The sequence below is a fragment of the Pseudoalteromonas luteoviolacea genome (genome assembly GCF_018100925.1).
Taxonomy (GTDB): domain Bacteria; phylum Pseudomonadota; class Gammaproteobacteria; order Enterobacterales; family Alteromonadaceae; genus Pseudoalteromonas; species Pseudoalteromonas obscura.
Genome location: NZ_JAGJEH010000004.1, coordinates 403,701 through 461,371, shown reverse-complemented (window position 1 = coordinate 461,371; position 57,671 = coordinate 403,701). Strand labels below are relative to the sequence as shown.

Below are 57,671 nucleotides of genomic sequence, written 5' to 3'. Positions count from 1 at the left end.
CGTTACCCATTTGGCCTAGTAAAGCACCCTGAAGAAGATCAGTTTGGTATCGTTATCGATGAAGCAAGCCCGCTTGTAAACGAGGAAGAAGGCAATGCGCTATTCACTGATGGCAAAGAAACTGAGTACCTTGAGCGTCGTAAAGAAGCGCTAGTAAACTACGTTGAGTTTGCACGTGTTACAGAAGTATTCACTCAATACCTTGCTGATAAAGAGCTTTTGGTTCAGCAAACTTTGACAGTTGAAATTGCTGGTGAAAAGAAAGACATCAACGGTATTTACCTTGTAGATGAGCGTAAGCTAAATGAACTAAGCGACGAAGATTTCCTAGAGCTGCGTAAGCGTGGTTATCTAGCCCCAATTTTTGCTTTCCTAACGTCAACTCACCAAGTTGCTCGTCTAGCTCGTTTAAAAGCTCAAGCTCAAGAAGCTTAATTTTAAATGTTTTGAATCCAAAAAAGCGCCTTAAGGCGCTTTTTTTGTTTTCGATTGTCGCACTATAAATTATCCAATCAATATATTGTGCAATTCCAACGCATTATGTTGCAGTCTTCTCACCTAGTGTTTATCTTGCAAAATAAAGTGATGTGTAAATACGAAAAACAATAAGGAACACAGAATGCGCACGTTAACCGTTCTAGCCGCCCTAACACTGCTGACCTCTATAAATGCTAAAGCACAAACGCAATCAGCTAACCCAGTTGCTATCGCTATCCATGGTGGGGCAGGCACAATTGAGAGAAGTCGTTTTACACCAGAACAAGAACAAGCTTATCGGGCAAAATTACAAGAAGCTGTAGAGGCTGGATATCAGATCCTTAATCAAGGTGGTGATAGTTTGGATGCCATTACCCGGGCAATCAATATTTTAGAAGACTCACCATTTTTTAATGCTGGTAAAGGCGCTGTTTATACTTATGACGGTCATCACGAACTTGATGCATCTATTATGGATGGCAAAAACCGTCAGGCCGGCGCAGTTTCCGGTGTGATGCATGTTAAAAACCCCATAAATTTGGCGCGTGAGATCATGGATAATTCCGTGCATGTGATGCTCAGTGGGAAGGGGGCTGAAACTTTTGCCAAGCAGCAAGGCTTAGAGCTGGTTAATTCACAATATTTTAATACGCCTCATCGGTATGAATCGTTGCTGCGTGCCAAAGAGAAACTCAAGCAGCAAGAAAGCGGCACCAAGGGTTATCAAGCTATGCACAAGGCATTGCCGCAAGCCTTTAAAATGGGTACTGTGGGCGCTGTTGCGCTGGATAAGAACGGCAACTTAGCTGCGGGAACTTCAACTGGTGGCATGACTGCAAAGCGCTACGGTCGCATTGGCGATTCACCCATAATAGGTGCGGGTACTTTTGCTGATAACGCTTCTTGTGCTGTTTCCGCGACAGGTCATGGTGAGTATTTTATTCGATACAACGTTGCGGCGGATATCTGTGCGCGGGTTTCATATCAAAATATATCAATAGAGAAAGCAGGCAAAGAAGTTATTTTCGGGCCCATGTATAAAGCAGGTGGCACTGGCGGTGTCATTATTGTCGATAAAAAAGGCAATATCAGCATGCCGTTTAACACTAAAGGGATGTACAGAGCGAGCAAGTCTAGCCATACGCCAACTTATGTTGGAATTTTTAAATAGTGTTAGCAATTGTTGATTCTTAGGCAAATTTTTCAGTGCCAGCTACTATTATAATATTGGCTGGCATTTTATTTGGGGGAATAAACAATGCAATCAGTTAAAGTAGCAGATTATCTCAATCACAGACCAGTAACGTTTAGTTCAGATATGCGTGTTGAAATGGCGGTTGAGAAACTTTTACAAAGTGGGCAGTCTGGCGGCCCTGTTTTAGATGACCATCATAAAGTAATAGGCTTTTTGTCTGAGCAAGATTGTATTAAAAAGATGTTAGAAGCGACCTATCAAAATGAGTCGCACAGCATTGTATCAGACGTTATGAATACCGCGCCGGTGTGTGTAAGTCCCGAAGATAGCATCTTGCAAATTGCGGATAAAATGTCGAATGACAAGCCTAAGCTATACCCAGTTTGTGACGAAGATGGCAGGTTAATGGGCGTGATAACTCGTGCTCATGTTTTACTCGCATTCGATAAACATTTACACGATACCTATGAATCAGGGAACAGATTTGTCTAAAAGTCTGTTTTTATTTGGGTAGATCCCATAGGTTTTGGTAGACTACGCGGCGATTTTGGAATTTTCAAGGTGTCGTGTAGTGGACTTAAAGTCGTTATATTCAGATATTCCTTTCTGTTTGAAGAAGGATCAGTTTCTATTTAAAAAACGTCTGCAAGGTGTTAAAAAAATAGCCGATGAAAAAAAGCAACAAAGAGTAGTTGCTCAGATCGGCGAATCTATTGCACGTAGCCAGCAGTTAAAAATTCAACGCCAAGAAGGGTTGCCAGAGGTAACTTACCCAGAGTCTTTACCTGTAAGCCAGAAAAAAGAAGACATTAAGAAAGCGATAGCTGAGAACCAAGTGGTGATCGTCGCTGGTGAAACTGGCTCAGGTAAAACGACTCAGCTTCCCAAAATTTGTTTAGAGCTAGGCCGCGGTATTGACGGGTATATTGGGCACACTCAACCGCGCCGTCTTGCTGCTAGAAGCGTTGCCAATCGCATTGCCGAAGAAGTTGGTTGTGAGCTTGGTGAGGAAGTTGGCTTTAAAATTAGGTTCAGCGACCAAGTATCGGATAAAAGTTACGTTAAGTTAATGACTGATGGTATTTTGCTTGCTGAAATTCAGCAAGATAGATTCCTAAACCAGTATGACACCATTATCATCGACGAAGCGCACGAACGTAGTTTAAATATTGATTTTATTCTCGGTTATTTAAAAAATTTACTGCCAAAAAGACCTGATCTTAAAGTAATAATTACTTCAGCAACCATAGATCCTGAACGCTTTTCTAAGCACTTTAACAATGCCCCTATCATTGAAGTATCGGGAAGAACTTTTCCCGTTGAAGTGCGTTATCGACCTGTAGTTGATATTTCAGGCGATCAGAGTGAAGCTGAAAACGATCAACTCCAAGGTATTTTTGATGCAGTGGATGAGCTGTGCGAAGCTGGGTCGGGTGATATATTAATATTTATGAACGGCGAACGAGAGATCCGAGATACAGCCGACGCGTTGTCGAAACGCAATTTAAAAGGTGTTGAGATTCTACCTTTGTTTGCTCGTTTATCTAATGCTGAACAAAATCGTATATTTGCGCCCCATAGCCACCGCCGAATTGTACTCGCAACTAATGTTGCAGAAACGTCGTTAACAGTGCCAGGGATCCGATATGTAATTGACCCGGGTACTGCTCGTATAAGTCGCTACAGTTACCGTACTAAAGTACAACGGCTTCCTATTGAGGCGGTTTCTCAAGCAAGTGCTAACCAGAGAATGGGACGCTGTGGACGTGTCGCTGCGGGTATTTGTATCAGGCTGTATTCTGAAGAGGATTTTGTATCTCGACCAGAGTTTACCGATCCTGAAATTCTGAGAACGAATCTGGCATCCGTTATCCTTCAGATGTTGGCTCTGGGGTTAGGTGATATTGCAAAGTTTCCTTTTGTGCAAGCTCCCGATAGCCGAAATATCAAAGACGGAATGGCATTACTTGAAGAGCTTGGTGCTGTAAAAGCGGCTTCACGCCGAGAAAACGCTAAGTTAACACCAGCGGGTCGAAAGCTTAGTCGCTTGCCAATTGATCCCCGCTTGGCAAAAATGGTGATGGCGTCAGTCGACCAAGGCGCGCTAAATGAAGTGATTGTTATAGCTGCGGCCTTGTCTATCCAAGATCCTCGAGAGAGGCCACAAGAAAAGCGCGGTGCTGCCGATGAAAAACACGGCAGGTTTGAAGACCCAAACTCAGACTTTATGGCATTTTTGAATCTTTGGCAGTACCTTGAAGAGCAGCAGGAGGCCCTTTCTCGAAGTCAGTTTAGAAAACAATGTCAGAAAGACTTTTTGGCCTATATGCGCATCCGAGAATGGCAAGACATTGTTTATCAGCTCAAAACAGTCTGTGATGAAATGGACTATAAAGGATCTGGAAACGAAGCGAGTTTCGAAGCCATTCATCAATCTTTGCTAAGTGGTATGCTCAGCCATATAGGTATGAAAGATGAGAAACAACATTACAAAGGGGCACGTAATAGCTTATTTCATATTTTCCCTGGTTCTGCTTTATTTAAAAAGAGCCCTAAATGGTTGATGTCCGCAGAACTCGTTGAAACCAGCAAACTGTATGCCCGGATCAATGCCAAGATTGATTTGACATGGGTTGCGCCACTCGCTCAACACTTAGTCAAGCGCAGTTATAGTGAACCACACTGGGAAAAGAAACAAGGTGCGGTTATCGCGTTTGAACAACAAACTCTATATGGCCTAACCATTGTTTCCAAAAAACGCACGGTCTATAGCCAAATTGACCCGGTGATGAGCCGAGAGCTTTTCATTAAAGAGGCTTTAATCGGCCAACAACTTGGTCAAAAAGCGCAGTTTTTGGAATATAATCACTCTCTTGTTGAAGAGATCCAATCGTTAGAAAACAAAGCTAGACGTCGAGATATCTTGGTTGATGAACAAACCATGTTTGAGTTTTATGACGAACGTATTCCTAGTGACGTGAACAATCGAGCAGCATTTAATCATTGGTTCAAAAAGCAAAGTGACAAACGAGTTTTGCATATGAACCGCGAGTCTTTAATGCAGCATGGTGCTGATAAAGTAACTGCTTTTGATTACCCTGATGTGTGGCAGCAAGGCAATTTGATTCTGCCTTTGAGCTATCATTTTGAGCCCGGTAAATCGGTAGATGGTGTGACTGTTAATGTTCCTTTAGCTTTATTGAATCAAGTACAAAACGAAGGTTTTGATTGGCATATTCCGGCATTGAGGCATGACTTAATTTGCGCGCTGATTAAAAGCTTACCAAAAACGTTAAGAAGAAACTTCGTGCCTGCGCCAAATTACGCAGATGCTGTGTTGGCCTCCATAGAGCCGTTGCAAGGTTCGCTGTTAGAGTCGCTTGCAACGCGGCTATTACGAATGACAGGTGTTAAAGTTACACAAGATGATTGGGATACAGGTTCACTTGAAACGCATTTAAAAATGCAATTTGAGGTGGTTGATGACAATGGCAAAGTGATTGCCCATGGATTTGATCTTGATGCATTGAAAGAGCAATTACAAGGCAAAGTATCACAAACCCTCTCTAAAGTGGCAGAAAAAGGAATTGAGCAAGAAAACCTTACAGAATGGGGATTTGGAGAGCTACCTCAAGAGTATACCAAAACACAAGGTGGATATGAGATAAAGGCTTTCCCTGCTTTGGTAGATAAAAAAGACAGCACAGCGATCACATTGTTTGACCACCCTGAAAAGGCAGCGCAAGCACATCAACTCGGGCTACGACGCTTGGTATTGTTAAACATTCCATCGCCAGTGAAGTATTTACAGCAACACTTGCCTAACAAGGCGAAGCTTGGCTTATATTTCAATCCTTTTGGGAAGATCCATGATCTTATTGCTGATTGCACAGCAGCAGGTGTAGATAGTTTATTAGGACGGTTTGAAGCCATCCGAGATGAGGCTGAGTTTGAAACTGCAAAAGAGTTTATTCGCGGCGAACTCGGTGACAAAGTTGTAGAAATAGCCTCACAGGTTGAGCAAGTATTGAGTATTGCGCATAGTGTCAATAAGCGAATGAAAGGTCGGGTAGATTTAACCATGATCACGGCTCATGGTGATATTAAGTCTCAATTGGAGTCGCTCATATTTAAGGGATTTGTCAGTGGGCATGGTGCAGACAAAATGCCAGATTTATTGCGTTATCTCAGAGCGATAGAAAAACGATTAGAAAAATTACCTGTGGACCCTAACCGAGATCGTTTATGCGTACTAGAGTTAGATAAGGTATCTGAGTTGTATGCTCAAAAGTGTAAGAAGGTGGCCAAGGGAATGCCAATACCAGATGGTTTGACACATATTTTTTGGATGTTACAGGAACTAAGAGTGTCTTTGTTCGCTCAAACCTTAGGTACACCTTATCCAATTTCAGCTAAGCGTGTTATGAATGCGTTAAATGAGTTGGATTTATAGGAATTGACTTGCATTTTGCTTTCAGCCAATTACCTTAATAAGAGGATATAAATTTTTGGATTGTGATAAGGAAGCGACATTGACTATGTCCACGCAGCAAAGACGGAGTAGAACACCGCATGTGTTAGTTGTTGATGATGAGTACTTTAACTACGAAATGTTGTCGATGGCTTTGTCAGATGCGTTTAAATTCAGTTATGCGGAATCGGGGATCAGTTGTTTATCTAATGCGATAGCAGATCCTCCAGATGTCATTTTATTGGACGTCTGTATGCCCGGGTTAGACGGGTATGACACTTGCCGCATGTTGAAAAATACACCCGAAACCAAAGATATTCCGGTCATGATGGTATCAGGTCTAGAATCTGAACAAGAAAAACAAGCAGGATATGAAGCAGGTTGTGATGAATATGTAGTAAAGCCATTCGCTATGCAATCGCTTTTGGAAAAAATAAAAAATATGGTCTAGGAGCTCACTATGATCCATGAAGATAAGCGTCGCTTTATGCGCATGATGGTCAATGCGCAAGCAGAGTTGACTGTTAACCAGTCAGGTGAAAAATTACTTGGAACTTGCCAGGACCTCAGTGCTACGGGGCTGTCAATCGAAATTGAACATCCGTTGGAAATAGGGGAGATGGTTGCAGTTTTCATCAACAGTAAAAGCACCACAATTCCTCCTTTCAATGCCAGTGCTAAAGTTGTTCGTTGCAGCAGTAATGAAGCCACAGAAGACAGTTACGTCGTTGGTCTAGAAATCGTTCAGTTTAACTAAGACGTTTAAATCCATGGCGAAGGGAAATTCATAGCCTTCGCTTACCTAACTTCCACTGTTTTTGCACAATCTTATTTAATAATTTCTGCAGTAGACTACAAACCAACCGTATATATATGCGACTTGTGCTACCTGTGTTGAACCACGTAACAATAATCGGGAGGTTGGTTGCCAAGTTACTGCTTTTGTCTTTGATTTTTATGGAGTGTCGATGAGGTTAACCCTTAGAAGAAAGCTGCTAGCTATATTGCTGTTAGTTAATGCAGTGCTTATATCGGCAGTGTACTATGCAAATCAGCTAGCCTTTGAAAAGAGCTTTAGAGAATACTTGCAAGACAGTAGTCGCGCTAAATTAACCGCAATTTTGCCAACTATCAGAGAGAATTTTGAAAACTACGGTGAAGGGTGGATGACAAGAAGAAACCCTCATTGGACAAGGTTGGTTGGAGAATTTCATGGTCGATCACAAGAAGAGATCGACGATATGGTGAAACGCCCACGAAGAGGGCCTCCTAGGCATCATAGGGCGGCTGAACCAGAAAGACGTGAAGGAAGAGAAGACCGTCCTCCTAGGCACATGCGAGGGGCACAAGCTAGGCTGGTATTTAAGTCAGCTACTGGTGAGTTATTGAAGGGAAAAAAGGACAGTAAGAATAAAACACTTTGGCTCGAAGTGCATGAAAATGAAGACAATTCAGGCAAGCTTCTCGGGTATATTGGGCTTGAAAATGGCCTTGAAATAAGCAATTCATTAGATTCAGTTTTTGCCAACAGGCAGCAGCATTGGTTTTTAGGTATTGCGATTATAGCGATGCTAGTTAGTAGCCTATTAGCTATTCCATTTAGCCGCTTTTTAGTCGCGCCAGTTCTATCGTTAAGAGCTGCGGCAAAAAAAATAGCGTCAGGTAATTACGAAGCGCCTTTTAAATCATATAGTAAAGATGAGCTTGGACTGCTTGCCCGAGATTTAAACACATTGGCAATTACATTGGCGGAAAATCAGCACTCTAGACAGCAATGGATCGCCGATATTTCCCACGAATTGAGAACACCTATTGCGGTATTTAAAGCTGAGCTTGAAGGGATGATTGATGGCATTATCGAGTCGGATGAGGCACAGCTCCATTCACTCTATGATGAGATTAATCGGCTAACAAAATTGGTAGATGATTTACACCAGCTTTCTATGTCAGATAGAGGATCGCTCAGTTACCACATGTCAGAGTGTGATATTTCAGAGATAATTGGCCATACTTTTGATGCGCACTTAGCCACATTGAAGAGCAGGCACTTTGAATGGGCGATCGATGTACAATCAGAGACGGTGCTTTATTGTGACGAAGCACGGCTTTCTCAGTTGTTTGGTAATTTTATGCAAAATACGCTGCGTTATACTGACTCTAGCGATGCGTTAGCCGGTAAAATTAAGGTTGTGATCTCTCAAGAAGAAAACCATCTGTCGATCCGATGGCAAGACAGTGGCCCAGGTGTAGATCCTGAATTGCTGCCAAAACTATTTGATAGGCTCTACCGAGTGGATAAGGCTAGAGATAGGGCTTCAGGGGGATCTGGATTGGGGCTTGCTATTTGTGCCAGTATTGTTCAAGCACATAATGGCTCTATCAAAGCAAGTGAAAGCGAGTTGGGTGGTGTTAGCGTCGATGTATTGCTTCCTCTTGAGCAATAAATGACTATTTGGCTACCCCGGATCTTGTAAATATTGCTGATATATTCAAAACTAACAGCTGATAAGTACCACCAAGGCATTGAAATGAATAAACAAAAAGTACTGATTGTCGAAGATGAAGAAAAACTAGCGGTTGTATTAGGTAAATATCTTGAGCAAGCTGGATATGAATTCGATATTGTGATGGATGGTGCTGAAGCGTTAAAAAAAATCCGAACATTTACACCTGACATTATTTTGTTGGATTTAATGCTGCCTTCTGTGGACGGCATTGAGATCTGCACTCAGGTTCGTAAAGACTCAGATGTACCAATTGTTATGACGACCGCAAAAGTCGAAGAAATCGATAGACTACTCGGTTTAGAGGTAGGCGCTGATGACTACGTTTGTAAGCCTTACAGTCCAAAAGAAGTCGTTGCGCGCGTTAAAGCTATTCTTAGACGCACCACTAGTACAACGCCGATACAAACTGGTCTGTTATTAGATGAAGAGACTTTGTTTGTTAATTATAATGGTCAAAGGACCGATTTTACGCATGTTGAGTTCATGTTGCTGCAGACTATGTTTAAGCACCCAGGGCGAGTCTACAATCGCGCTCGATTAATGGACTCAATTTATGACGATGATCGAGTAGTCAGTGATAGGACCATCGATAGCCACATAAAAAAGATACGCAAAAAACTACAAGACATTGCCCCAGATAGTGAGTTTATTCACTCTGTCTATGGCGTTGGATACAAATTTGAAGTGATGTAAATGTCTGCTTTAGCATCGTGGCAAAGGCTGTTTTGTGAAACACACAAAGTCCCCATTCAGTATATAAAGCAAACTGAAAAAGCGCTCGATTGGCTTGAAAGTGCAGTGAACGGCCAAGTTGAGCCTCAATGTATAGCCATAAGTGGCTGCCAAGGGAGTGGCAAGTCGACATTGGCTGCATACTATGTTGCATACTTACGTGCACATGGTTATCTCGCCGAGTCCGTGTCAATTGATGACTTTTACTACAGCAAATCTGAACGTCAAAACCTTGCAAAACGCCTTAGTGCGCCTTTCGCGACTCGTGGTGCACCTGGCACTCATGATGTACAAGCTGCAATATCAGTCGTCACACAGTTCAAACAGCGTGAGCCTTTTATATTACCTCAGTTTGATAAATCGACAGATAACCCCTATCCAGTTGATACTTGGAAACGGGTTCCTCCTAAGCTTGATGTGCTTATCATTGAAGGGTGGTGCCTTGGTCTACCTATGCAACCAACAGATTTGGTACAAAGTACTTGCAATGTATTTGAACAGCAGAACGATCCTTCGGGCCAGTATCGAGAACAAGTAAACAACTTTCTAGCGGCGGATTATCAGGTATTATTCGAGCACTTCGATAAATTGGTTTTTTTGAATGGTCAGAAATTTGAACGTGTCTTTCAGTGGCGTCTAGAGCAAGAAAAAAAGCTGATTGCAGCCAAAGGAGTTGGTATGACAAACGCTCAAGTTTTCGAATTCATACAATCATATCAGAGGTTAACTGAGTGGGGGTTTGCCACTTTACCTGCAATATGCGACCTAGAACTAAAGCTTGATGAGGGAAGGGGAATAAGTTAATCAAGGGTATTATAAAATGTACTCTTTTTGGTTTCTAAATGTTGAGCCAATTCAAAGTCAGTATTCAATTGGGTACCAGAGGTTATTCCCACAGAAGTCAATCTGTCAGTTTTACACCCACATTTCGCAGTGCTTTCCTTGCCAATAACATCTCCTGCTCGTATTGTGCCAAAATATCTTCATCGGAGACCTCCATGCCTTTTTGGACTGCAAGCTCAGCGGCGTGTTTGGTTTTTTCCATTACATGGACCCTTAGTTCACTTTCGCTGACTTCGCCATCTTCGCAGCCCAGTAAGTTGCAGTAGTATTGTGCAAGGGGCTCACGATAGTAATAAGAGGCTGTGCCAATCAAAATAGTTTCAGCACACCCCGCTATGCTTAAAGATCCGATCGAGATTAAAAAGGTTCGTCTACGCATGTTCTCAATCCTCCGAACTGGTAACAGGGTTAATAGCGACAATGTTACGAGCAAATAGCTCACAGGCTTCAGAGTGGCTAAAACCAATTATGCGCTGTAATTGAGTCGTACGAAACAAGCGTTTCAGTTTAGAATCAAAATTCATTATGCGCGCATTTAATGCCTCTATAATCTCTTCGTCAGTGTATTGGTAGGTAGCGGGATCTCCGTTTCTATCTAAGATAGGGATTATTTCACTTTGAAGATCTCTAAACCATAATTGATACAAACCCTGAGTTTGGCTTTGCTTAATATAGTGTGCATTCAACGTTTTGCTTTTTCTATGAATAAAAAGTGACGCTAAATCGTCTATGAGAGATTGAGTTAGTCTGTACGGCATATTCATTTCCCTGTAGTTATCTAAAGATCCATACCAGCGGCGGAAAAGCTGTGATACATACGAGTAAGAAAAAATATAATGCAGCGAGCAGGTTCAATTTATTCAGTAAATAAAACTTGGACCAACCACTTGCCAAACCACAAAGAATCACCAAGCAGCCAAGAAAGTAATTCACATACAAATAGGTGCGTTGATCGTCTTCTAAGCCATTTAACTCAGTGACTTTGGCAAGCGAAAAAGTGAATATACCCACCATTATACTTAGTAGTGATATAGCACCACTATGGATACGCTCCGCGTCTTGATTCGCCATATGAACCTTCCTTTGTTAGACACATAAAGCATGCCTCAAAGCATATTCCAAAAAGATAGCCAATACTGACCGAAATGCAATAGTTCATGTTGAACAAGTATGCTGCGGTACAGTCTGAAAACTGGCATTATTTGTATATTAAATAGCGTGATACATGCATGCGTTGAAGGTAGCTAAATTCAAAAAAGAGAAGAACTATTGATGATAAAACTTTGGCCATTAACAGTCGTATCAGAAGCGGTTACGTTTTAATAGGCAAGTTTCAAGGTACATTTCTTATATAGGTAGAGTTTAGAAGATAGCGAACGTTAAAGAGTGGTTGATGAAAAAAATGGGCTCCTTTAGAGCCCATTTTTAACGCTTATAATTAGCTTTCGATTAGGTCTTCAACGCCTACGATAAGCCAAGGCGCATCGCCTTGCGTCTTACGCTCTAAGTGCCAAACTTCGTGAATTGGCTCTTCTTGCATGTCACCTAAGTCACGGTACTTACCTCGGAACATCACGCTGATTTCCCACTTGTCAGCATTTACATCTGCACGTGCAAGCTCTGCATCAACAAACATAACTTCCGTTGCAACATCACCTTGTTGCTCACGCTCTTGACGGAATTCTTCGACAAGCTCTGGGCTCAAGTATTCAGCCATTGTTGCGTAGTCTTTCTTGTTCCATGCCGTTTGAATGGTTTGGTAGTGCGAACGAGCACCTTGTAAGAAGCCGTTTACGTCGAAATCGCGTGGCAGATTAAAAGGTACTTCTTGTTGTGCTCCAAATCCTCCAGCAGTCTGGTTTGCTTGAAACTGTTGAGGTTGCGAGAAGCTTTGATTTTGCTGTTGCTGCTGGCCAAAATTAGGTGCTCCAGCCATTTGTGGCTGTTGCTTTTTGCGCATAAAGCCCATTATGACTTTGAAAAGAACAAATGCTGCGATAGCGAATAGGATCATTTCAAGGAATTGGAAGCCCTCAAAGTCATCACCCATCATCGCAGCGATCAGGCCACCTGCTAGCAGGCCACCTAAAACACCAGCCATAATGCCTTTTTTACTCGATTTCTTTTTAGTGCCTTGCTGTGCAGCAAGAGATTTAGTATCAACTTGCTTTTTTTGTTGTACAGTGGATGTCTGATGTGTTTTGCCTTTTTTCTTGCCGCCAAACTTCTTACGAGCCTCTGCGTCAAAAGCCGTTGCAAATAACATCGAAACGATAGTCAATAAAACAAAAAATTGTTTCATGGTTTTCCTCTAAGTTTAAATACTGTTTGTCATTCTAATGAAATTAGACAAGAAATTGAACTGAAATAGGATTGATTCGGGAACAAAAAGGGCGCTTTACACGCCCTGTTTTATAGCCATCGTAAGGAGTCGTTGACTTCCACTTGATATTTATCGACAGGAGCGCCCAGTTTTGCGACCAAAATGGTGTCTGCATTAGCACCTTTATTGATTGAGCCACTGTAACGATCATCGTTAAACTGTGTATCACCTTGACGGTAATCATTGCTTTCACTAGGAACAATAAAGACGGTCATTGGACCATGATCCGATTGAAAGATTAAATGCAAGCTACGCTGGCCTTTAAAATTACAAAAAGTTGCATATGTCACTTTACCAGGTAGTGATTCAAGTTTACCTCCGAGCATGGCAAGCTTTTCATTAACCACTTGCAAAGTGACTTCTTTACTCAGCTTTAAAGCGCTTTCTTCATAATAAACGTGTTCGAGGGCATGCTCACCAGCGTATAAAGGTGTTGGCACAACAGTACTGAAATACACCATTACAGCTAAAGCGACAGATGCAGCAGATGCAATTGGCACAGTAAAGCGTTTATACCAAGAAAGCTGTACAACATTGTCTGATGACTGAGTTTCAGACTCAGATTCAATGTTTTTAAGCAGCTTTGCCTGCAAATCATCGGGTACAGGCACATTTAACGCATTACTTAGTAAGACGTCGAAATCTTGCGCCTCGTCAAGTAAACGCTTTTTAGCTGGATCTTGTTCCGCTTCGTCTATAAGTTGCTCATCGCTTGGATCGGCGAACAGGCGACGGCGAAATTCTAAATCATCCATCAGTTTGATGCCCCCTTTGCTGATTCATTCACGTTAGTTAGTGCCTCTTTTAGCTGATTTCTCGCTCTATACAATCTTGTCATTACTGTATTTTTGTTTAACTCTAAAATGTCTGCGATCTCGTCTCCCGAGCATCCCATCACAACCTGAAGTAAGAGTGGTTCTCTATATTCAGGAGCTAATCGACTAATTTGCCGTTGTACGACAGTTTGTTCCATTTCATCATCTAACGCTGTGCTTTTGGTGTCGACCAATGTGTCGTTCTCGACATCAGCGTAGTCAAATTGTTTTCTCTCAAAACGACGTGCATTTTCTCGTCGTAAAATTGTTAATAACCAGGATTTGGCCGCTTTTTCATCTTGCAGTGCGTCTAATGAGCGCCATGCACGTAAAAATGTTTCCTGAACCAAATCCTCTGCAATAGTTGGATCTTGGCATAACCAATAAGCAAAGCGGTATAACTCCGTATGGTAAACCTGAACCAAAGATTCGTAACGTTTTTGTTTTTGGGTCATGCTAACTAGACCTTGCCTTTAGCAATATTATTTCATTTTTTGCCATATTTTTTAGTACAACTTCTCTAAGCTATTCTTAGCATCTGATTTTGAACGCTTTTTAATTTTACACACTTGATTGTATAGCGTCACGAGATCAACTTGTTGCTTATTTGCACTATAAAGGCAAGCCTGCAATTTTGCAATTTGTTCCCGAATTTCGGGGCTTTGCTGGTCTAACCATGATTTTAGTGTCTGGTCAAACGCTAGTTCGACATATTGACGTAGCAATACATAAAATTGACTGTTGTCACCTTGTTTGGCCACTTTGCTCAGTTGTTTAAGTATCAATGTCGCGTCAGTATTAGCGGTAACCTCTGAATCGCTCGATGTTACTGACGACTTGGCAGGCTTTTTCAATAACCACAAGCCCAGTGTTAAGATCCACAAAAGGTAGCCTAGTGCCATTAGTACCCAGTCTAACCAAGATTTTTCTACTTCCTGATACACAATTTGGGGTTCAGTCATGGGTTGTTGCACAGGCGTCTGGGAGGCCATACTGGGTTGTGAATGAACAACCGGTTGTTGTGGTTGATTGGGATCAGCAATAACTTCAATGGTTCTCGCTGGTAAAGTGGCGTATTGCACGCGATTTATTACTGTATTGAACCAAGGTAGTTTCAATTCTGGTAGTGTATATGTCCCCGGTTTTTGCGGGAGTAGGGCATAAGATGCAACCATTTGCGAAATGACTCGCCCATCACGTGCCATTTGGTTACGGTCTGTTTCATCGGGGTAAATTCTAAAACCATCCACACTGGGCACTTCAATATCAGGCAGTTGTTCTTTGGTGATACCTAACGCTGTCAATGTAAATGTTCTAGTAATCGGAGAACCAACAACTACTTGGTTATCCTCTGGTTGCCATTCTTCAGCGAGATTGACTAATTCGCTAGGCAACCATGCGCCGCGATAGTTATCAGGAATGGGTTTTACTTCCACGTCTATTGACTCACCGACGGCACTAACGGCCATTCTGCGATATCCTTCTCGTACTTGACCATTAAAAATGGGCCCTTCGATTGTATAACTACCACTTTTTTGTGGTTGTATTAAATATTCTCTGGTGATGACTCGGTAACGGCGACCATCTAGCACTTCGTAGTTTTCTTCTTGTTGACCCATTGCGGTGATTGAGCCATCTTCCATTGATGGTGGGGTCATTTGCGCTTCAAGTAAATCCTTACCAATGAATAGTTTTACGGTATAGAGTGCAGCTTGTTGTACATATAGCGATTGTGGGTTGAGTTCGGTAGTGACAAATACATCTTTTTGCTGACTGTCATTTGTCTCTCTGGCCACGACCCGCAAGCTTATTGGTTGGCTTTTAGCACCGGATATTTCAAATGCTGGGATCGTGAACTCGCCAGCGCTACGGGACATAACCTGCATCTGCCAGCTGGTTGCGCTACTCATACTGCCGTTGATGATTTGTGTACGTGAGCTAGTGCTAACTGGACCCGTGATAAAGTTTTGTGCAATGGCTGAAGTGTCAGGCATTTGACCAGACACCTTGCCATTGGCTTCAATTGTCAACGTAAAATATTCACCAACCAACACGGGGTTTTTGTCAACACTGGCCGTCAGTCTGTCAATGGCCAAAGCGGGCAGTGCGACAGCGAAAATAATAAAACAGATTGCAAATCGCATTACCATGATTTTTCAGCTCCTACTGGTTGTCTCTGTTGTTGTCTTTGTCGTGATTCTAAAAGCATTTTGTTCTTTAGCAAAATAGCCGGATCATCAGGTACTCTGCGCAGGAGCTGGTCCAGCTGTTGCGCCTTTTCCTTTTCTTCAGGGGTGAGCTCTCTCATTTGTGAAGGTGTCATACTTTGAGTTTGTTCACCTTCTTGCGGCTCAGCTTGCTGAGATTGAGCTTGTTGTTGCGCAGATTTTTGCTCAGCTTGCTCTTGTGATTGTTCCTCTTCTTTACCTGACTGTTTGTCAGCTAATTCTGGGTTATTTTGATTTTGTTGCTCAGACTGTTCACTGCTATTTGCTTGTTCTGATTGCTCATTTTGCTCTTGTTCGGACTTATTTTCTTGGCCGTCTTGAGATTCACTATTTTGACCATCTTGCTGATCTGATTGCTGCTGTTCCTGTCCTTCACCTTGCTGATTGTCTTGCTGTTGCTCGGAGGACTGCTGGTTTTGGTCTTGGTTACTTTGATCTTGATTTTGCTGCGATTGTTGCTCTTTGATCTGCTCAAGCAGTTCTTTATTTTCTTGCGCTTGATTTAAGTTGGGGTCCAAATTTAGCGCTTGCTCATAAGCTTCAACTGCTTCATCTAACTTTCCTAGGTGGGCCAATGCATTACCTAAATTATATTGGCCGATGGCGGTATTGGCATGTTGTAGTGCCTGTGCAGCTTGCTCATACTGACCTTGCTTGTAAAGTGCAGCGCCTCTGAGTGTTGAATTTTGAGCGCTGCTTGCCTGCTCGAAGTCTTCTGCTTGATAGGCTGAAAGCGCTTTTTGGTCGGTATTTTTAAACCAAGATTGCCAATCTGCTGCATAAGTTGGCTGACTGGGCAGGAAAGCTAAAGCACATATACTCAAAGCAATCGCGTTATTTCTGAAAGCGACTAATGCCAAAGGCACGATGATAAATAAAAGGTACTTACCAGCATCGACACGCCATAGTGTTTCATTAGGCTCTTTAGGAGTTTCAATATCTTGAGCATTGTTGGAAGCAAAAGTTTCAATGTCCGTGTTATCTGGTGAGTAGGTAGCATATTTACCACCCAAGCGTTGTGCTAGCGAGCGAAGCCTGTCCACGTATAGTTTAGGCACAACGATTTGCCCATATCTGTCTTTCAGAAAGCCACCTTCAGGCACGCTGATTGGAGCGCCTTGCGCTGTGCCAACACCGTAAACATGGAGTGTATATCCTGTTCCACTTAACATGTTATGGATATCCTGGGCATCCTCCAATTCTACTTCGTCCGTTATTAGAACGATTTCACCTGACGGGTATCCGGCTTGCTCAAGTAGATTTTTAGCTTGATCTATACCTGCCAGAACATTAGCCCCCTTTCCTGGCATAATGGCAGGACTAATACTTGGTACTAGATTTTCCAAAGTATTAACATCACTGGTTAATGGCGACACAATAAAAGCATCTTGTGCATAGGCCACTAATGCGGTATCCCCCTCGTTAAACTGCTTTAACATATCCAGCGTTTTAAAACGGGCCTGAGTAAGCCTGTTGGGTGCAATGTCAGTTGAGTACATGGAATAAGACATATCCATCACTAAAACTCGAGCTTGTTTTGTGGTAAACACAGGGACGCTTTGCTTTTCGATGCTAGGTCCCGCTGCAGCAAGTATGCCCAGCAGAAGGATTAAACTGGTTAACCATGAAGAGTGACTTGATTTAGCCTGTTCACCTTCGGTAAGTACTACTTTGGCGAGGTGAGGGGCAATAATTTGAGACTGCGTGCTGCTTGCTCTTTTATACCACTGCATTAGGCTTATTGCTAACCATGGGAGTAGTAGCCAAAGAAGTTCAGGTCGAATAAATTGAAATTCGGTCATATTAATTACCTCGTCTCCACTGTTTTGCAAAACGAATCAGTAAGGCGATGGCCCATATTGCTAATGCAGCCAACAAAGGCAAATAAAATAGTGCAAGCTTGGGTCGAAAAGTTTCGTCTTCAGCAGAAATAGGCTCTAAGTTATCAAGCTCAGAATAGATTTGTTGTAAACCTTGCACATCTTTAGCTCTAAAGTAGCGACCACCAGTTTCATCGGCAATATGGGTGAGTGTTTGCTCATCGATACTCGCTCCTGACATGCTACCCAAAGAAAAGAATCCCATGTTTCTGCGGCCATCTGACCCAACGCCAATGGTGTAAACCTTAATACCTTCTTCACGCGCTAAAATGAGTGCTTCTTCAGGTTGTAAGTTTCCAGCGGTATTTTGACCATCAGTGAGCAAAATTAAAATGCGATTGCTTTCTTCTTTTTGGTTGAATCTTTTTACTGCAAGGCCCAGAGCATCACCAATGGCGGTTGCTCTGCCGACTAAGCCAATCTGAGACTCTTGCAACATTTGACTTACTGTATTGATGTCTTTGGTCAAGGGGGTTTGTAAAAATGCGGTGTCAGCAAATAAGATAAGGCCAAGTCTGTCACCTTGTCGCTGCTCTATGAAATCACCCAGTACAGCTTTTACAACTGATAAACGGTCTATGTAACGACCGTTGTACTCCATATCCTCTTCAGCCATTGAGTGAGAAAGGTCAACTGCGAGCATTATGTCTCTGCCTTCGCTTGGCAACGTAATAGGGTCGTCTAACCAAGTGGGATTACTCAATGCTGTAACTAGTAACAGCCAGATGAGCATTTCAAGCCAGTTTTTTTTACGAGAAAATGATTGCTCTTGCGTGCCCAATCCACCCAGACTTGCATAACTGGGCATACGGATTTTCTGTTGGGTTCTAGCCGGAACGGGTTTTAATTTGGCGATGAGCCAAGGTAGTGGCAGCAGTAAAAATGCAATAGGCCACTCAAATTCAAACATCTAAGCGCTCCTTGGTTTTAAACGTTTTTATTGCCATCATAAGTTTTTCAATCTGATCGTTTTTGTTTTCTGAGTTATATAATGAGGCAATATCTTGTTCGCTGAACTGTGCTTTTGACAATAAGTTCAAGGTTTGGCACCAGTTGGGCGTTGATTGAGACGCTACGGTGGTACCATAGTAGTGTTTAGTTAGCCTTTTTAGTAAACCATGCAACGCCAGTGCATCTTTAATTTCCAATTGACTGAGCTTGATCGCTTCTCTTTTGGCTGCACCGAACTGCCAGCTGCGATATAAATAAAAGCTAAACAGTAAAAGTATCAACGTTGAGGTGATAATAAGTGCCCAAGTTGGCAGCGACAGTGGCCACCAACTTACCTGCTCAGGTGGCAAGACATCATGTAAGGCATCTAATGGAGATGGATTCATTGTAGTTACCTAGAAAGCTGAGATTCTAATGGCGTATCGGCCGAGAAATTGAGCATCGTCATGCCTGCGCGTTGTAAACGTTTTAGCCGAGCGCTAAAAACATCTTGCGCATGTTTGGCAAACTTGTCTCTGAATTGTTTGTCGCTCAATGGTAAGGTCCAAGCGCTATTGGTCCCTTGAACCTCGACAGCTTCACTGTACGCAGGAAGAGTATGTTCAAAAGGGTCACTGACTTGGCAGCCTATTAACTCACAATGGCGACTCAAGCCTTCAAGTAATGAAAAGCTCTCATCATTTAACTCGGAAAAATCTGAAATGAGGTAAATCAAACTGCCCGGTTTTGCCAAATGCTTAAGACGTTTCAGGTTATCATTGAAGCGACTGGTGTTTTTATTGTCGCGGTTAACTAAGCTTGTTTCATGAACGTCACACAGTTGATGACAAAATGCGAGTACACCCTTGTCTCTGGCCGTTGGTTTGAGCTCATGGTGGCTGTACTCAGAGAACACCACACCGCCTAATCTGTCGCCTCGATGAGACGCTGACCAAGCGACAAGGGCACTCAAATGGGCCGCTTGCACGGATTTGAGCAGTAGTTGACTGCCAAACAGCATGCTGTTTGATAAGTCTGTAAATATAAAAACAGGACGCTCTTTTTCTTCTTGATAGAGCTTGGTATGTGCTTCTCCTGTTCGCGCCGTGACGCGCCAGTCAATGGCGCGGATGTCATCGCCATATTGGTATTGACGCACTTCGGCAAACTCCATACCTCGGCCCTTATGCGGTGCGAGATATTGTCCCGCTTGCGCACTGCGAATATGACCTTTAGGTTTTAAGTCGAGAAGTTGGGATTTACTCTTATAGTAGAGCAACTCCTTGAGCCCAAGTTCAACACCATTGCTATGGCAATTTGCAAACCAGCTTTGTATATCATTATTTGCTTTCATAGGTGGTGTTTAAACCTTAAGGTACGGGCACTAACTCGAGAATGCGGCTGATCACTTGATCTTTGGTAATACCATCCGCTTGAGCTTCGTAGCTCAGAATAATTCGGTGTCTCAAAACATCATGTAAAACGGCTTGGATGTCATCTGGCGTGACAAAGTCACGTTGTTGTAACCAAGCGTGAGCACGGGCACATTTATCTAATGCAATTGTAGCCCTTGGACTTGCACCTAGCTCTATCCAAGCACCAAGTTGTGCGTCCAATTTGGCTGCTTCACGGGTTGCGATAATGAGTTGTACCAGATATTGCTCAAGAGGCTCAGCCAAATGCAGCTCTAATACCTTTTTTCTAGCCTCAAATAATGTTTGTTGACTAATTGGACTAAACTTCACAACCTCTGTGCTGAGCGCTTCACCTCGTGTCAAACGTAAGATCTCTAACTCTGTTTGCGCTTGTGGGTAATCAATATTGAGGTGTAATAAAAAGCGGTCGAGTTGTGCCTCTGGTAACGGATAGGTACCTTCTTGCTCTAGCGGGTTCTGTGTCGCCATAACCATAAAGAGTTCTGGAAGTGGATAAGTTGTTTTCCCCACAGTGACCTGACGCTCTGCCATGGCTTCAAGTAACGCTGATTGAACTTTAGCGGGTGCGCGGTTAATCTCATCTGCAAGTACAAGGTTATGGAATAGCGGGCCTTTCTCAAATACAAACTCACTGGTTTGTTGTCTGTAAATATCAGTGCCGGTTATATCTGCTGGTAACAAGTCGGGTGTAAACTGAACGCGTTGAAAGCTACCCTCTATACCTTTGGCGAGAGCATTTACTGCTCGGGTTTTTGCCAGTCCTGGAGGGCCTTCAACTAATAGGTGGCCGTCAGCTAAAATTGCGATTAATAATGCTTCGGTTAAGTCTGGTTGACCTAAAATTTGGGTGTCTAAGTATTTTTTTAATTCAGTAAACTCATTAACTGCCATGCTTGTTTGTCCTTGTTATGACAAATTTGTTGCTTATTTATATGGATTGAAACGGAAAACTCAAGCTTTTGAGGTGGATTTTCACTTTTTTCTTAGACCGTATTATTTGGTTTAGTTCCATATTTTTAATATATTTTTCAGACGCTTTTTGATTTGTTCAAAATTCACGCTAAGTTTAATTTGCGCTGTGATTTTACAGACAATTTCCAATTTTCTATTGGCAGAATGGATTCGGTTGTTTAGAATCGGATTAAAATAACAGGTCAGACCTGTCAGCGGGAGAGCAAAATTCATGTCTGAACAAAACATTCTAAAAACAATAAACGGAGACCGTATCGCCATTGTGAGTGGCTTACGTACTCCTTTTGCAAAACAAGCTACGGCTTACCACCACGTACCTGCACTAGACCTAGGTAAAACTGTGGTCAATGAAATGCTGGAACGCCTAAACATAGATAAAAAAGAAATCGACCAGTTAGTATTTGGGCAAGTTGTACAAATGCCTGAAGCGCCAAATATTGCACGGGAAATCGTGCTTGGTACCGGTATGCCTGTATCCGTTGATGCGTATTCGGTTTCTCGAGCGTGTGCGACAAGCTTTCAAGCGGTTGCCAATGTTGCTGAGTCTATCATTGCAGGTCATACCGCAGTCGGCATTGCTGGTGGCGCGGATTCTTCTTCAGTATTGCCGATCGGTGTAAGCAAAAAACTAGCAGGTAGCCTAGTTGATTTAAACAAAGCCAGAACATTAGGCCAGCGATTGAAGATTTTCTCTCAATTGCGCTTAAAAGATTTATTACCTGTTCCCCCAGCAGTTGCTGAATATTCAACTGGTTTGTCAATGGGTGACACAGCTGAGCAAATGGCAAAAACACACGGTATTAGCCGTGAAGAGCAAGATGCATTGGCGCACCGCTCTCACTCTTTAGCTGCAAAAGCTTGGGATGAAGGACTGTTGTCGCAAGAAGTTATGACCGCGCACGTAGAACCATATAAAGGTTTTATCGACAAAGATAATAATATACGTGCTAACTCGTCTCTTGAAGGGTATGCAAAGCTTCGCCCTGTCTTTGATAGAAAACATGGCTCTGTGACTGCTGCAAACGCGACGCCTCTTACTGATGGCGCAGCAGCTGTATTGATGATGAGTGAAAGTAAGGCAAAAGCCCTTGGTTACGAAATTTTAGGTTATGTACGCTCTTATGCATTTTCTGCAATTGGCGTACATGAAGACATGCTCATGGGCCCTGCGCATTCAACGCCACTCGCGCTAGATAGAGCTGGAATCGAATTGAAAGACCTCGACTTGATAGAAATGCATGAAGCGTTTGCAGCGCAGGCGTTGGCCAATGTCAAGATGTTTGCTTCGGACAAGTTTGCAAAAGAGAAGCTTGGACGCAATAAAGCAATAGGTGAGATTGATATGGACAAGTTCAATGTCAATGGTGGCTCTTTAGCCTATGGTCACCCATTTGCGGCAACAGGCGCGAGGCTTATCACTCAAAGCTTAAATGAATTAAAACGCCGAGGTGGTGGGCTCGCATTGACAACAGCTTGCGCGGCTGGTGGGTTGGGTGCAGCATTTGTATTGGAGAGTGCATAAATGTCAGTATTTAGTTATGAATTAAACAGCCATAAAGTTGCATTGGTAACAATTGATGTGCCGGGCGAAAAAATGAACACACTACGTGATACATTCGCCGATGAGTTGCTAGAAATTCTTGAAAAAGGAAAAACAGATGATGTAACTGGTATGGTGTTTGTCAGTGGTAAATCTGACAACTTCATTGCAGGTGCAGATATCAAGATGCTTGACAATGCACATACACGCGATGATGCATTGCGCCTATCAGAAATGTGTCAACAGGCGTTTTTTAAAATGAAGGCACTGCCTTTCCCAACAGTTGCTGCAATCCATGGAGCAGCTTTAGGCGGCGGGTTAGAGTTTGCATTAGCGTGTGACTATCGCGTGTGTACAAATGATGACAAAACAAAACTGGGCTTACCAGAAGTGCAACTTGGTTTGTTACCTGGTGGTGGCGGTACACAACGACTACCTAAGTTGGTGGGTATCCAAAAAGCGTTGGAGTGGATGCTAACAGGTAAACAAGTACGAGCAAAGCAAGCAGCAAAAGCTGGTTTGGTCAATGAAAGTGTTCCGCACAGCATTTTGATGGATGTCGCGGTCAAACTTGCTAGAAAAGGCAAGCCAAAGGCCCGCAAACCAAAGTTAGATAAGCTTAGCCAATTGCTAGAGTCCAATCCATTTGGTCGAAATATTATCTTCAAAAAAGCACAAGATAATGTTGAGAAAAAGACAGGAGGTCACTATCCAGCTCCTCTTGCGATCATTAAGGCTGTAAGGGCGTCTGTTGAGCTAGATGAGTTAAAAGCCTACAAAACCGAAGCGGAAGGTTTTGCAGATCTTGTGATGACAGACGTGTCACGCTCTTTGCGTGGAATTTTCTTTGCCACCACTGAGATGAAAAAAGAGTGGCAAAGTGACGACAAGGCAAGTATTTCGCGTGCTGCAGTTTTAGGTGGTGGTTTGATGGGGGCAGGGATCACTCATGTCAGTGCTGCAAAAGCAGGCGTACGAGTACGTATCAAAGATGTAGCACACCAAGGGATCAGCAATGCCCTAAACTACAGCTACAAGATTTTATCTAAAAAGCAAAAACGCCGTATTTTATCTAAAGCCCAAATGCAATCGACCATGAACAGCATCACTGGCACGACAGATTATAGTGGTTTCGAGCATGTTGATATTGTTATCGAAGCTGTTTTCGAAGACTTAGCATTAAAGCAGGGTATGGTCGCAGATATTGAACGTGAGTGTTCAGAATCAACGATATTCGCCAGTAATACTTCATCGCTGCCAATTGCACAAATTGCAGAAAAGGCTGAGCGCCCTGAGAATGTGATTGGATTACATTACTTCTCTCCAGTAGAAAAAATGCCGTTGGTTGAGATTATTCCTCATGCGAGTACCTCAGAAGAAACCATAACAAAGACGGTTAACTTTGCACGAAAGCAGGGTAAAACACCGATTGTAGTTAAAGATAAAGCAGGCTTCTATGTGAATCGTATTTTGGCACCGTATGTAAACGAAGCTGCTAATCTACTGCTAGCTGGTGAGCCAATTGAGAAAATCGATCAGGCACTTGTGGAGTTTGGCTTTCCGGTTGGGCCACTAGCACTACTCGATGAAGTTGGCATTGACATTGGGTCTAAAATCGCACCAATTCTTGAAAAAGAGCTTGGTGATCGTTTTAAAGCGCCAAATGCATTTGAACGTATGATAGACAATAAACGCCTAGGTAGGAAAACTGGACGCGGTTTTTATACTTATGAAGGAAAAAAAGGCAAGACTGTCGACGAATCGGTTTATGCTTTGTTAGGGATCACACAGGCTCCACGTTTGAATAAGCAAGAAATCGCGAATCGCTGTGTTGCACAGATGCTAAATGAGGCATCTCGATGCTTAGATGAAGGGATTATTGCTTCTGCTCGTGATGGAGACATTGGTGCAATTTTTGGTATTGGCTTCCCACCATTCTTAGGTGGTCCATTTAGTTACATGGATAAACGCGGTATCAATAAAGTGTGTTCAGAGTTGTCTACGTACGCAACTGAAAATGATGTATTCACACCGTCAGAGCCGCTGAAAGCGAAAGCGGAAGCAGGCGAAGCATACTATAGCTAAATAGAAAATTAGGAAGTACCACCTACATTGGTACTTCCTAAATGTCTTTTATTACTTTTTTCTCACCATCCATATCCTAGTCGTAAAATTTAACTCCATCATTAAATATAAAATGAATTAAGTTGAAGTATTATTTCTATCTCCTTGTCTTATTGAGCATAACAACACAAGATCCGCAATAGCAATTTTGTTTGTGGGGGAGTTACAAATTAAAGGGTTATATATTCAGGGAGCAAAATGGCAAGACCGTTAAGAATTGAATTTGCAGGAGCGCTTTACCACGTGACTTCTAGGGGGAATGCGCGGCAGAACATCTTTTTTGATGATGACGACTATACGCTGTTTTTGGCGGTTTTATCTGATATATGTGAACGTTCTATACCCAAACTCCCTCGAGGTGCATGATTCAGATCTATGTCTTCTGTTTCAGTACTAGGAAAAGAACGCAGTGTATTGTCGAGTCCTTTCCAAGTTCTTTGACGATGAAGTGGGACAGAATACGCGCTCCCAAGGGCGAGTTTGATTGGCTTTCATACTTTGTTGTCAATTTTCGATTTAGGCCCACTAGATCTTCAAATCGACGCCTTGCCTGAAAGCCAATCACTTCTCGCTGAACCTCGCATCTTAAGAATATTTGAGTATAACAGGGTGATACACAGTCATTGTTTGATGACAAATCACTATCATCTACTCGTAGAAAAACCTGACGCCAATTTAAGCAAGGGGATGCGACAATTAAATGGTGTATTTACACAAAATATAAACCGCAAACATGGCTGAGTTGATCATCTATTTCAGGGTCGATTTAAAGGTATTTTGGTTGATAGAGACGCCTACTTACTTGAGTTAAGTAGGTATAGTGTACTTAACCCAGTGCGGGCGAATATGGTTGCGTAACTGTAACTGCCCCAATTTTATATTGATAGAAACTCTACTAATGAACTGTTTCAGTTTATGGGGGAGTTACATTTTAGGTGGGCTTGTTACGGCCGTTTAAAGCGGTTTAGTTGGCACTGTGATATAAAGAAATAGAATGAACACGCAGTAAAGCTTCACTCATGAAATGTATTTAATTCAGTGGTAATTACTTTGTTGGACTGTTGAAAATCAGATTAAGGGTTGGCATATTATTTCTACTAGGAGAGAGGTTAAATTAGTTAAACCCGATGTGAAGATGCATTTTTTTATTATGTGTAACCTATAAATGTTGCCAGCATTTATCTAATAGTGATCGCAATTTAAAATTATAAGAGAGCTATAGGTATAGCTCTCTTATAATCATTAATTAATGACCGTAGAACGTAATACTCCAACCAGTTAACTGACCTGGTTTAGTGTTGTTAGGTTGTACTTTATCACCACGCTGTGGAATAACTGCTTTTGAACCTTCAACAAATTTACCAGTGCCTAAGTCATATACTCTTTCAGACCATGAGTCTTTTGCATTTGTGTCGATGATACGTAGTTTCCAATCTCCTTTTGCAGACTCACCATAGAAATGGTTTGAAAGGATCACATTGTCATTGAACTTATTGCCTTCGATGTCTGTACCAGCGGTTAAGATGACACTGCGTGTGTTACTAGGTGAAATAAGCTCAACAGATAAATCCCCAAGGCGCTCATGATCCAAGCTTAAGTGTACGCGAACGGCTTCAACTGTTAGGTCATCAGTTTGTGTGTGAACTGATTCAGTACCAGTGAAATCGCCATCGTAAATAAACGCGTCTGCTTTTACTGGCACGTCATATGACTTGATTTGTAGGTCGCCTAGGATAGGACCTGTTTGTAGTGCTTTTTCAACTGCCGCATCTACATTAACCAAACCAAAACCATAGTCATAATGGAACGCGTGACCTGCACCATTCACTTGCCAGCTTGGGATAGCTTCATAATCGCCAATCATGCGAGGTTTAGCATCAGCATCTACTTTTGTTGCAGTAGTGATCATCAGGTGTCTAACGTCACGCCAAGATAGCTGGTGGTTTGCCGACATGATAAGTGCAACCGCGCCAGATAGAGCAGGTGCTGCAGCTGAAGTACCATTCATGTTAAATGCGTACATTGGCTCTTCACATTGTGTTTCCGTTGCGTCTGTGCACCACTTAGGTAGAGCTGTGGTCACTGTCGCAGGGCTATAACGTCCCCATTCACCAGCCGGTGCTGTAAGTAACACCGCTGAACCACCTGTAGAATAAGCCGCTAAATTACCTTTTGCATTAAGTGCAGAAACCGTTAAGTTCCAGAAATTGGCATTTGTCGGGTCTGCAATTGACGCGTCATATGCTGGAAGTGCATAGCCATTAGGATAAATTAGTGTCAAAAGACCATTGTCTCTGTCTAGCCAACGACCGCCAATATAGTGACTGTTACCTGCTGATTTAACAGCCATTGCACCACGGCCACCGTGACTCTCTGTTACTGCTCTTTTGGTTACAGCGTCAATATCATCAAAGAATGCACGGTAATCACCATAGATGCTAGCGTCAGAAAATGAATAACCGATACTTTGGTTGATAACGCGAGCGTCGGTAAGTTTATTCATAGGTTGAACAGCACCATCCATATCCATAACAGAGCGGATAGCAAGCGTGCGGCTGTTAATATTGCTTTCTTTACCTATGTAGTTTACACCTGTCAGTGTGGCATTTGGTGCTACGCCTCGGCCACCTTGGCCGTTGTATGCAGCCGCCGCCGCGATCCCAGCAACTTTTGTACCGTGGTCGTCAATACTTAGACGACCTCTTGATTCGTACTGATAGATGTAAGGGTTAGGATTAGGCGTGTTGCCTTGTACCACGTTTGGCGCAAGGTCTGGATGGTAGGTAGCAAGGCCATCATCTATAACAGCAATATTGATCCCTTGACCCAAAATACCACGACGGTGTGTAAAGTCTAAGTTCAAATCAATTCCAGCTACTCCAGGAGTGATTGCACCAGCTGATTGGCCTGTGTTTTGAAGGTGCCATTGATGTACTACAAGTGGGTCGCCATCAGCCAATTTATATGTGTATTCCCAAACATGTTTTGTCGGGTCATATTCTTGCACACTATTATCAAATGTTTGTGCGCTTGCTTGCCCAAGTGCCAATAGTAAACCAGCGGTAACAATGTTTAATTTATTATTCATTATATATTTCCAATCTGTTTGTTTGTTCACGGTAATAAACAAGCAGATTGATCAAGAAATAACAGATCGAATGAAAAAATTTATTTCTATTATCTATATTCCAAGGAGTTATAATCTATATTTAAAATACTTTATCATTCATTGTTTTTATTTATTAATAAAATCTTCCTGCCCCAGCATGAGCGCCGGAACAACCTATTATTGTCATCCAAAACCGATTAAAACTGATCGATATGAGGTTCAAAACGTATGAATGCTGTGCGTTTATGGTCATTGTGGTGGTGTAATGTAAGTCTATGTAAAGTTCATTGAGGACGTGCAATTTCACACAGTACACTAAAATAGAATAGTAGAGTCGAGCCTATAGGAAATAGTAATAATGCGGCTAAAAACCTCATTGGCGATAGCATTGTCGAGCTTACTGCTCGGTTGTCAATCGACGTATCAAATTGACGAAGAGTATCGTTCAAAATTAAAAATACCCGCGTCTTGGCAGTACCAACACACAAGTGGCCCTGTCAAACCAAGTTGGCTTGGGCAAATTACCGAGCCACAAGTCCATCAATTGGTAACAACTGCATTGAGCAGTAACTTAGCTTTGTTGCAGCAGGCACTAGAAATAGAAGTTGCGAAGCAGCAGTTGGTTGTCAGTGGCAGTGCGCTGTGGCCAACACTCGATATATCACTTGATAGCTTCAGGCGTAAGTCGTCATCTAATACCTTTTCAACTGAACATGCACTTGATCTTAAAGTTGGCTATGAACTCGATCTTTGGGGCAAACTCAGTGAAGAAGAACGTCAAGCAAATCTGACTGTGATGGCGAGTTTGGCAAATTATCAACAGCAAACACATAATCTAGTCGCAGATGTCGTCATTAGTTGGTTTGCAGTCATTGAAGGGCAAACTCAACAGCAATTGTTAAATGAGCGTTTGGCCGTGGTCGAGCAAAATTTGGACATCATTGAGTCTGGTTACAGGCAAGGTCTCAACAGCGCACTTGATGTGTACCTTGCTCGCACAGAGCTAAACAACGAGCAAGCTAAATTAGCGCAGCAGAAATCAGTTGTAGAAACTCGGGTTCGAAAGTTGGAGCGTTTGGTCGGAGAGTATCCGAGCGGATTACTAACCGTTGACGCGCCACTGCCGTTATTAGATTCGACGCTTTCAACGGGATTACCATCTACCTTAGTTAGCCGCAAGCCCTCGCTATTGGCTAGTTGGTATCAACTGCTGGCACAAGATGCTGCGTTAGCTTTTGCCCACAAGCAACGTTTCCCTAGCCTCAAATTGAGCGCAAGTTATGGGCCCAGTGGCGAGCAACTTGACGATGTATTGTCTTTTTCTGCGGCTGGTTGGTCACTGTTATCGAGTATTTCTGCGCCGCTATTTAATGCGGGCAAACTGGCTGCGAGGGAAGAAATTGCCAGAACACAGCTTAAGTCGCTGGAGCTTCAATACTTGAACAATCTGCAAGACGCGTTTAGCGATGTTGAAAATGGTATCAGCGCGGAAGTTGCGCTTAAAAAGCGCTATCAAGAAACTTTAATTGCAGAAAAAAACGCACAGCTAGCAGAGCAACTTTCTTTCGAGCAATATCAAAAAGGTTTGGTGAGTTACACCACGGTATTAGATGCGCAAAAACGTGCCTTTGATGCAAAAAGCAGCCTCATTTCCATTAAAAACGAGTTAATTAAAAATCGTGTTGAACTGCACCTTGCATTGGGTGGTGATTTTCAGCAAACAGAGCCTAAGGACGTAAACAATGACATTGGCTAAACGAATAATCTTACCTGTAGCGATACTGACAATGTCTATTCTACTGGTTGTATTTATTACTTCAAATCCGCCTCAAGCCAAAAGAGGCAAGAGTAAAGCGCAAGCACAAATGGTGGTGGATTTTGAAGTGATACAAGCAAAACCGTTTGCTATGGCACTTGATAGTTACGGGGTTGTTAAGCCGCGTACACAAAGTGTATTGGTTGCACAGGTTTCAGGTGAAATCAGCTTTATTAGCAATAGCTTCAGAGATGGTGGTTTTTTTGAAAAAGGGGAACTGTTATTACAAATTGATGATAGAGATTATCAAGCTGAAGTTCAGGTTGCCAAAGCCGCGTTACTCGGCGCTAAGCAAAGTTTATTAGAAGAGCAAGCAAGAGGGAAGCAAGCGCAAATCGACTGGCAGCGTTTAGGTGATGGTGGGCAGGCTGGTGAGCTTGTCCTTAGAAAGCCACAGCTAGAAGCGCAAAAAGCAAATGTATTGTCCGCTCAAGCCAAGTTGACTAAGGCTGAGTTAGCGTTAGAGCGTACTCGTATCCTAGCACCATTCGCAGGTCGCATTTTAAACAAGAAGGTTGATTTAGGGCAGGTTGTTTCGAGCAATAGCCAACTAGCTGAAATTTATGCGACAGATTATGTTGAAATAAGACTACCCATTAACAATCGAGACTTGGCATTTATGCGTTTGCCTGAACACTACAGAGACAGTGACAATCACATAAACAGCCTGTCTGTTACTTTGTATTCGGATTTGGTCAAAGCACAGCAGTGGCAGGGGAAAATCGTCCGTACTGAAGGTGCAATTAGTGAGCTATCACAACAGTTGTATGTAGTCGCGCAAATAGACGACCCATTTTCAGTCAATCAACAAGGTGACTTTGCGATAAAGATTGGCCAGTACGTCAATGCAAAAATTGAAGGTAAAACCCTAGAAAATGCCATTACCATACCAAGTAGCGCCATTTATCAGGGCAGCTACGTATATGTACTTGACGAGCAGAATTTACTTATGCGCAGGGATATTTCATTGGCGTGGCAAAACGATGAGTTTGCGATTGTACGCTCAGGAATTAGTGAGGGAATGCGTTTGGTGACTACGTCTTTGGGGCAAGTAAGTTCGGGTACACCTGTTGCACTGCGCAAGAGTAAAAATCAAGGTGAGCAAGGGCCAGCTTTTGAATCTGAACAGTGGCAGCAACTCACAGAAAAACAAAAACGTAAACTGAAAAAAATGGCAGCGGAGCGTGGCGTAAGCATTGAGCAATTACTTGCAGAGCGGAAACGCCAAGCTCGGGAGACAGGGATATGATAGCCTGGTTTACACGCAACCCCGTCGCTGCAAACTTATTAATGCTATCAATATTGTTTGGTGGTTTGTTTGCTATGTCGACCAAGATCCCACTGGAAGTATTCCCATCTTTTGAAACAGATAGAATTAGCATCAGCATGTCATTGCGCGGCGCAACCCCTGAAGATGTAGAGCAGGGGGTGTCTATTCGTATAGAAGAGGCTGTACAAGACTTAGAGGGCATAAAACAAATTTCTAGCCGCTCTTCAGAAGGCGGCGCCAGTGTAAATATTGAAGTTGACAACGGCTATGATCCAAGAGAGATGTTAGCGGATGTAAAAAGCCGGGTTGACGCCATAAACACCTTTCCGGCAGATGCTGAAAAGCCAGTAATATCGCTCGCAGAGCGCAAACGTGATGTTATCACCGTCACGGTTGCAGGCAGTTATTCGGAAAAGGAAACACGAGAGTTTGCTGAGCAAGTTCGAGATGACTTGTTGCGTATCGAAGGGGTGACGCAAGTTGATTTAGACGGTGTGCGTGATTATGAAATTGCCATTGAACTTAGCCAAGATAAACTGAGGCAATACGATTTAACGATAAAGCAGGTGGCGAATTTAATTGGTCAATCAAGCGCTGATATTTCAGCGGGTAACCTAAAATCTTCTGGTGGCGATATTTTACTTCGCTCTAAAGGGCAGGCTTATCGTAAAGATGAGTTTGCGGACATTCCAATCAAGACGAATACAGACGGTTCAGTTTTATACTTATCTGATATTGCAAATATTATTGATGGCTTTGAAGAAACACCAGTTCGCACGCGATTTAATGGTAAGCAAGCTGCGTTTATTGAGGTTTATCGCATTGGACAGCAAAGTGCGATTGAGGTTGCAGATAAAGTTAAAGCGTATATTGAACAGCGCCAAGAGACCTTGCCAAAAGGTTATGAGTTAAGCTATTGGGATGATGATTCTGTCATAGTTAAAAACCGTATCTCGACCTTAACTTCCAATGCGCTGCAAGGTGGCATATTAGTATTGGCGCTGTTGACACTCTTTCTGCGACCAGCTATTGCGTTTTGGGTCTTTATCGGGATTCCTGTGTCTTTCATGGGGGCGTTTTTAGCAATGCCATTTTTTGGCATAAGCCTCAATATTATGAGTTTGTTCGGTTTTATTCTTGTGCTTGGGATAGTCGTTGATGATGCAATTGTCACAGGAGAAAATATTTATACACACCTCAATAGCTCCGAGTCGGGAGAAGAAGCGGCGATAAGGGGAACACAAGAGGTCGCAACACCTGTGACTTTTGGCATTCTGACCACTGTAGCTGCATTCTTACCACTGGCCTTCATTGATGGTGCGAGGGGCGCTATTTTTGCGCAGATCCCAGCTGTTGTGATCCCCGTTTTGTTAATGTCTTTGGTCGAGTCAAAATTTGTCTTACCAGCCCATTTAAAAAACTTAAAACCACGTAAAAATGCCCAGAAGCCCAGTCGCTTTAGTGCTTTTCAGCAACGATTTGCTGATGGTTTTGAGCGCGGTATCCTCAAGTATTATCAACCAATATTAAAAGTGGCAATATCACACAAAACAGCCACTTTAAGCGGATTTATCGGTGTGTTTCTGGTGATTTTAGCACTTATTATGAGTGGTTGGACTAAGTTTATTTTCTTTCCTCGTATTCCCAGTGAGACGGTGCGAGCCAACTTGACATTACCAACAGGCACACCATTTGAGGTAACCGCCAAATATATCGATTTAATGTCAGATAAAGCTCAGGTTTTAAAAGAAAAATATGTGGATCCTAATACCGGAGAAAGTGTTATCACGCATATTTTAGCAACCACAGGTGGACGAGGTGGTGCGTCAAATTCAGGTCGAGTTCGGTTTGAGATAACACCTCCTGAAACTCGTTCATTGCGTGTTGACTCGCGTCAATTGGTGAGAGAGTGGCGCGCATTGATTGGCACGATCCCGGGCGCAGAAAGTTTGACGTTTAGGGCTGAAATTGGTCGCTCGAGCGACCCAATTGATGTGCAGTTGACAGGTACTTCTCTAGCAGTGTTGAAAGAAGCCGCTGAGCAAGTTAAAGCGAATTTGGCGACTTTCCCAACTGTGTTTGATATTACAGATAGCCTGAGTGATGGCAAGGAAGAGTTGCAAATTGAACTCACGGCGCAAGGGAAGGCTCTTGGTTTGACCCGTACGGAAGTGTCAAATCAGATCCGCAGTGCATTTTTTGGCGCTCAAGTGCAACGGATCCAGCGAGGACGTGATGATGTGCGCGTGATGGTGAGGCTGCCACTATCTGAGCGCAGTAATCTAGCAACACTTAATACGTTATTGATCAATATTGAAAATCAAGGAGCTGTTCCATTAAATCATGTGGCAACGTTAACACCAGGACAAAGTCCTTCAAGTATTTATCGAATAGATAGGTATAGAACTGTTAATATTACCGCCGATATTGAAAAAGAAAACACCAATATGACTGTATTACAGGAGGAGCTAAAGGTCTTTTTAGATCAGCTAGTTGCACAATACCCCGGCGTAACACATTCCCTTGAAGGGGAGGCGAAAGAGCAAAGAGAGTCATTTGGTTCACTGGGTTGGGCGCTGCTTTTTGTCTTTTTTATCATTTATACGCTGCTCGCTATCCCATTTAAATCCTATATTCAGCCGTTAATTGTAATGAGTGTGATCCCTTTTGGTTTGATTGGTTCTGTGATTGGTCACTGGATCATGTCAATGGAGCTGACCATTATGAGTTTACTGGGTATGTTGGCCTTAATTGGTGTTGTGGTAAATGACTCCTTGGTACTTGTTGACTACATCAACAAACAAAGAGCGAAAGGTGCTGAACTAATGGACGCTGTGCTTAGGGCGGGGGCCGCGAGATTTAGGCCTGTAATGCTAACAAGCATCACAACCTTTTTTGGCTTAATGCCATTATTGTTTGAGCAGCAAACTCAAGCTCAGTTTTTAATTCCAATGGCGGTGTCTTTGGGCTTTGGCATCATATTCGCTACGCTAATTACCCTTATCTTAGTACCGGTGAACTATTTACTGGTTGAAAGGTTGCAACAGATTGGGCAAGGCTTGACCTTAAAGCGCGTGAGCACGTGACAAATTGAAAATGCCGCTTTGGCCCAAAAGCGGCATTCTTTTGATGGAATACACATTGTGAGCGAATGGTGAGGTGTAGACAGCGTCATATTTTTTACTTTCACTGCAAAAGTACGTACAATCTCCCGCCATTGAATGACCGCGCTCTAATTGCGTTTATGCACCAAATATCTGATCTCAAAAATATATTCGACACACAGTTTGCGGCCACGCACAATACGCGTTTGGTCAAAGGTGACGATGAGCCAATTTATCTACCCGCTGACGAGCAGTGCTCATATCATCAAGTGGTTTTTGCACATGGCTTTTATGCTAGCGCATTGCATGAAATCGCCCATTGGCTTGTTGCTGGAGAAGCGAGACGTTTACTAGAAGATTACGGATATTGGTACTGCCCTGATGGCCGCGACAAGGCCAAACAAGCCGAATTTGAAAAGGTTGAGATTAAGCCGCAAGCCATCGAGTGGGCACTTAGCGTTGCGGCTGGTTTTGATTTTAACGTATCGGTAGACAACTTAAACGGCGAGCAAACTTGTCGGTTTAGCTTTCAAAAGCGAGTGCATGAACAGGTATTACAGTTGCTAGAGCATGGTTTTAATACGCGTACCGAGCAACTGCTAAGCGCCTTATCGAGGTTTTATAACACGCCTTGGCCTTTGCAGCAGGCACAGTTTTCTTGGGATTGTCCACAGGAGTTAGAAAATGTCATTTAAACTCGGATTAATTGTAAATCCAGTTGCAGGATTAGGAGGCTCTGTTGCCTTAAAAGGCAGCGATGGTGCAGACACGGCGCAAAAAGCACTGGCATTAGGGGCAGAGCCAAAATCAAATAACCGCACAAAGCTAGCTTTGGAGCAATTAATACCGTTTAAAGACAGTATAGCTATTTTCACTGTTTCAGGGGAAATGGGCGAGCGCATCGCGGGTGAGTTAGGCTTTGAAACGCACGTTGTATATCATGTTGCTGATGAAACGACACCACAAGACACAGAAGTGGCAGCTCAAAAGCTCATTGAGCAGGGCGTTGATCTTATCTTATTTGCAGGTGGTGATGGCACGGCAAGAAATATTTGTGCCGTGGTTGAAGACAAAGCACCTGTGCTAGGCGTCCCTGCTGGATGTAAAATTCACAGTGGTGTTTATGCCATTACACCTAAAGCTGCAGGTCGCGTTGTCGAAATGTTGATTAAGGGTGAATTAGTCACTTTGGCTGAAGCCGATGTGATGGACATAGATGAAACCGCTTTTAGGCAAGGCACTGTCAAGGCTAAGCGCTACGGTGAAATGCAAGTTCCCAGTGAAGTTCGTTTTATCCAAAGTGTTAAAAATGGTGGTAAAGAAAGCGACGAGCTGGTCCTTGCCGACATCGCTGCGTATGTGATCTCTGAGATGGATGAAGATCAAAGGTACATTATGGGGTCTGGCTCTACGGTAGAAGCTGTCATGGAGGAGTTGGGTCTAGAAAACACGTTATTGGGTGTTGACCTCGTTCAGGATCATGAGCTGCTGGGGCAGGACTTGACCGCAGCACAATTGCTTGAGCTTACTCAAGGTCACCAAACCAAACTCGTGATCACATTAATCGGTGGCCAAGGCCATATTTTTGGTCGCGGTAATCAGCAGCTTAGTCCTGAGTTAATCAGACAAATAGGCAAAGAGAATATTATTGTGGTTGCGACAAAGCGCAAGCTACAAGCATTAAATGGCCGTCCGCTCATTGCAGATACGGGCGATCAAGCACTTGATGATGAGTTAAGTGGATATATTAAAGTCGTCACAGGGTACAATGACCATGTGATGTATGCCGTAGGGCATCAAGAATAAGTGAGGAGACGGAATGTCATTTGAAACCTATGTAGAGGCTGCACAGCAGTTTTTTGATGAATTAGTTGACCGTGCAGATGATGATGAGCTGTTTGCTGGTGGTTATTTACGTGGTCATTTTGACTTAGCAGTCGGGTACGCACAAGTTGAGGAGCTTGATCTTCAACCTCAAGAATTAAACAGCAAAATTGAAGAGAGCCTGGTTAAAGCGTATCGAAATGGCGAATTAACAGATGAAGACAAAGAGCATGTTGTCAGCATTTGGGAGCAAGTAAAAGCACTTGCCGCTTAATCTTTTAACACTCATGACTTAAAAGTCATGAGTGTTATCGCTTGCGATAGTCCCTTCCAATTACAATACCCAACGCCAAACTACAAACAGTATTGAAAATGACACCAAATAGAATAAACCTAGCGTAGCTAGTACTTTAACTGCTTTTGGTTGTGAGTCATAAATTTCCCCTTTGATCAAAGACAAATTGAGCCAAGCAAAAAATGGGGTGGTCAAAAATGCCATAGTCATGGCAAACATCAGCATATCTTTTAGGTTGCCTTTGAAGAATAAAACAACCACCATACCAAGAGCTGACTGCAAGCCAATTATCAAAGATAAGCTATATTTCTTCTCGTGTGGTTTTATGACTTTTATTGCTTCATCCAATGTTCGTGCGTAGCCATCTAATACGGCAAGTGTCGTACCAAACATACATAAAAAAGCCACCACAGCGATAAGCCAACGAGACCACTCTCCAATAGTCAGTGCATACATATCAATAAGTTGTTTTGAAAATGCAACACCTGCCAATTCAATTTTCTGTTCTTGGCCATACTGTAGCATCACGCCGAGTATGAAAAACATCAACGCGAGCCCTAGCGTTAAAGCGTAGCCGAGGTTGAAATCAAATAGGCTTTGTTTTTTGGTGAGATTGCTTGTTCTCAACTTACTTTTTAACCATAGAGAGTTGATAGCTGATATTTCAATAGGTGCAGGCATCCAACCCATCAATGCCACCATAAACCCAAGCAATGCGAGTTCATAGGGAGAAGGCGCAATTTGCGGAGTCGGATGTGCTGGCCCGTTTGCCAGAGCCACTACCAGCGCAGCTGTTGTTGCTATACATAGAAATGCCATAATTACTTTGCTAGCACTGTCTAGTAACTTGTAATGGCCAAAAATGAGTATGCCTAAACAGACAAATAAAAGCCCAAAACTCAAGGTGGTTAATGCCAAGTCTCCGGGCAAAATATATTGTAAGAGCGCAGCTGTTAGCAGTAATACACCTGCTGTGTTCACCACCGCAGCGAGTAAATTGATAATAAAAAACAAATAGAAAAGAGAGGGGTTCTTGTCTTTGTAGCCACGTACTAAGCTCTGTTTGTTGTGTATTGTATATTCAACACCAAAACGAAAAAATGGATACTTAAGTACATTGACGACGATGATAAGCCACAACAGCTGCCAACCAAATAATGCGCCAGCCTGTGTTGCTGCGACTAGATGAGAGCCACCTACGGCCGCCGTCGCCATTAAAATACCGGGACCTAACGACTTACTTTTAGAAATAATGCCTGATAACACGTTGTTTCCTTGTTTTTGTTTGCTATGTTAGCGCGTGAAAAAAAATATCCAAGTGAAAACTTTGTTAAATGGTTTGTTAATTTTTATTGTCATAATTCGTTTGTTCGAAATATGCTCTAACAAATTGGATAAAAGTTCTAAGTTTATGCGCAGGTTGTGATGTTTGTGGGTAAAACAAATACATGCCGTTACTGTGTTCTTCGATAAATTCATCCAACACGGATATAAGCCTTCCGGTCTTAAGCTCTTGTTTCACAAAGTAGTCAGCGATGCGGATGAGACCTACATTTTGCAATGCATACTGTTTTACTAAGTTATTATCATTTGTTGAAAGCCACCCTGTAACGGGAATAGACTGTTCTTTAAAAGGCCACTGCTTTTGTTGATTTACCACAATACAGGTGTGGTTAGCTAAATCTAATGGTGTAGATAGGGTATCCGTCTCGCTTAAATAGTTAGGAGAGGCTGCGATAATATGTTGATAGTCAAAAAGTTTGATGGCAACCATATCTTGAGGAGGAGATACAGTGGCTCTAAAGGCAACATCATAGTCTTTGACGTTTAAATTGTGTGTGCGGTAACTTGCGTCGATTTCAAATTCTATGTCACTGTAGCGCTTTTTAAATTCACAACATATTTCGCTAAGGTAAACTTGTGCAAACATGCGCGGAGCGGTGATACGAATGACCCCAGATATTTCGTCATTATTTATACTTCTTTCGAGTTCAAATAACTGCGCTCGGATCAATTTACCTTGCTCATATACTTGCACACCATATTGAGTCAGTTTCACATTTCGAGTCGTTCTTACTAACAGAGGCGTGTTTAATACCTGTTCAAATCGCTTTATTTTTTCAGATAATTGTCCTTTAGAGATCCCAAGAGCGTGTGCTGCCTTGGTATAACTAAGCTCCTCTGCTAACTTGACAAAAAGCAGCAGCAATTCAATGCGCTTATGCTCATTCACTTTTATTATCCTAAAATTAATTGTTTATTATTTTGAACAAAGAGTTCTTTTTTTAGCTCTTTTATTCAATTTAAAGAACAATATCATATAGGCACATAAACTTTTCTACCAGTTAAGAGCAACGTATGAATACAGGTATTCCCTTAAACAAACACTTTCCTGTAGCCAGCCCCATAGCATATGGATGTATGGGCCTTGGCGGTAGCGGGCCGCATATAGAGGATAGAGATGTAAAACAAGCGCATGAAGTTATTGAATGTGCACTGGCCTCTGGTATTAACTTTTTTGACCATGCTGATATTTATCGTGACGGAAGAGCTGAACAAGTATTTGGTAAAGTGGTTACTGACAACCCACAATATAGAGAAAATATGATCATTCAGTCTAAATGCGGCATTCGGAAAAAGGATGGCGCACAAGCTGGCAGGTATGACTTTTCAAGTAACTGGGTGAGGGAGTCTGTCGATGGCATTTTGTCGCGCTTAAACTTGGACTATATTGATGTATTGATGCTGCATCGGCCCGATCCTCTGATGGCTCTAGATGAGCTAGCTGAGCAGGTTTTACGCCTTAAAAAGCAAGGGAAAATCAATCATATCGCGGTATCTAATATGAACTTACACCAAATTTCATTTTTGCAAAGCGCGTTAGACATGCCCATTGTCAGCAATCAGATTGAGATGAGTTTGGAAAAATTAGACTGGCTAGATGATGGGGTATCTGTTGGTAGTGAGCGCAATAGCCAAGTTGACTTTGTCAGTGGGACTTTGGAGTACTGTCAACGACATCAGATCCAGTTGCAAGCGTGGGGTAGCTTGGCAAGAGGGCTGTATTCTGAGCAAGGCTTTGATTCTAACGACCCAAAGGTAAGGGCAACAGCTGAGCTGGTTAAAACTCTAGCGAATAAATATCAGGTTGGTTCGGAAGCTATTTTGCTCGCTTTTCTATTACGGCACCCAGCAAAGATCCAGCCTGTGATTGGCACAACTCAGATTAGGCGGCTCAAGAGCGCGATTCAGGCTCTTGATATTCGCCTTGAAAGGAGTGATTGGTACAATCTGTATGTGACTTCTAGAGGAAGGCCACTGCCTTAGAAAAGTAACTTAGGTACAAAATAGAGCACTGTGGCTATGACACCATAGCCATTTGCAAAATAGTGCTATTACTCTCTTTAAACTCATATATGCGAATGCACTGACCGCATATAGTGGCATAACCAATTATTATCACAGTGGGTAACCCCGACATCGCGATTCTTGAAAGTAAATTATCCTTCTAGAGTATTAGGTTTATCGGTTCAATCTAATACTATTTCTAACCGGAACTATTTATCGAAAATGGAGGTGAACACTTTGTTTTTATTTTAAGTTATTGATATTTAATGGTATTCGTGTTGTTTTTTTAAGTTTTTTGTCTCGCCGTATTTTAGTAAAAAGTACTAGTGGTCGTATCAGTGCTTTAAGATCTTGAATGAGCTAAGTTTTTCCCTCTTTTATTCATTGTTTGTTCCTTTTTTGAGGTAATACCAAAAGCTCATTTTTCACTGTTTTACTAGAGCTTTTGTTTAGATATTGGTAATAATAATTGCAACTTTTGACATGGTCACTAGCTGAATTTTGGTACTTTGGTACTGGTTGTCCAGGGATGTTTGCTTTATACAGCTCGTTACACACCACTGGAGTGTTTTATGCAACTATTTGAAACCCATACATCCCGCTTTGCCAATGGCTCAAGGCCTCTGGCTATATATGTACTTTTCACGTTACTTCTATTGTTGTTGACTGTTTTGAGCTTCCCAAGCAAAGCCATGGTGATTATGTCAGGTGAATTTGACAAGCATCTCAAGTCGTACAATTATGGTACTAAAGCGGATAATAAGTGGGTTCAGCCAAGCCATGAATTTCAAGAGGGGTTTGGACTATTGTTTAGTGCTTTTCATCAGCAAAACTGGCCGCTAGCTAGTGAGTTGGCAGCTGGGTTAGATTACCAAGTTATCCAGTTTAACGATGTCGATACCGATAAAACATACTATTTACTTCAAGAAAAGTACCAGTTACCCAGTGAAAAGTTTATCGGTGGTGGCACATATGTACTTAACACACAAGGCACAAATGCTGTTTTGCAAGCACCACACCCAAAAAGAGACTCATTTACTGGTACACAAGCCATAGACGCGTTTTTATATACACAAACCAAGTTGCTCATGCTGGCTGGCACACGTCGAGATAGCAGCCACGATGTAAGCGAATGTACTGGTACAAACTACTCGGCTAGTGATGTAGCGCATCAGACAGAGTCTCTGTTTCAAGTTGTACACGAATATATGAGTGATTTTGATTCGAACACCATATTTATCCAATACCATGGGTTTGGAAAAACGACTCGCGCTAAGCTTCAAGCGCAGTGCGGTACTGACAATGATTTAATGCTGAATTTAAGCGAAACAGTTCGTTACTCTACAAACCCACAAGAGCATAGTATCTTGCATTCAATTCGCCGTAGTGTAGAGAGTGAAGGAGTCATTAAAGCGTGCGTATATGGAAATGATACCAAAAGTTTAGGTGGCACATGGAACGTCCAAGGCCGTCATAGCAACGATTCAGTTGATAGCTGTCACAAAAGCGCAGATGCTTCTTCAAAACGATTTATTCACCTTGAACAAAGTTATGGTGTAAGAAAGTACCATCGAGGTGCAATGCAAAGACATCTTAAAACGGCATTGGACGAGTATTTTCAGTAACGTCTCCCTATCAGTAAACCGAGTGGCTAAAGGAAAGAAGATCGTCCTTTAGCCACTTTTTTATTTTCTAACCCTTTGCTTTGAATAAAATATTGTATAAAGTGATGAAAGTCTGGAATTTAGGTACTACAGAGGACATGTATACCTTTCCAGCATTTTCTTTATTTATTTGGAGTAAACAATGAAGTTTCCAATTCTCTTCTCAGGGTTTGCAATCGCAGCTTTTTCAGTCAATGCCCAACTTAATATTCAACTAACAACTCAGTCAGAAAACCCCTCAATAAGAAAGGAAGGCGGTGTACTTGAGGTTCAAAAAACAGTGACAAACAACGGTGCAGCTGACGCATCGGTCAAAGTATATAGCCATGTTGTATTTCCAAACGGAAAAACCTACGTAGATGCTATTCCAACTGAGTTATATCTAGCACCAGGTGAGAGTTATGCAGATGCCAACATGCTTCTAAATGTGCCTGCCAGCTTCCCTCGTGGTAGTTATAGCTATCATTATAGTGTGTACAATCAGGACAATAGCCAAATTCTGAGTGACAGTGTGACATTTGAAAAGAAAAGCCGCATCATCGATGTGGATGTGAGTCACAGCATCGCATGTGGTACAGATATGACTGGTACGCTATGTTGGAAATTAACCGACGGTACTCAATATATGCCAACGCCAGAGCCATTATTTGATATCAAGGATATCGCAATAAATCATAAATCTGGTTGTGCGATTGTTGGGCAAGAAGTCAAATGTTGGACTAACAGACATTCAAGAACTAGGGTTGACTCTTATTGGAAGCCACTGCCAACAGCTGTGACATTCACCGATCCGAAAAAAATATTTGTAGCCCATACTTCAGAAAATTATTGCGCGATAGACAGTGGTGAGATTGTCTGCTGGAGTTCAGGAAAATGGAATCCTGGCGCGGTAAATACAGCACCGCCTAAATACGCAGATCTTCGCAACCCAAGTGATATCGAAGTTGGTCGCTCAGCCGCCTGTATTCGCCATGATGACGGTATTGACTGCTGGGGAGCAAAAAGCTTGCCCTTGGTATCTGATGTACCGACTTTCACGAACCCAACTCACCTTGTCGTTGGCTTAAGCTATGCGTGTGCGAAAGGGGATGAAGGAGTGAAATGCTGGGGCCAAGCACCAGCGGCAGATATTAACGCTCCTGAGCTTTTACCTCACACTGAATTAAGGTTTGGCTACCCAGGGGTTAACTCTTACGATGAACGAGGTATGTCCGGTTGGTCAACTCGCCCTGCGCAGATTGGGCCTTATGAGATGCAAGAATTGGTCAACCCGATCGATATAGATTTTGATTATGGCTATGTATGTGCGCTGGATGATACAGGAATTGTATGCGGTGGAAGACACAACGCTGCTGCCACAGTACCAGCTCGCTTCAAGTACTAACTCCTGAGGGGGAGCATCGTGGCTCACCCAATCGGGTTCTGTTTTCGCTCAGATGAGCAAATAAAGTTATGAAAAGAAGGAGCATCATACGTGTGCTCCTTCATACTTAGGTTACAGCCTTTAAAGAATTTCAGGCTGCTTTTATTTACCGCTACCACTCCCTGCCTCAATGATTTTTACAGATAATTGGACAAAGCTTTGAACTGACGCTCTTTTGCATACCGATAAATAAAACCGCAGTTTATCGAGGTAAAATACCTTTCTTTTTAACGATAACACTTTGCTTTTTATCCATTTGTCGGTAGTTTATTATTTAACCGAATTGCAAAGTGAAAGTATAGGGATATGTTAATGTTGGATAATGATAAAGCGGCACTCATCGACCAATATATCAATAGTTATAATGCATTTAATGTTGAACAAATGCTGGCGTTGTTTGATGACAGCATTGTGTTTGAGAATGAATCAAATGGTGAAGTAAACGTGAGGGCAGAAGGCAAGGTGGAATTTGAAAACCTTGCAAAGGAGTCTGCCAAGCTATTTAGCTCGCGTAATCAAACAATAACGGATCTTCATATTGATGAGACGCAAGCGAAAATCAGCATCGACTACTTAGGAGTGCTCGCAGTAGATCTGCCAAATGGGCTTAAAGCAGGCGATGAGCTGTCAATAAAAGGGCATTCTTTTTTCGAGTTTTATAATGGCAAAATTAGCTACATCAAAGATGTAAGCTGACGCTGATTTATTATTGCATGAGCATATTGGAATTTAAAGGGAACCGCTAGGGTTTAGGAAGAAATAACCTTAGCCCAAAATTTTTCCGACTAAGGTTAAGCTATCCAAGAAAGACTGCACTAACCTACAACATTATCAATGGCAATAAGCTGTGCCTCTCATCTGTCCAAGTGATCATATTATGACGCTCGGTGTCCACGGTAGTGGCAGGGTTTGATAGCAAGGCAATGATACGCTCGTTACTAGTTAATACTGCCCATTTGGAGCTTAACTGAGCTGGGTTGTCATTTAGGTGTTCAAACAACAAAAGCGTTTTATCAAATTGCTGGCTATGACTGAGTAAAATTGGCATCAAATCGATATGGTTATTGGAAATATGCATGAGCAAAACACCGTTGCTTTTCATTCGTTGCCAATAAATGGCCATTGCTTCTTCAGTCAATAAATGAGTTGGGATGATGTCACTGGAAAAGGCGTCAATGATAATGGCATCTTGAGGAGGGAAGAGCTTAGCTACTTCATCAGCGATAAGCTGGCGTCCATCTCCTATTTTTACTTCCAAATCTGCTCGGCTGCTTCGTAAATAACTAAAGTAACGCTGAGCCATATGATGTACCGCAGGGTTAAGCTCGTAAAAAGTCAGTTTGTCTTGCTGCATTGCATATTTTGATAATGTACCAGCCCCTAAACCAATTATACCTATGCTCAATGGCCCATTCGATTGCAGCGCATTAAGTGTTTTAGCGACCCCGGTTTGAGCGTGATAGTAGCTGTTTTGATTGCTTAGCTGTCCTTCGAGTACTTCTGTGCCATGAATTGTTGTCCCGTCAATCAAACGTCGTTCTATCGCCGTGTTTAGGGGCACGTCCTTAACCGAAATAAAGCCATAGAAGTTTCTTTCGCTAGCGATGTCTAACTGTGTATATGCTTGGTTTATTAGTGTAAAGCCACCGATGGCTACAGTGAGAGTTAGGGCGTATATAAATTGAAGTGATTTTGTAGCCGTTGCTTTTTTAAGGCTGGGCAAATGAATAAAAAGCACCAAAAATAATGTAATTGGGTATTCAAGTAATTGATTAAAGATTGTAGGGGCAATAATTGAACATAAGAGACTGCCTATAACGCTGCCAACGGCAATACAAAGGTAAAAAGAGGTCATTGACTGGCTTGTTGGCGCAATTGATTTGAGTGTTCGGTGACAAACAAAGCAACAAATAAGTTGTATCAAACAGTACATACTGAGTTGTTCAATTGCGCTAAATTGTCCACCAAGAAAATACATCAATACGCCTGCAAAAACGGCGAATATGAGTGCCGCTGAAGTATATAAGCTCTGTTTTGGTGCTGGTAGCCAAAAGGCGGCGATAAAAGTAAGCAGATATATGACCAACGGAATAGTCCATGTAAGGGGCATTGGTGGGATGTTGACGTTGACCATTTGTGTTGTGGAGATCAAGCTCATTGAACTGCACGCCGCCAGTACAACGCAAAGTAGCCGTTTGTTATGGAAATGAGTTGAATTGGTAGAGGTTTTTTGAATTGGCGTTTGAGGTTTATGCTTGGATAAAAGGACTGAGAGCATGAACACCATAACAACAAGTAAGGCTAGTGCGGTTATCCATATTTGTTTTTGCATGGTCAGGTCGAAATAGACTTCAAAAATAAACGGAAAAGAGAGTAACGCCACAAGGGAGCCCAAGTTTGACCACCCGTACCAATGGTAAGGCACCGATTTGTGGAAAATTGCACTATACCAATGCTGCATTAGAATAGATGTTGCGCTCAATATAACGAAAATAGGTCCAACTTGTGTCAGTAAATTAATCAAAACTGACGAAGGCGGAGGTAGCATCGTCAAAGTGCATTTATCCACTTGAGAAAATGTCACAGCAGTGGCTGTGGCCATTAAAATTAGATGCAGCCATATTTGTGCTTTTACCTTTATTCGGCTCATGTAGTGCGCATAAAGGTAACCACACAGTAAAAAAGACTGATAGAAAAATAAACTTGCGGACCACACAGAAGCTCCTCCTCCGAATAGAGGCAGTTGTTCCTTAGATAATATTGGCTGAATTTGAAATAGCAAAAATGCGCTGAGTACAATAATCGAAGTAAAAAGGGCTGGTATCATAGTTCGTTGTGAATATCGTTAAAGTTACTCGACAGCTTGCTAAGTACATAGAGTCAGTGGCAATGTAATATCTCTAGAGTTTGTCTTAAGAAAAGCTTAATATATGAATAATAAGCTTATTTTGGAGTTGTATGTGTCGAAGTTTGAGATAGGGAGCTTTCATGTTGATGTAAAGCGCTGCCAGATCAGGGAATTTGACTCGGTTCAAACCATCGAGCCAAAAGTGATGGATGTACTTGTGTATTTACATACACACCAAGGCAATGTTGTAAGTCAAGAAGACATATTTTATGCGGTCTGGCCACAGGCAATATTTAACCCAAGCTCAGTACAAAGATGCATTGCAATTCTCAGAAAGGCATTTGGGGATGATGCGAAAAATCCATCGTTAATCATTACACACTCTAAACGAGGGTACAGTTTAGAGTTACCTAAATTGGAATCTAAAAAACACAGTTTTATGCTCGGTAGTGGCGTCATTGCCTTGTTGCTTGTCGTGTTAATGATGATGTTTTTTGGGACTCAACCGACCAATAAGACCGAGTTTTTGACTTTATTACCTATTAGCACAAGTGAACATAATGAGTTTTCGTTTGTTGTTGCACCAAATGCAGAGCATATTGCCTTTTTGCGCGAGCAAGAAAGCGGTAAACATATTTGGGTTAAGCAGCTACAGACAGGTATTGAAAAGCGTTTGACCAAGTCACCCGCAGACTACACCAGTCTGGGTTGGCGACCAGACAGTAAAGGTCTCGTATTTGCTAAACGAGATGAAGAAATGTCCTCTTTGGTTATTATCAACTTAGACTCAACCGTAAGCCCTGAACAAAAACCAATTTATACGACATCAGATTTTATGATCTCAAGTCACAAGCTGGATTGGGCCAACGATCATGTCGTTTACTTTACTGAGAAGCGCAGAGGAACTAGTGATACTCAACTTGCGACAGTTAATTTAATCAGTGGAGAAAAGAAAGTACTAAACCAGTCTGTAGGACAAGATTGGTTGTTGATGCAAGCGCTATCACCTAGTCAAACACATGTAGTTTTGGGGTTTGAGGCGGGGCAGAATATGTACCGAATCGATTTGCTTGATCTGACAAACAATGACATTCAAACCTTAGTAACAATTGAGAATGGGTTGAGTGGTTTAAGTTGGCACCCTGATGGCAAAAGTATTCTGTTAAGTAATCGCGACAAACTACTATCTGTAGATTTGGCTGGGGATATAAAACCTATTGCGTTTAAAAACTACAAAATAGTTCGAGATGCTGTTTATTCTGTTGATGGCAGTGAAGTATACATGGAGCTGGTGAATGTAGACGTGGATATACTGAGCAGCACGCGCGATAATCCCAATGAGCTAGTGCCCATCATCGATTCATCTTCTGTCGACTACTTACCTGTATTTTCGCCAGATTCATCTAAATTTGTGTTCGAGTCTCATCGTTTTGGGTTAAAACAATTATTTTTGTATGAGCATGATCAAGCTCGATTGTTGTTTGATAACCCGAGCAATCATGAGTTATTTGGAATTGCATGGTCTAAAGATGGTAAAAAGGTGTTCACTGCCAGTAAAAATGCGATTTTTCGTATTGATGTTAGCTCTGGTATTGTAAACGAGACTCCTCACACCCATCACTCATTTTATCTTCGAGAAGCATTTAGGAATGAAGATGCGTTACTGGTTTCTTATCGAGCTCAAAATGGTAACGGTTTTCATGTTGCAAAGTTTGCATTAGATACTGGCGAGTTGACTGCTTATCAAGCGTCTGGTGCGCGCCTTTCATGCTACTCGATGAGTCTTGATGACAATGATACCGTGTACTTTTCAAACGAGTCAGATGTTTTTAAATTAACTGACCACAACCAAGTCGAGACCGTTTGGCAGTCTCAAAATAAAGGCATAATTGGGGTGGCAGCAAAAGAAAATACATTGTTTGTGACGGTAGAAAAAGAACATGAATATACGCTCTTAGAGCACAAACTATTGTCCGGCGAAACTCGAGAATTCTCTATTGGCAACAAAACACGGAAAATGTTGATCAATGCAAACCATGATTATTCTCAGCTGTTATTTTTGACGGAGCCTAAGCGGAATAAAACACTTGTTAAGTTGAAATAGTGAGTTGTACAGAGGGTTGAACAAACGACGAGGCACCTGAGGCGCTAACACCTTTCAAACATGGAGTAGGGTAGGCTAACAAGATCTTCATTATGCACAGGTATATTTTAAGTGCAGGGCAATATAAAAAATATATCATGTTTAACTCGTATAATTTGGTTGCTCGGCGAATGTGTTTATTGGAAATAAACAGGTGAAATGCTTTAATAAAAAACACCCTTGTCTCTGGCTCACCATTTGAAAGAAAGCTAAGCAATACGCCTGTAATAATGACACTAAAGCCTCTTGAATTTTACCCTTAAAACCAGACAACAAGCCCACGTCGCAAAGCGCTAAACCCCATGTGCTAGCCACATACATTCGAGCCACGCACTCGGAGTTTTTCACATATTACTATTACGCGACATTTATCGCATTTAAACCGCCTCTTTTAGATGACATATTTTTAAGGTGTTGTTATTGTTATGAGTATTAAATTGCGCGAGTAAGTAGCAGTTGTTATGCGACATAATTCGCACTGTAGTTTTACGACATTTATCGTAGATTAAAATGTTAGCTGCCTAGGGAAAGCATGTACGAAAATATCCGAGTTCAGTTAACCGAAATGATATCTTTGTTAGAAGACGAAAAATCAGATTGGTGGGTTAAACACGTTAAATGTGCATTATCAGCTTTTGATTCCAATGAGTTTCTTAATTGTGCCAACATAATAATGGCAGGAAGTGGTGGTATGGGTAGCCTAAATGATTTAGTACTAGGGCAATCAACCAATGCCAGAGGTGAGTTCTGTTGGAAAGCCAATGCTGATGAACTAAATCAAAAGTACATGCACTTATTAGGAGAGCTTTACGCATTTTCAAAGTCAGTGCAAAAAGGCAACTAACAAGTTACTCAAAAGGACGCATAACGCTTGGTTTGCACTCCTTCGTCGCTAATTTTAGCCAAGCATTTTTCACCTTTTAGCAAAGCGTTATAACCACAATCGATATCAGGAAGTATCTTTGAAATTTTTATTATTTTTATCAATTAGTCTTTTTTTCGTAAATACGGTTAAGGCTCAATGTAATAGTGCTTTGAATGACGTAAATGTTCAGGGTGTTTGTACTAAAATAAAAACTTATAAAAGTGACGAAATCACAAAAACTCCAGTACTCGTAGTCGCTCTGCATGGTGACTCACCGTTTAATAACCCGTCTTATCAATATGAATTTGCAAATCAAATAGCTCTGCATTCTATAAATACTGTAAGCGTGGGTATGCTTCGCCCTGGATATACTGATCATTTAAAACGTACTTCTGATGGAGTTAGAGGTGAAACGGTGGGTGATAATTATGATGAATCAAGAATCCATCAAATAGCAAAAGCGATTCAAAAACTAAAGGTATACCATAATTCAGATAAAGTGATCCTTGCTGGTCATTCAGGAGGTTCTGCCATAACAGCTAAGTTGATTGCTCTATACCCTAGACTTATTAACCACGCATTTATTGTATCCTGCCCATGTAATATCCCTCAATGGAGAGCTGATATGTATAAAAGTTCTCATTACGAAGGCTTTAAAAAAAGCTTAGCTACTATTTCGCCAATTGAGTTGATTGACAATGTGGCTAACGAAATCGGTATTACATTATTCGTTGGTAAAGATGATAAGGTAACGAAACCATATCTGAGCAATGAATATTTTGCTGCACTTAAAAAAGCAGGTAAAAAAGTTGATTACCATGTAATTGATGGCGATCACAGATTATTTTTGAACCAAACCATTTTAAATTCGGTAGTGGACGTGGTAAGTGACTATAACAAGCCAAGTCAGCCGGATTCGTAACATTGTCGCGCTTTTTTCTTTCCCACTTCGTGGCCAATAAGCGCGCCAGTGCTGCCTAGGGCGTTATATGCACTTGAAGTTAGTAGTAAAAATTGAACTATGAATTTCCAGAGGAACTAGAGTTTTTTGAAAGAGGCTTTGGTTATTCTAGTGAATATGACCATGATGAAGCGCAATTTTCATTCTTGATGGATTATGACACCGGTGAACGATTAATATTTGCACATTCGCCGTTTGGTAATAACTCAGTAAATGTAAAACTATTTCAGAGTACAGAATTAGTATTTCATATATACAAAGAAGAAGTTACTAACATTGCTTTTCAGAATTGGGGTGGAGAGTTGGTGTTAAGAGTATATTTTGCCAATGACTTAAATAATTTCTTAGTCTACTTTAACCCGAAACCGAGACTTAAATATTGCGAACCTAATATGTGATTGTATATAACAAACGCATCAAAAAACTTTGGGACATACAATCCTGATAATATCATTGGTGAAGTTGCTGAGAATGCAAAAACTGTACATGTAGTAGTTAGAGATATTGTGAACGAATCCCATGAAGCGATAGTTTATACATTAGTAAATGAAAGAGGCGACTGGAAAATTAAGCTCCCAAAAATTGTTCGAGGCTCTGTTGAAATTTGTCAAAGGGTAAACACTTAACAAGCAATTCAGCAGGGACAAATACTGTTTAGCTTTTGTCTGAGCTTTAAACTCCTAACAAAGCCATGAAGGAATAGCCGACAAAGAGACACCGGTTACGACGCCCAACACTCCGTTTGCCTTTCGTTGTCGCTGCACTCCACCATAACACAAGGCAAACTACGTATTCCTCGCCCCTTATGGCGGCTACATGGACTCCCCCGATTGTCAACGAATTCATCTTTGATAATTAGATATGAGACTGCACCTCTACATTCGGCCTATTGATTGAGTGTTAAACTCGGACCTAGATGAGTATTCGCTAGGAAGTGTGCCTAATTCGTTAGACGAGCTTTTTAAGCTCACCCGCAATATTCTTCAATTATTCTGCAGGCCAATATCTCATATGCTCAGGGTGATCTTTTTGAGTGCATGAGCTATATACGTTTTGGACGACCTCACACTTATTAGTAGATAATAAAGCTGTAGATAGCAGCAAGGACCAAATGGGACAGGCACAAATTTATTTTGAAAACACGGTTCTCAAAGCTAAACAATAACGCCTTAAATGCTGACACTATAGCCCAGTTAATTTTACGCTTAAAATCAGATAACAAACCCTCGTCGCAAAAAAAAGCTAAACTCCATGAGCTAGCTACATACATTTGAGCCACGGTCTCGGAGTTTGTCGCATATCACTGTTATACGACATAATTTGTGCTGTAGTTTTACGATATTTTTCATATAATAAAATATTATTTTTACAAGGAAAGTTCGTGCAGTCACGCCTCATCATTTTACTGCTCTTAATACCGATTCCTGCTTACGCGAATATGGTTTGGCCGGCTCTATATTTAGAAACCAGACTTTTCTCTTGGTGGGCTATCACTATAGGTTTAATTGTTGAATACTTTTTCGTTCAAAGACTTTTTGATATTCCTCCTGTTCAAGCAGTATTAGCTACAATTGGTGCTAACTTTGTTTCTGCGGTGGCTGGTATTCTGCTAATACCTTTATCTGGCATTGCTTGGGAAATATTCCCTGGGTTAGTTTTTTATAAAGTACTGGGCATGGGGACTTTCAATCCTATTACGTGGGCTGCTACTTTCGTATTGGCTTGTATAGTTAATGTGTTACTTGAGGGTATTGTTTACAAAAAGGGGGTTAAACTTCCTTTTCTATTTAAAAGTAAAATGTTTTTGTGGTTTTTTATAGCTAATACCGCAAGTGTTGGTGTTGCTTTTGCCAGTTTGTTTATCAATCCAGTGCAAATGTAAATATAACAAGTTACTCAAAAGGGCGCAAAGCGCATGGCTTACGCTCCTTCGTCGCTAAGTATAGCAATGCATTTTTCGCCGTTTATGGCAAGCGTTATGGGTTTCCGGAGATTGAATTATCAAACATTCACTGTTGATTATTAGTTTACTATTCAGCGCAGTTTCTTTTGGCACTGAAGTAAAATTAACTAGCTTTAACCGTTACGGAGCCGTTCCTAGTATCGAGCTAGCTCTTTACCCTAGTGATGCAAATTCTCTTGAAGAGGTTTTCTCAGTAATCAAAATTAGCCGTAAAGAACTATTTGTAAGGCTTATTAGTGAGTCCTCGGAAAACACTAATTCAGAGTTAGTTAAATTTTACAATGATAAATTTCCCTTTTGGAAAGGTGATTTAACTAAAGAGCCTCATTTGGTAAAACCACTATTTGTTGATGCTCTTAAGAGTACAACGCTGTACAAAAAACTGAATAAATTATTAAAAGATAATGATTTCCATATAAACAATGTTTCGTTTGAAAAATTGTCATTTGATAGCAAGTCAATTAGTGTTCCTGATGTTTACATTGAGTGCGCAAAAAACTCCTCATAAAGCCATGAAGGAACAGCCGGCAAAGAGACACCGGCTAAGACGCCCAACACTCCGTTTGCCTTGTGTTGTTCCACCATAATACAAGGCAAACTACGTATTGCTCGCCCATTATGGCGGCGTTAAGTGTCTTTATGAGTATCGTAGTCAATTCCATCATCGAAAAGTCCCTATCTCAACATAAGATAGTTCTAACTTATTCAGATGCATTTGCTTGTAACGTAGCAGGTTTAGGTCGCAGCGTTTATTACTATAGATGCAAGCGACCATCGGATGATGATGTGATTGATGCTTTGTTAGTGCTTGTTGATCGGCATCCTAGATGGGGTATGCCCAAGCTGTTTAAACAAGGCAAAGTATGGAATAAAAAGCGCGTTGAGCGAGTTTATAACATGCTTAAGCTTAACCTTAGACGAAAAGGAAAACGCCGTGTACCAACATGCATACCGGGCCGTTAAGCGCACCGAGCAAACATTATGGCTCGTGAGCGATGGATTTTATGAGCGATGCGCTTAATTACGGACATCGCTGTAGAACACGAATGTGCTGGGTGGTTACAACAGCCGCCAAGCATTAGCGATTGATGTCGATACAAGCCTCACGGCAGAACGAGTTATTCGAGTGTTGGAACGGGTCATTGCATGGCGCGGAAAACTAAAACAAATTCGATTGTTCCCTAGCTGCTTTACTGTGTCCGGCACCGCAGGCGCGCAGTTGGTTGGCTTGTTAAAAGGCAGAGTTAACGGCCTGCTCCTTATACTTTACTACAAACTCTTTTGCCTCCTTAAGTGAGGTTGGGTATGTGACATGATAAAAGCCACCATCTTCCCTTTGTTCGTAGACGGATTGAAACAGGAAACCATGCTCCACTAAAAATCTAACTTTCTCCCACTGAGCCTTATTAGTGGTTTTGGGCGCAGAAAACTTTCGTCCCACCTCAATTAGAATTCCACTGCACTCAGGACACTTTCTATATTCCGCTGCTCGCGGTTTTTTAAAGCTCTTGCAGCATTCAAAACACAAATTTGGAAAGAGGTAGTTTTGTATGTGTTTCTCCTTCGGATAGTTGCTATGATGCTTGAATTTACTCATTTTCGTGGGTGCCTTTTAACGCCCGCATATGCGGAACAAAATGCTTGGCTATAATCGGAGAGGTACGAACCAAGCCAAGCTTTTTGGTTCTGCTCACAATGCGTTTGTTAGTTGCTTGGCTGCGCTTAAAGCTCAAAGCAATTTGAAGCAACATTTTCTAGAGGGTCTTTACCTGCGATGAGAGGACAAACCGAAATAGAGCCATCAATAAGACTCAATAGGTAAGAATCTCCACTACCATTTGATCCGATAGCTAAATATGAAGAAAACTCAGAATCAGGCTGGTAATTCTCAACTTCTCCTTCACTCCATAAAATAAAAGGTGAGTACTAATACTTATCTTCATCTTTAAAGTCAGCTTCAAAAATAGAGCCTTTTAATAACGCACTTTTGCAATCGATAGGCAGTGTCTCTCATAGACGATCCGTATCTTCAATCACATTCTAAAATTCGTAAGGCGCGAACAAAGACAGCTGTTATTTGTCCGCGTTTACAACTTTGTTATATACCCAACTTCGCAATTGCCCGCAACGCCTTTAATTGATTTTCTAAATCACGAAAATGTTGGGTGTTACGCATACTGCACTGATTTACTTCGCCATTTCTCCCTTCAAACACCAGGTATTCCTCGTTTAAAGTAAAATATAACGAACAACTGCTGTTTCTCTGAACGACTTCTTCTAGATCGAAAACTGCCCCACGGTACTTTTCAGCTACCTTCAAAGTTGCAGACATGTGGCCTTTACTCCCAAGCATCTGGGAACTAATAATACGACCAAGGTACACTTTTTCTGCATTTGACAAGTATTCGCCAACATTGAATTCTATACATTTACATGCTGTAGCAAGTGGAGCAACTAATAATAGCAAGAGAGTTATTAGGTATTTCATAGGTGTATGTTATGCCCGTATAAGCGGCTAAGTAATGTTTGGCTTAAATGTATAACAAAGCGAAACCGAGCCAAACTTTATGTGTCCCTTTGCTTAATGTGCTTGTTAGGGTTAATTTAACACTTGATAGCCCATTGATTTTATTATTTGGATTGTGTCAAAAACCACTATATTTTTAGCCGTTTTATCAGCCTGTATTATTACAGTAACAGATTTATTATCATCTTGGATGTAGAACTGAAAGTAATCGGCAAATATTTCAAATTCAAAACACAGCATAGTGTGCCGAACGCCGCGTTAATGGGCAGACAGCGCTGCCGCATACTCAACTCATTGTGATATAGATACTCATGCAAAACCGTGAGCCAAAACTCCCAAGCGTTGGCTGTCCTATTGAACGCTTGGTTATGTTATCTTTTCGCCATTGGATGGTCTGGGTTTAATTGAAGAAGGTCCCACAAATTTCCATACAAGTCTTCAAACACGGCTACCATCCCATAGTCTTGTTCAGCAGGCTCGCGGACGAAGTTAATACCTATCGATTTCATACGTTCAAAGTCTCGCCAGAAATCATCTGTATTTAGGAATAGAAATACTCGGCCGCCTGTTTGATTACCAATGAAATCATGTTGTTCTGGCTTCGATGCTTTGGCCAATAACAAGGTAACACCATGAGAATTTGGTGGTGCTAAAACCACCCAGCGTTTGCCTTGATCTGGTTGATAAGTATCTTCAATAAGCTCAAATTTGAGTTTGTTCACGTAAAAATCAATGGCTTCATCATAGTCTTTCACGACCAAAGCGATGTGGACAATGCTCTGTTTCATCGTATCCCTTATTGAAGAATTTGCCCGGCAGCATAACATTTTAACCTATGACAAATATCGCCAAACTACAGCGCGAATTATCTCAAATAACAACAGCCGTTCAATCACGTATCTAACTACTCATAACAATAACAACATCTTAGAAATATGTCATCTAGTAGTGGCTTCTCAAAGGCGGCAAATATCACCTATCAGTGATACGGGAAAAACTCCGATCACGTGACTCAAATGTATGGATTGGCTCAACGTGTTTGAACTTTTAGCAAGGTTTGTCAGGAGCAATTTTCAAGCGTAATTTAAAGGGGCGGGTGCAATGTTCTTGATGAAGGTTCAGTGATTGAAAGATAATGGAAGTGAATTAAAGGCTGAACTTACCCTTGGTTTTCAGCCTTTAAATTAGTTATGTGTAGAGAATTAATCTGAGTGTTGGCTGTTGATAAGTTTAGTACCCACTAAAAGTAAAGAGAGCGCAATGATAGTGGGTATTAAGTTAACTGCCAGCTCTGAAAAGCTGCCATCAAAAATGTAGCCCACTAGTCTCCCAAGCAGCACCAGTGTGAGTGAGAAAATTCCAACTAGGCAGTACTCTTTGCGAAGTTTAAAGGCACCAATCAGTACGCTTACCCATATTGCCGTTGTAGTACCTCCCCACAATGCTCTGACACTGGACAAGCCGCTTGCCGTTTCAATCGGGCTAATAAAAACATGCGCAAGCATGGTGTTTGGGGCAAACATAAACATCAAACCCGTTGTAATAAAAAATGTTGCGAGTAGCCCAAGTAATATTCTACCCATGTTTCTTTTTGTCATAATTGTTCCAAATGTGTTGCGACGTATAACTTGCAAACAGGATATGGAAAACTATGACAGTTTATGTCATATTTGTTTGGTTATGCGAAACTCAACACTTTCCAGAATGGAGCGGCTTGAAGCCATCACTGCTCGTTTAAAAACCGACGAACCTACGACAATTGGCCAGATCGCCAAAGAAGTTGGCGTTAGTACTCGAACGCTCAACAGAGACATCGAAGTTTTAAAAGAGCGTGGCTTGCCAATTGAAACAGATGCCGGTCGCGGCGGTGGTATACGGCTCGATAGGCGCTGGGGAGTTGGGCGGATCAAGCTCAATTATACAGAAGCGGTGGACTTAATGATAAGTTTGGCCATTGCTGAGCAAATGAATTCCCCACTCTTTATGGCCCACTTGAGTAGCGTACGGCACAAGGTCATGGCGTCTTTTTCCCCATCTATGAAGCACAAAGTGAATGGCATTAAGTCTCGGATCATTATCGGTAAAGTGGCGTCAGAAAATGTATTAGCTCACTTTAATGCGCCTGAAAAGTCATCCGTTGAGTTGCTGCACCAAGCGTTTTTGATGCAGCAACATATCGAAATCGCCTATTCAGATGAAAAAGGCAATCAAACAATTCGAGTCATTGAACCGCATTATTTATTTTTAAGTTACCCGGTTTGGTATGTACTTGCTTGGGATCACCTTAGGCAAGATATGAGAAGGTTTCGGTGTGACCGAATTGAAGCAATTGCAGCGAAAGGGGATGACTTTACCTTGATCCCATTGAGTCAATTCAAAGAGAAAATGCGTCAACAGGAACGTATGCAAAAACCTGCGGACGGATTACAAAAAGTACACCAATAAAATGTACTTGTTTGTCATTTTTAACAAAATTAGCAGCGCGCTCATATCACTTGTTTAGCTTAAAGATTGCGTTGACCAATCAGATTTAACCAAATGCCACATCTGACTGGTCGGTTTGAGGTTTATTTAGCAGTGCGCTTATCAACTTCAACTTTACCGTCTTTGACAACGAAAGTAACTTGCTCCATTAGAGTAATGTTGTCCAAAGGGTTACCCGGCACGGCAATAATATCCGCGAGTTTACCTGCTTCTAGTGAGCCGAGCTTCTCTTGTTGTTTTAGTAAAGTTGCAGAATTTATCGTTGCAGCCTGTAGCGCTTGTAGCTCAGTCATGCCGAATTTAACCATGCGACTGAACTGCTTGCCATTGTCTCCGTGAGGGTAGACACCACCGTCAGAGCCAAATACCATATTGACGCCTGCCTCAACCGCTTTGGAAAAGCTGGCGCGCTGCTTCGCTCCTACTTTACGTTCTTTATCGAGGCTTTCTGGCAATATTCCCGCTTTTTCTCCTTCGCCTAGGATATATTCAGTGTTGTATATGTCCATTGAGAAGTAGGTTCCATGTTTAAGGGCGAGTTTGATGGCTTCATCATCCAAAAAACTCACGTGCTCAACTGAATCAACACCAGCTCGGATCGCAGACTTTATACCATCAGTGCCGTGTGCATGAGCGGCAACGGTGAGGCCTCTTAAATGCACTTCCGCAACCAGCGCCTGCATTTCTTCGAGCGAGTATTGCTGTGCTCCTACTTTTGTGCCTTTTGATAAAACACCACCAGTGGCACAGAACTTAATGACATCGACGCCATACTTTATATTTTCTCGGACCTTTTTTCGAACAGCCCATGGTCCGTCTGCGACGCCTGCAGCAGTGACTTGATGCTCATGGGTAAACAGGTTGTTGTCACAGTGACCGCCAGTGATACCTAGCGCAGGTCCAGAGGCAAATATGCGAGGGCCGGGTACATCGCCGTCATAAATTGCATCGCGCAGCGCCAAATCAGCATAGCCACCAGCGCCTAGGTTGCGCACTGAGGTAAAACCAGCTGCTAGGGTACGTTTGGCATTTCTAACTCCGGTAATCGCAGATCGAGGCACTGTTCGGCGTAATCTTTTATAGCCGTGAACCTGTGCATCACCTGTGAGATGAACATGCATGTCAAATAAGCCAGGTATTAGCGTGTGGCCATTTAAATCAATTATTCTTGCGTTTTTTGGGGCATTTCTAGGCGTGCGTTTAGAAATCGATGTAATGGTGTTATCTTCGACGACAATAGTTGCTGGGCTAAGCAACTTACCAGTTTTGACATCAAGTGCAGCATCCGCATTGAGAATAAGTGTATCGGCAAACACACTGGTGGTGGTAAATAGTATGGCAGTACCAATAAGCGTTGATTTCAAAATTATCCCCTCTTTTATCATTATTTTTTCGACTACAGTCTAGCCATGGGTACTTTTTGTGCGCAAGCAATTTACGATTGTTGGCATAAAATATGTGATGTTTTTGTAATTAAAGGGGTATTTTAATATT

The 57,671-nt window shown here is 41.9% G+C and carries 51 protein-coding genes (1 of these 51 only partly in view); 31 read left to right on the top strand and 20 right to left on the bottom strand.

The annotated features are described in order from the left end of the window. From J8M00_RS11090 to J8M00_RS11050, 9 genes are all read left to right on the top strand, one after another. Positions 1-435, top strand: partial view of a SapC family protein gene (locus tag J8M00_RS11090; RefSeq protein ID WP_211010301.1) — the 3' portion only. 276 nt of this gene lie to the left of the window's left edge; 435 of the gene's 711 nt are visible here — the last part of the coding sequence; its start codon lies off the left edge, out of view; its stop codon occupies positions 433-435. Between the two features lie 184 nt (positions 436-619). Next, positions 620-1,648, top strand: coding sequence for an isoaspartyl peptidase/L-asparaginase family protein (locus J8M00_RS11085; protein WP_211010300.1), 1,029 nt, complete (start codon positions 620-622; stop codon positions 1,646-1,648). An 87-nt stretch (positions 1,649-1,735) separates the two neighbouring features. Then, entirely contained in the window at positions 1,736-2,164 is a 429-nt protein-coding gene (locus tag J8M00_RS11080; protein WP_211010299.1) for a CBS domain-containing protein, read from the top strand. Positions 2,165-2,243: 79 nt separating this feature from the next. Next, the gene (gene hrpA, locus J8M00_RS11075) at positions 2,244-6,125 is read left to right on the top strand and encodes an ATP-dependent RNA helicase HrpA (RefSeq protein ID WP_211010298.1); all 3,882 of its coding nucleotides are present in this window, start codon (positions 2,244-2,246) and stop codon (positions 6,123-6,125) included. Between the two features lie 85 nt (positions 6,126-6,210). After that, entirely contained in the window at positions 6,211-6,594 is a 384-nt protein-coding gene (locus J8M00_RS11070) for a response regulator (protein ID WP_036977231.1), read from the top strand. A 9-nt stretch (positions 6,595-6,603) separates the two neighbouring features. Further along, positions 6,604-6,900 carry a PilZ domain-containing protein gene (locus J8M00_RS11065; protein WP_211010297.1) on the top strand — a complete coding sequence of 99 codons (297 nt, stop codon included), beginning with the start codon at positions 6,604-6,606 and terminating at the stop codon, positions 6,898-6,900. Positions 6,901-7,111: 211 nt separating this feature from the next. Further along, the gene (locus J8M00_RS11060; RefSeq protein WP_211010296.1) at positions 7,112-8,587 is read left to right on the top strand and encodes an ATP-binding protein; all 1,476 of its coding nucleotides are present in this window, start codon (positions 7,112-7,114) and stop codon (positions 8,585-8,587) included. 84 nt (positions 8,588-8,671) lie between these two features. Next, positions 8,672-9,343: a response regulator gene (locus tag J8M00_RS11055; protein ID WP_211010295.1), complete on the top strand. Its 672-nt coding sequence runs from the start codon at positions 8,672-8,674 to the stop codon at positions 9,341-9,343. Beyond that, on the top strand, positions 9,344-10,186 hold the full coding sequence (locus J8M00_RS11050) for a kinase (protein WP_211010294.1): 843 nt from the start codon (positions 9,344-9,346) through the stop codon (positions 10,184-10,186). A 97-nt stretch (positions 10,187-10,283) separates the two neighbouring features. Here J8M00_RS11050 and J8M00_RS11045 read toward each other — a convergent pair whose 3' ends face one another. The 12 genes from J8M00_RS11045 to J8M00_RS10990 form a co-directional block, all read right to left on the bottom strand. Continuing rightward, entirely contained in the window at positions 10,284-10,604 is a 321-nt protein-coding gene (locus J8M00_RS11045) for a hypothetical protein (protein WP_211010293.1), read from the bottom strand. A gap of 4 nt (positions 10,605-10,608) precedes the next feature. After that, entirely contained in the window at positions 10,609-10,983 is a 375-nt protein-coding gene (locus tag J8M00_RS11040; RefSeq protein WP_211010292.1) for a hypothetical protein, read from the bottom strand. Between the two features lie 16 nt (positions 10,984-10,999). Continuing rightward, positions 11,000-11,296 (bottom strand): hypothetical protein, encoded by a 297-nt coding sequence (locus J8M00_RS11035; RefSeq protein WP_211010291.1) that lies wholly within the window; start codon positions 11,294-11,296, stop codon positions 11,000-11,002. A 367-nt stretch (positions 11,297-11,663) separates the two neighbouring features. Beyond that, a complete protein-coding gene (locus tag J8M00_RS11030; protein ID WP_211010290.1) occupies positions 11,664-12,527 on the bottom strand; it encodes a Tim44 domain-containing protein in 864 nt (287 codons plus the stop codon). A gap of 110 nt (positions 12,528-12,637) precedes the next feature. Continuing rightward, positions 12,638-13,363, bottom strand: coding sequence for a DUF3379 family protein (locus tag J8M00_RS11025; RefSeq protein ID WP_211010289.1), 726 nt, complete (start codon positions 13,361-13,363; stop codon positions 12,638-12,640). After that, positions 13,363-13,878, bottom strand: coding sequence for a sigma-70 family RNA polymerase sigma factor (locus J8M00_RS11020; RefSeq protein WP_023401548.1), 516 nt, complete (start codon positions 13,876-13,878; stop codon positions 13,363-13,365). Before J8M00_RS11020 ends, J8M00_RS11025 begins: the two co-directional genes overlap by 1 nt. Before the next feature lie 51 nt (positions 13,879-13,929). Continuing rightward, the gene (locus J8M00_RS11015) at positions 13,930-15,573 is read right to left on the bottom strand and encodes a BatD family protein (RefSeq protein WP_211010288.1); all 1,644 of its coding nucleotides are present in this window, start codon (positions 15,571-15,573) and stop codon (positions 13,930-13,932) included. Then, positions 15,567-17,453 carry a vWA domain-containing protein gene (locus J8M00_RS11010; protein ID WP_211010287.1) on the bottom strand — a complete coding sequence of 629 codons (1,887 nt, stop codon included), beginning with the start codon at positions 17,451-17,453 and terminating at the stop codon, positions 15,567-15,569. The genes J8M00_RS11015 and J8M00_RS11010 overlap by 7 nt, the downstream gene beginning before the upstream one ends. 1 nt (position 17,454) lies before the next feature. After that, complete coding sequence (locus J8M00_RS11005) at positions 17,455-18,441, bottom strand: vWA domain-containing protein (RefSeq protein WP_211010286.1); 987 nt, start codon at positions 18,439-18,441, stop codon at positions 17,455-17,457. Further along, complete coding sequence (locus J8M00_RS11000; protein ID WP_211010285.1) at positions 18,434-18,868, bottom strand: DUF4381 domain-containing protein; 435 nt, start codon at positions 18,866-18,868, stop codon at positions 18,434-18,436. The genes J8M00_RS11005 and J8M00_RS11000 overlap by 8 nt, the downstream gene beginning before the upstream one ends. Before the next feature lie 5 nt (positions 18,869-18,873). Beyond that, the gene (locus J8M00_RS10995) at positions 18,874-19,815 is read right to left on the bottom strand and encodes a DUF58 domain-containing protein (RefSeq protein WP_211010284.1); all 942 of its coding nucleotides are present in this window, start codon (positions 19,813-19,815) and stop codon (positions 18,874-18,876) included. A 16-nt stretch (positions 19,816-19,831) separates the two neighbouring features. Next, positions 19,832-20,788 (bottom strand): AAA family ATPase, encoded by a 957-nt coding sequence (locus tag J8M00_RS10990; protein ID WP_023401554.1) that lies wholly within the window; start codon positions 20,786-20,788, stop codon positions 19,832-19,834. A gap of 292 nt (positions 20,789-21,080) precedes the next feature. Here J8M00_RS10990 and fadI point away from each other — a divergent pair, with 292 nt between their 5' ends. The 4 genes from fadI (at position 21,081) to J8M00_RS28440 (ending at position 25,274) form a co-directional block, all read left to right on the top strand. Then, positions 21,081-22,391, top strand: coding sequence for an acetyl-CoA C-acyltransferase FadI (gene fadI, locus J8M00_RS10985; RefSeq protein ID WP_211010283.1), 1,311 nt, complete (start codon positions 21,081-21,083; stop codon positions 22,389-22,391). Next, the gene (gene fadJ / locus J8M00_RS10980; RefSeq protein ID WP_211010282.1) at positions 22,392-24,494 is read left to right on the top strand and encodes a fatty acid oxidation complex subunit alpha FadJ; all 2,103 of its coding nucleotides are present in this window, start codon (positions 22,392-22,394) and stop codon (positions 24,492-24,494) included. A 237-nt stretch (positions 24,495-24,731) separates the two neighbouring features. Next, entirely contained in the window at positions 24,732-24,899 is a 168-nt protein-coding gene (locus tag J8M00_RS10975) for a hypothetical protein (RefSeq protein WP_211010281.1), read from the top strand. 243 nt (positions 24,900-25,142) lie between these two features. Next, positions 25,143-25,274 (top strand): transposase, encoded by a 132-nt coding sequence (locus J8M00_RS28440; RefSeq protein ID WP_348772553.1) that lies wholly within the window; start codon positions 25,143-25,145, stop codon positions 25,272-25,274. A gap of 505 nt (positions 25,275-25,779) precedes the next feature. Here J8M00_RS28440 and J8M00_RS10965 read toward each other — a convergent pair. Continuing rightward, on the bottom strand, positions 25,780-27,621 hold the full coding sequence (locus J8M00_RS10965) for a S8 family peptidase (protein WP_211010280.1): 1,842 nt from the start codon (positions 27,619-27,621) through the stop codon (positions 25,780-25,782). Positions 27,622-28,000: 379 nt separating this feature from the next. Here J8M00_RS10965 and J8M00_RS10960 point away from each other — a divergent pair, with 379 nt between their 5' ends. The 6 genes from J8M00_RS10960 to J8M00_RS10935 all read left to right on the top strand — a co-directional run bounded on the left by J8M00_RS10960 (position 28,001) and on the right by J8M00_RS10935 (position 35,930). Continuing rightward, complete coding sequence (locus tag J8M00_RS10960; protein WP_211010279.1) at positions 28,001-29,398, top strand: TolC family protein; 1,398 nt, start codon at positions 28,001-28,003, stop codon at positions 29,396-29,398. Continuing rightward, positions 29,385-30,707, top strand: coding sequence for an efflux RND transporter periplasmic adaptor subunit (locus J8M00_RS10955; protein ID WP_211010278.1), 1,323 nt, complete (start codon positions 29,385-29,387; stop codon positions 30,705-30,707). Before J8M00_RS10960 ends, J8M00_RS10955 begins: the two co-directional genes overlap by 14 nt. Continuing rightward, positions 30,704-33,814: an efflux RND transporter permease subunit gene (locus tag J8M00_RS10950; RefSeq protein WP_211010277.1), complete on the top strand. Its 3,111-nt coding sequence runs from the start codon at positions 30,704-30,706 to the stop codon at positions 33,812-33,814. The genes J8M00_RS10955 and J8M00_RS10950 overlap by 4 nt, the downstream gene beginning before the upstream one ends. 158 nt (positions 33,815-33,972) lie before the next feature. Continuing rightward, positions 33,973-34,527, top strand: a complete 555-nt coding sequence (locus tag J8M00_RS10945; RefSeq protein ID WP_211010276.1) for an elongation factor P hydroxylase — start codon at positions 33,973-33,975, stop codon at positions 34,525-34,527. After that, positions 34,517-35,638: an ATP-NAD kinase family protein gene (locus J8M00_RS10940; RefSeq protein ID WP_211010275.1), complete on the top strand. Its 1,122-nt coding sequence runs from the start codon at positions 34,517-34,519 to the stop codon at positions 35,636-35,638. Before J8M00_RS10945 ends, J8M00_RS10940 begins: the two co-directional genes overlap by 11 nt. A gap of 13 nt (positions 35,639-35,651) precedes the next feature. Then, a complete protein-coding gene (locus J8M00_RS10935; protein ID WP_023401568.1) occupies positions 35,652-35,930 on the top strand; it encodes a YfcL family protein in 279 nt (92 codons plus the stop codon). A gap of 60 nt (positions 35,931-35,990) precedes the next feature. Here the strand turns inward: J8M00_RS10935 and J8M00_RS10930 are convergent, their stop codons facing one another. Together J8M00_RS10930 and J8M00_RS10925 are read right to left on the bottom strand one after the other, a co-directional pair. Next, a complete protein-coding gene (locus tag J8M00_RS10930; RefSeq protein WP_211010379.1) occupies positions 35,991-37,166 on the bottom strand; it encodes an NRAMP family divalent metal transporter in 1,176 nt (391 codons plus the stop codon). Between the two features lie 127 nt (positions 37,167-37,293). Next, on the bottom strand, positions 37,294-38,184 hold the full coding sequence (locus tag J8M00_RS10925) for a LysR family transcriptional regulator (RefSeq protein WP_211010274.1): 891 nt from the start codon (positions 38,182-38,184) through the stop codon (positions 37,294-37,296). A 125-nt stretch (positions 38,185-38,309) separates the two neighbouring features. On the opposite strand from J8M00_RS10925, the gene J8M00_RS10920 reads away from it, so the two are divergent. The 4 genes from J8M00_RS10920 to J8M00_RS10905 all read left to right on the top strand — a co-directional run bounded on the left by J8M00_RS10920 (position 38,310) and on the right by J8M00_RS10905 (position 43,082). Further along, positions 38,310-39,278, top strand: a complete 969-nt coding sequence (locus tag J8M00_RS10920) for an aldo/keto reductase (protein WP_211010273.1) — start codon at positions 38,310-38,312, stop codon at positions 39,276-39,278. 593 nt (positions 39,279-39,871) lie between these two features. Then, positions 39,872-40,924 (top strand): hypothetical protein, encoded by a 1,053-nt coding sequence (locus tag J8M00_RS10915; protein WP_211010272.1) that lies wholly within the window; start codon positions 39,872-39,874, stop codon positions 40,922-40,924. 181 nt (positions 40,925-41,105) lie between these two features. Continuing rightward, entirely contained in the window at positions 41,106-42,347 is a 1,242-nt protein-coding gene (locus J8M00_RS10910; RefSeq protein WP_211010271.1) for a hypothetical protein, read from the top strand. Between the two features lie 351 nt (positions 42,348-42,698). Continuing rightward, on the top strand, positions 42,699-43,082 hold the full coding sequence (locus tag J8M00_RS10905; RefSeq protein WP_211010270.1) for a nuclear transport factor 2 family protein: 384 nt from the start codon (positions 42,699-42,701) through the stop codon (positions 43,080-43,082). Positions 43,083-43,206: 124 nt separating this feature from the next. Here J8M00_RS10905 and J8M00_RS10900 read toward each other — a convergent pair whose 3' ends face one another. Further along, positions 43,207-45,102 carry a spermidine synthase gene (locus J8M00_RS10900; RefSeq protein WP_348772552.1) on the bottom strand — a complete coding sequence of 632 codons (1,896 nt, stop codon included), beginning with the start codon at positions 45,100-45,102 and terminating at the stop codon, positions 43,207-43,209. Between the two features lie 214 nt (positions 45,103-45,316). Between J8M00_RS10900 and J8M00_RS10895 the strand changes: the two genes are divergently transcribed. The 7 genes from J8M00_RS10895 (at position 45,317) to J8M00_RS10865 (ending at position 52,129) form a co-directional block, all read left to right on the top strand. Next, the gene (locus tag J8M00_RS10895; protein ID WP_211010268.1) at positions 45,317-47,338 is read left to right on the top strand and encodes a winged helix-turn-helix domain-containing protein; all 2,022 of its coding nucleotides are present in this window, start codon (positions 45,317-45,319) and stop codon (positions 47,336-47,338) included. A gap of 571 nt (positions 47,339-47,909) precedes the next feature. After that, positions 47,910-48,221: a DUF6966 domain-containing protein gene (locus J8M00_RS10890; protein WP_211010267.1), complete on the top strand. Its 312-nt coding sequence runs from the start codon at positions 47,910-47,912 to the stop codon at positions 48,219-48,221. A 118-nt stretch (positions 48,222-48,339) separates the two neighbouring features. After that, a complete protein-coding gene (locus tag J8M00_RS10885; protein ID WP_211010266.1) occupies positions 48,340-49,164 on the top strand; it encodes an alpha/beta hydrolase family protein in 825 nt (274 codons plus the stop codon). A 92-nt stretch (positions 49,165-49,256) separates the two neighbouring features. Continuing rightward, entirely contained in the window at positions 49,257-49,601 is a 345-nt protein-coding gene (locus J8M00_RS10880; protein WP_211010265.1) for a hypothetical protein, read from the top strand. A 983-nt stretch (positions 49,602-50,584) separates the two neighbouring features. Beyond that, complete coding sequence (locus tag J8M00_RS10875; protein WP_211010264.1) at positions 50,585-51,085, top strand: hypothetical protein; 501 nt, start codon at positions 50,585-50,587, stop codon at positions 51,083-51,085. A gap of 133 nt (positions 51,086-51,218) precedes the next feature. Continuing rightward, positions 51,219-51,674, top strand: coding sequence for a hypothetical protein (locus J8M00_RS10870; RefSeq protein WP_211010263.1), 456 nt, complete (start codon positions 51,219-51,221; stop codon positions 51,672-51,674). Positions 51,675-51,805: 131 nt separating this feature from the next. After that, the gene (locus J8M00_RS10865; protein WP_211010262.1) at positions 51,806-52,129 is read left to right on the top strand and encodes a hypothetical protein; all 324 of its coding nucleotides are present in this window, start codon (positions 51,806-51,808) and stop codon (positions 52,127-52,129) included. A gap of 1,135 nt (positions 52,130-53,264) precedes the next feature. On the opposite strand, the gene J8M00_RS10860 is transcribed toward J8M00_RS10865, so the two are convergent. The 3 genes from J8M00_RS10860 to J8M00_RS10850 form a co-directional block, all read right to left on the bottom strand. Next, on the bottom strand, positions 53,265-53,567 hold the full coding sequence (locus J8M00_RS10860) for a hypothetical protein (protein ID WP_211010261.1): 303 nt from the start codon (positions 53,565-53,567) through the stop codon (positions 53,265-53,267). Positions 53,568-54,064: 497 nt separating this feature from the next. Then, complete coding sequence (locus J8M00_RS10855; protein WP_211010260.1) at positions 54,065-54,481, bottom strand: VOC family protein; 417 nt, start codon at positions 54,479-54,481, stop codon at positions 54,065-54,067. 414 nt (positions 54,482-54,895) lie between these two features. Continuing rightward, positions 54,896-55,291, bottom strand: coding sequence for a DUF4345 family protein (locus J8M00_RS10850; protein ID WP_211010259.1), 396 nt, complete (start codon positions 55,289-55,291; stop codon positions 54,896-54,898). 43 nt (positions 55,292-55,334) lie between these two features. On the opposite strand from J8M00_RS10850, the gene J8M00_RS10845 reads away from it, so the two are divergent. Beyond that, the gene (locus tag J8M00_RS10845) at positions 55,335-56,138 is read left to right on the top strand and encodes a helix-turn-helix transcriptional regulator (RefSeq protein WP_211010258.1); all 804 of its coding nucleotides are present in this window, start codon (positions 55,335-55,337) and stop codon (positions 56,136-56,138) included. Between the two features lie 122 nt (positions 56,139-56,260). Here J8M00_RS10845 and J8M00_RS10840 read toward each other — a convergent pair whose 3' ends face one another. Further along, the gene (locus J8M00_RS10840; RefSeq protein ID WP_211010257.1) at positions 56,261-57,562 is read right to left on the bottom strand and encodes a metal-dependent hydrolase family protein; all 1,302 of its coding nucleotides are present in this window, start codon (positions 57,560-57,562) and stop codon (positions 56,261-56,263) included. Positions 57,563-57,671 lie beyond the last annotated feature (109 nt).

Bases quoted from the DNA above. Each gene is read 5' to 3' on its own strand.
- J8M00_RS10840 (WP_211010257.1), bottom strand. From the start codon at position 57,562: ATGATAAAAGAGGGGATAATTTTGAAATCAACGCTTATTGGTACTGCC.
- J8M00_RS10990 (WP_023401554.1), bottom strand. From the start codon at position 20,788: ATGGCAGTTAATGAGTTTACTGAATTAAAAAAATACTTAGACACCCAA.
- fadI (WP_211010283.1), top strand. From the start codon at position 21,081: ATGTCTGAACAAAACATTCTAAAAACAATAAACGGAGACCGTATCGCC.
- J8M00_RS11005 (WP_211010286.1), bottom strand. From the start codon at position 18,441: ATGTTTGAATTTGAGTGGCCTATTGCATTTTTACTGCTGCCACTACCT.
- J8M00_RS11070 (WP_036977231.1), top strand. From the start codon at position 6,211: ATGTCCACGCAGCAAAGACGGAGTAGAACACCGCATGTGTTAGTTGTT.
- J8M00_RS11065 (WP_211010297.1), top strand. From the start codon at position 6,604: ATGATCCATGAAGATAAGCGTCGCTTTATGCGCATGATGGTCAATGCG.
- fadJ (WP_211010282.1), top strand. From the start codon at position 22,392: ATGTCAGTATTTAGTTATGAATTAAACAGCCATAAAGTTGCATTGGTA.
- J8M00_RS10965 (WP_211010280.1), bottom strand. From the start codon at position 27,621: ATGAATAATAAATTAAACATTGTTACCGCTGGTTTACTATTGGCACTT.
- J8M00_RS10855 (WP_211010260.1), bottom strand. From the start codon at position 54,481: ATGAAACAGAGCATTGTCCACATCGCTTTGGTCGTGAAAGACTATGAT.
- J8M00_RS11040 (WP_211010292.1), bottom strand. From the start codon at position 10,983: ATGCCGTACAGACTAACTCAATCTCTCATAGACGATTTAGCGTCACTT.
- J8M00_RS10930 (WP_211010379.1), bottom strand. From the start codon at position 37,166: ATGGCGACGGCGGCCGTAGGTGGCTCTCATCTAGTCGCAGCAACACAG.
- J8M00_RS10910 (WP_211010271.1), top strand. From the start codon at position 41,106: ATGAAGTTTCCAATTCTCTTCTCAGGGTTTGCAATCGCAGCTTTTTCA.
- J8M00_RS11050 (WP_211010294.1), top strand. From the start codon at position 9,344: ATGTCTGCTTTAGCATCGTGGCAAAGGCTGTTTTGTGAAACACACAAA.
- J8M00_RS11000 (WP_211010285.1), bottom strand. From the start codon at position 18,868: ATGAATCCATCTCCATTAGATGCCTTACATGATGTCTTGCCACCTGAG.
- J8M00_RS10975 (WP_211010281.1), top strand. From the start codon at position 24,732: ATGGCAAGACCGTTAAGAATTGAATTTGCAGGAGCGCTTTACCACGTG.
- J8M00_RS10995 (WP_211010284.1), bottom strand. From the start codon at position 19,815: ATGAAAGCAAATAATGATATACAAAGCTGGTTTGCAAATTGCCATAGC.
- J8M00_RS11025 (WP_211010289.1), bottom strand. From the start codon at position 13,363: ATGGATGATTTAGAATTTCGCCGTCGCCTGTTCGCCGATCCAAGCGAT.
- J8M00_RS10945 (WP_211010276.1), top strand. From the start codon at position 33,973: ATGCACCAAATATCTGATCTCAAAAATATATTCGACACACAGTTTGCG.
- J8M00_RS10890 (WP_211010267.1), top strand. From the start codon at position 47,910: ATGTACGAAAATATCCGAGTTCAGTTAACCGAAATGATATCTTTGTTA.
- J8M00_RS10845 (WP_211010258.1), top strand. From the start codon at position 55,335: ATGGAAAACTATGACAGTTTATGTCATATTTGTTTGGTTATGCGAAAC.
- J8M00_RS11010 (WP_211010287.1), bottom strand. From the start codon at position 17,453: ATGACCGAATTTCAATTTATTCGACCTGAACTTCTTTGGCTACTACTC.
- J8M00_RS10940 (WP_211010275.1), top strand. From the start codon at position 34,517: ATGTCATTTAAACTCGGATTAATTGTAAATCCAGTTGCAGGATTAGGA.
- J8M00_RS10960 (WP_211010279.1), top strand. From the start codon at position 28,001: ATGCGGCTAAAAACCTCATTGGCGATAGCATTGTCGAGCTTACTGCTC.
- J8M00_RS10905 (WP_211010270.1), top strand. From the start codon at position 42,699: ATGTTGGATAATGATAAAGCGGCACTCATCGACCAATATATCAATAGT.
- J8M00_RS10920 (WP_211010273.1), top strand. From the start codon at position 38,310: ATGAATACAGGTATTCCCTTAAACAAACACTTTCCTGTAGCCAGCCCC.
- J8M00_RS10865 (WP_211010262.1), top strand. From the start codon at position 51,806: ATGAGTATCGTAGTCAATTCCATCATCGAAAAGTCCCTATCTCAACAT.
- J8M00_RS10935 (WP_023401568.1), top strand. From the start codon at position 35,652: ATGTCATTTGAAACCTATGTAGAGGCTGCACAGCAGTTTTTTGATGAA.
- J8M00_RS10850 (WP_211010259.1), bottom strand. From the start codon at position 55,291: ATGACAAAAAGAAACATGGGTAGAATATTACTTGGGCTACTCGCAACA.
- J8M00_RS10915 (WP_211010272.1), top strand. From the start codon at position 39,872: ATGCAACTATTTGAAACCCATACATCCCGCTTTGCCAATGGCTCAAGG.
- J8M00_RS11015 (WP_211010288.1), bottom strand. From the start codon at position 15,573: ATGGTAATGCGATTTGCAATCTGTTTTATTATTTTCGCTGTCGCACTG.
- J8M00_RS11045 (WP_211010293.1), bottom strand. From the start codon at position 10,604: ATGCGTAGACGAACCTTTTTAATCTCGATCGGATCTTTAAGCATAGCG.
- J8M00_RS11055 (WP_211010295.1), top strand. From the start codon at position 8,672: ATGAATAAACAAAAAGTACTGATTGTCGAAGATGAAGAAAAACTAGCG.
- J8M00_RS11020 (WP_023401548.1), bottom strand. From the start codon at position 13,878: ATGACCCAAAAACAAAAACGTTACGAATCTTTGGTTCAGGTTTACCAT.
- J8M00_RS11080 (WP_211010299.1), top strand. From the start codon at position 1,736: ATGCAATCAGTTAAAGTAGCAGATTATCTCAATCACAGACCAGTAACG.
- J8M00_RS10950 (WP_211010277.1), top strand. From the start codon at position 30,704: ATGATAGCCTGGTTTACACGCAACCCCGTCGCTGCAAACTTATTAATG.
- J8M00_RS10955 (WP_211010278.1), top strand. From the start codon at position 29,385: ATGACATTGGCTAAACGAATAATCTTACCTGTAGCGATACTGACAATG.
- J8M00_RS11035 (WP_211010291.1), bottom strand. From the start codon at position 11,296: ATGGCGAATCAAGACGCGGAGCGTATCCATAGTGGTGCTATATCACTA.
- J8M00_RS10895 (WP_211010268.1), top strand. From the start codon at position 45,317: ATGAATAATAAGCTTATTTTGGAGTTGTATGTGTCGAAGTTTGAGATA.
- J8M00_RS11030 (WP_211010290.1), bottom strand. From the start codon at position 12,527: ATGAAACAATTTTTTGTTTTATTGACTATCGTTTCGATGTTATTTGCA.
- J8M00_RS11085 (WP_211010300.1), top strand. From the start codon at position 620: ATGCGCACGTTAACCGTTCTAGCCGCCCTAACACTGCTGACCTCTATA.
- J8M00_RS11060 (WP_211010296.1), top strand. From the start codon at position 7,112: ATGAGGTTAACCCTTAGAAGAAAGCTGCTAGCTATATTGCTGTTAGTT.